Source organism: Streptomyces sp. C10-9-1, assembly GCF_024497955.1.
GTDB lineage: Bacteria > Actinomycetota > Actinomycetes > Streptomycetales > Streptomycetaceae > Streptomyces > Streptomyces sanyensis.
Window position 1 is genome coordinate 57672 of sequence record NZ_JANHKP010000007.1, and the last position, 56308, is coordinate 113979.

Sequence of the window (56308 nt, forward strand, 5' to 3'; positions counted from 1 at the left end):
ACCTGCTGAAGAGAGTGGCCGATGGCCTCCGCGCCCTCAAGCTCTGACCGGATGCACAGCCCCGGGGTACCGCCCTCCGCGACGACGTCCGCCCCCGTGGCGCCGGAGGAGGTGAACCATCTCCCCGACTCCGCGCGAGAGTTGGTGAAGATCCTGGTCACCGGCCCGTTCGGGGTCGGCAAGACCACCCTGATCGACTCGGTGTCCGAGATCCGCCCGCTGCACACCGAGGAGCACCTGACCGAGGTCTCCGCGCGAGTCGACGACCTGGCCGGGGTCCGGGACAAGAGCACGACGACGGTCGCCATCGACTTCGGGCGGGTCTCCCTCGGGGACTCGGTGGTGCTGTACCTCTTCGGCACACCCGGGCAGGAGCGCTTCCGGCCGCTGTGGGACGACATCGCCTACGGGGCGCTCGGCGCCCTGGTGCTCGTCGACACCCGCCGGATCGACGCCTCCTTCGACGTCCTGGGCCTGGTCGAGGAGTCCGGCCTGCCGTACGCCGTCGCCCTCAACACCTTCCCGGACGCGAAGCAGTACACCGAGGAGCAGCTGCGGCGCTCCCTCGACCTGGAGCCGGACACCCCCCTGGTCACCTGCGACGCCAGGGACACCAACTCCTCCGTCGACTCCCTGCTCTCGCTCGTCCAGCACCTGATCGACCGCATGGCCCCGGAGGCGCAGTGACCGCGTACCCCGCCCGCTCCGACGCCTTCACGCTCACCGCGCCCGTGCGGCTGTGGGAGGAGGGCTTCGCCACCGACCCGTACGCCTACTACGCCACCCTGCGGGCACAGGGCCCGATCGGCTGGGCCGAACTGGCCCCGGGGATCTTCGCCTACGTGGTCACCGACCGGCGGGCGGCGCTCGACCTGCTGCACGACACCGAGACCTTCTCCGTGGACCCCCGGCCCTGGGAGCGGACGGTCTCGGAGGACTCGCCCGTCCTCGGGATGATGCGGTGGCGGGCCAACGCCCTCTTCGCGGACGGCGCCGAGCACGTGCGCTACCGCACCACCATGCTGGACGCCTTCGACCTGGTGGAGCCGCACGACCTGCGCGAGCGGGTGCACCGCGCGGTGGACATCCTGGTGTCCCGGTTCGGGCCCAGGGGCGAGGCCGATCTGGTGACCGAGTTCGCCCGCCCGATGATGGCGCTGATCTTCAACAGCCTCTTCGGCCTGCCGGACACCGAGTCCGGACGGCTCGACGCCGCGCTCGGCGCCATGATGGAGGGCGGTGAGCGCTCCGCCAAGGGCGAGGCCGAGTACGGCCGGTACGTGATGGAGCTGGTCGCCGCCAAGACCGCCGAGCGGGGCGACGACCTCACCAGCCGGCTGCTCGACCACCCCCTGGAGCTCACGCCGGAGGAGGTGGTGTGGCAGGTGTTCCTGATGCTGGGCGCGGGCCACGAACCCTCGGCCAACCTGATCTCCAACGCGCTCTCGCGGATCCTCGGGAACCCGGCGTACTACTCCACCCTGACCTCCGGGGCGCGGCCGGTGATGGACGCGGTCATGGAGGTGCTGCGGTACGAGACCCCGCTCTCCAACTACGGGGTGCACTTCGCCCGGGAGTCGACGAGTTTCCACGGGATGTGGCTCCAGGCCGCCGTGCCGATCGTCATCTCCTTCGGCGCGATGGGGCACTTCGCCGAGAAGGACTTCGCGGGGGCCCACCATCCGCACGACGCCTCGCACATGTCCTGGGGCGCCGGTCCGCACGCCTGCCCGGTGAAGCAGCCCGCCCTGCTGATCGCGACCGGCGCCATCGAGCGCCTCACCCAGTGGCTGCCCGACCTCGACCCGGTGCTGCCGCGGGAGCGGCTGGAATGGCGGCCGGGCCCCTTCCACCGGTCCCTGCGGGCGCTGCCCGTCCGCTTCACGCCCCGCACCCCCGACCGCACCCCCGCCCTGACACCCGGGCCTGCGGCCGGGACCCCGACCGACCAGGCAGGAGATCGCGCATGACCGCGTCCACCCGTGTGGCCATCGACCCGTTCGGGGCCGACATCGTCGCCGAGAGCGCCCGTCTGCGTGCGCTGGGCGCCGTGGTGCCCGTCGAGCTGCCGGGCGGCATCCCGGCCTGGGCGCCCACCGGCTACGACACCCTGAAGGCGCTGATCCTCGACCCGAGGGTCAGCAAGGACCCCCGCAGGCACTGGTCGCTCTTCCCCCAGGTGCCGGAGCGGCCCGAGTGGACCTGGATCCTCGGCTGGGTGGGCGTGGTCAACATGCTCTCCACCTACGGCAGCGACCACCGTCGCCTGCGCAAGCTGGTCGCGCCCAGCTTCACCGCCCGCCGGACGGAGGCGATGCGCGAACAGGTCGAGGGGATCACCGCCGAGCTGCTGGCGCAGGTGGACGCGGCGGGCGGGGACGGAACGCCGGTCGACCTCAAGGCGGCCTACGCGCACCCGCTGCCGATGCGGATGATCTGCGAGCTGTTCGGCGTCCCGGACCGGCTGCGGGAGGACACCGGCCGTCTGATCGCGGCCCTGATGGACACCTCGGACCCGAGCCCGGAGCGCGCCGCCTGGGTGCAGGAGCAGATCGGCTCGGTGCTCGGCGCCCTCATCGCCCACAAGGCGGAGAACGCGGGCGACGACATGACCACCGAGCTGATCCGGGTCCGCGACGAGGACGGGGACCGGCTCAGCGACGAGGAGCTGCTGTACACGCTGCTGCTGGTGATCGGGGCGGGCTTCGAGACGACGGTCAACCTCATCGGCAACGCGGTGGTGGCCCTGCTCCGCCACCCCGGGCAGCTGGCGGCCGTGCGTGCCAAGGAGATCTCCTGGGACCAGGTGGTGGACGAGGTGCTGCGGGTGCATCCCTCGATCGCCTCGCTGCCGCTGCGTTTCGCCGTCGAGGACCTGACGGTCGACGGGGTCACCGTCCCGGCCGGGGACGCGATCCTCACCACGTACGCGGCGGCCGGCAACGACCCGGCGCACTACGGGGCGACGGCCGCGGAGTTCGACGCCACGCGCTCGGCGGACGACCACATGGCCTTCGGGATCGGGGTGCACCGCTGCATCGGCGCCCCGCTGGCGCGGATGGAGGCGATCACCGCGCTGCCGGCCCTCTTCGACCGGTATCCGGACCTGGCGCTGGCCGTGGATCCGGCGGAGCTGCGGCAGGTTCCGTCCTTCATCGCCTACGGCTGGCAGGAGATCCCGGTCCGCCTGCACGGCTGACCGCCCGGCCGCCGGGCGGGTGTCGGGGCTGCCGGGGCGGAACGCGTGGGGAGGCGCCGTCGGGCAGGCGCCCGGCTCACCCCTCGTCGGCCCGGCCGCTCCCCCCGTGCGGGGGAGGACCGCCGGGCTCCGGGCCCGCCTCGCCGCCGCGCCCCGCATCGCTCCAGCGCTGCGGGCCGGCAGGCGGGGCGCCCTGCGGGGGTGCCGCGTACGGGGGCGGGCGGTAGACCGGCGGGGCGCCGGGCAGCGTGTCGTCGGGCCGCAGCGCATAGGGGCCGCGGCGGTAGGGCACGGGGCCGGTCGGGTCCGTGCCGTAGGGGCCCCAGTCCTCCTCCGGCGGCGGCGGAGCCGCCTCCTCCACGGGGACGTGCCGTCGGCGGCCGCTCATCACCAGGGCGCCCAGCAGCAGCAGGACGCCTCCCCCGGCGGCCAGCGCCACTCCCTCGCCCAGTCCGCCGCCGTCCCCGCCGACGGTGAGGCTGCCCGCGGCCTGCCCCTGGCGGACCATCCACAGCACGGTGAAGCCGAGGACCACCAGGCCCGCCAGGGCGACCGGCACCCGCAGGCGCAGGGCCACACCCACGACGGCGAGCAGGGCGGCGAAGACGAAGGGCAGCAGCAGCGAGGTGACGAGCGCGCCCTCGGCCGCGGTGATGCCCCCGAACAGGTCCTGGATCCGGTAGTCGCGCCCGAGGCGGCCGTCGTACCAGTCACGGAAGGGGCTCCATACGGCGGCCGCCGCTCCTGCGAGAGCGATCAGCGAGCCGATGACGTTGCGGACCATCGCCGGCCTCCTCGTGTCAGCCGTCTGCGGCCGATACCGCTCCCGCTGCCGACGCTACGCCCGCCCCGGGCCCCCCGCCATGCGGACCGGGCGGCCCCTCAGCGGCCCCCGCGCCCGGTCGCCGTGCCCTTGCCCGCGTCCAGGGCGTAGACGCAGCGGTCCTTGCTGCACGCGTACACCACACCGCCCCGGACCACCGGCGAGCCGCTGATCTCGCCGCCGGTGGCGAGCTTCCAGCGCAGCTGGCCGCCGCTCGCGTCGAGGGTGTAGAGCACATGGTCGGCCGAGCCGAAGTGCACCCGCCCGTCAGCCGCCACGGGCGTGCCGACCACCTCGCCGCCCGCCGCGAAGCGCCACATCGGCGTGCCGGTGACGGCGTCCAGGGTGTAGAGAGCGCTGCCGCTGCCGACGTGGACGTTCCCGGCGGCGACCAGCACCGGCTCGACCGAGGGGCGGGGCTCGGTGGCGATCCGCCAGCGGTCCTTGCCCGTGGCGGCGTCGAGCGCGTACACGGTTCCCAGGTAGTCGGCCAGGTACACCCCTCCGCCCGTGACGGCGGGGCCCGGGGCGAAGGCGGGCGGGGAGAGGAACACCGCGGGCGCCTCGAAGTGCCAGCGGACCAGGCCGGAGGCGATCTCCACGGCGATCACCCGGGTGCCGGCCGAGACGTAGGCGCAGCCGTCGGGGGCCGGCTGGACGCGGACCGGCACATGGCCGCAGGAGGCGGCGTCGCCCACGGGGTAGGACCAGCGCTCGGCGCCCGTACGGGCCTCCAGGGCGCGCAGCCGGGCGTCCTTCCACACGAAGACGGTGTCCCCGAAGATCGCCGGTCCCGCCTCGGCGGTCTCGAACTCGGTCTGCGCGCCGCTGACCTCCCACAGCTTCTCGCCGCCGGCGGCGTCCCAGGCCTGCACACCGCCGCCGCGGGTGCCGGTGAGCACCGTGCCCCGGTCGGCCTGGAGCGAGTACACCCAGGCGTCGGTCGTCAGGCGCCAGCGCTCGGCCCCGGTGGCCGCGTCCAGCGCGTAGAGCGTGGGGCCGTCGGAGCCGTGGATGCGGCCGCCGTCGACGGCCATGGACCAGGCGACGTCGCGGGTCTTGAACTGGCGCCGTCCGCTGGCGACGTCGAGGGCGTGGACCTCGAAGGAGGTCACGTAGAGGAGGTCGCCGTCGACGACCGGGGTCCCCCAGACGTCGTTCGACATGCGGAAGCGCCAGGGGCGCCAGTGCGTGGGGGCGGCGTCCTGCTGCGGTACCGGTACCGGCGGGGCCGAGGGCCCGGGGACGGCACGGGTGGCGGTGTCGGCGCCGGTCACTCCGGCGGGGGGCCGGATCCAGCCCGTCGCCGGTCCCGCGTCGGCGGCGGGCGGGCGCCCGGCGGCGGCGACGGCCGGGCCGGGGCCGATGGCCACTCCGGCGCCGGCGAGGCGGACCGGTCCGCCGTCGGCGGAGGCGGGCGGGGCGCCGACGGGGCCGCGCGGGTCGCCGGACGCGACCCGGGCGGGCTCCCGGTCGGGCGGCGGCGGCACGGGCGCCGGCGCGGGCCCCGGCGGCGGCCCCGGAGGACGGGCCGGCGCCTGGGTGCGGCCGCCGCCGCGGCGCGTCTCGATCATGGCCGTGGCCCGCCCGGGGAGCCAGGCGGATGCCGTGCCGCTGTCGTCGTGGCCGGAGGAGAACAGGTGCGGGGCGAGCTGCGCCTGGAGGTCCTCGGGGGTGGGCCGCAGACCGGCGTCCATCTGCATGCAGTGCTCGATGAGCGGGCGGAGCTCCTCGGGGAGCCCTTCGAGGTCGGGCCCCTCGCGCAGCAGCATGAAGACCGTCTCCACGGGGTTGGCCCCGTGGTAGGGCGCGTGCCCGGTGGCGGCGAACACCAGGGTGGAGCCGAGCGAGAAGACGTCGCTCGCGCCGGTGACGCTGCGCGAGTCGCGCGCCTGCTCGGGCGACATGTAGGCGGGGGTGCCGACCGCGACGTTGGTCATGGTCAGGCGGGTGTTGGAGACCCCGGAGGCGATGCCGAAGTCGATCACCCGGGGGCCGTCCTCGACGACCAGCACGTTCGAGGGCTTGAGGTCCCGGTGGACCAGTCCGGCGCCGTGGATGGACTGGAGCGCCTCCGCGATGCCGGCGGCCAGCCAGCGGACGGCCTGCGCGGGCAGCGGCCCGCACTGGTTGACGATCTCCTCCAGGGAGGGCGCCGGCACGTAGGCGGTGGCCAGCCACGGCACGGCGGCGCGCGGGTCGGCGTCCACGACGGCCGCGGTGTAGAAGCCGCTGACGGCCCGGGCCGCCTCGACCTCGCGGGTGAACCGGACGCGGAACAGCTGGTCCTCGGCGAGCTCGGTCCTCACCGTCTTGATCGCCACCCGGCGGCCGGAGGCCGACCGGGCGAGATAGACCAGTCCCATGCCCCCGGCCCCGAGCCGGCCCAGCACCTCGAACGGACCGATCCGTCTCGGGTCGTGCTGCGTCAGCTGATCCATACCCGCGTGCCACCTCCCCGTACGGACTCCTCACCGTGAAGGTCCGTCTCTTGCCGCCCCGTGCAGGGTCTCACCCGCGGGCCCGCGGAGGTGAGCACCCCTGATTGTTCCTGTCCGGGGCCGCCGTTGCGAACCCGGGGGCGGATCGGGGTGTCTCACCGCTTATCGGACGGGCCGGAGGGCGCCCCCGGCGGACGGCGGGCCGCGGCGGGGGAGAACCCGTCGAGGCCCGCCCGGGGCCGTCCCGGCGGGGCGTCCGGGCGGCGCCGTGCCGTCTCAGCCGGTCCCGGCGCCCTCGCCGCCGTCCGCGCCGGTCCCGCCGGTGCAGCCCCGGCCGGACCGCTCGCCGGTCTCCTCGGGCCCGCCGGTCTCCTCGGGCCCGTCGTGCTCCCCGGGTCCACCACCACCCTCCCGGGGGGCGGCCCGCTCATCTGCCCGAGCCTCCTCGGCGCCCTCCCCGCCGCCCTCGTCCGCCCGAGCCTCCCCGATGCCCTCCCCGCCGCCCTCGTCCGCCCGAGCCTCCCCGATGCCCTCCCCGCCGCCCTCGTCCGCCCGAGCCTCCTCGGCGCGCGGCTCCTCCGGGCCGGGCGCACCCCGCTCGCCGCGCTGCTCCGCACGGCTCCCGCGCCCTCGGCGCTCCCGCCCGATGCGCCGCCTCAGGCCGAGCCTGCCCCGTCCGGCCTCCCCTCCGCCCGCCTCGTCCGCCGCCGCTCCGCCCTCCTGCGGAGGCGCGGGCAGGGGGGCGCCCTCGGGGGCCTCGGAGTGCTCGCCGCCGGGGGCGGCCCCGGGGGCGCGTACCGGCCCGGGGGCGTCGTGCGGCCAGGGCGCGTCGGCCGCGCGGCGCTCGCCGGCACCGGTCCCGGGGCCGCCGCCGCGGGGCTCGGCGAGGACCGCGAAGGTGGCGCCCTGGTCGTCGCAGAGGACCGCGGTGCGCCCGTAGGGGACGTCGTACGGTTCGGTCCGCACCCGGCCGCCCAGGCGGAGCACGGTCGCGGCCGCGGCATCGCAGTCGGCCACGCGGAAGTACACCAGGAAGTGGCCCGGCATCTCGGCGGGCAGCGAGTCGTCGATGACGCTGCGCCCGCCCACGGCCGTGCTCTCGCCCGCTTCGCTCCCGGGCGGGGACCACATCCGGAAGCCCTCCGGGCCGTGGCCCTCGTCGAGGTCCGTCGCCCGGAAGCCGAACACCCCCTCGTAGAAGGCGTCCACCCGCTCCCTGGCCCGCGTGTAGACCTCGGCCCAGCAGTAGGAGCCCGGCTCGTCCTGCGTCTCGAAGCCGGCCCGGTCGCCCGCCTGCCACAGGCCGAAGACGGCTCCCCCGGGGTCGGCGACGACGGCGGCCGTGCCCTCGGTCCCGACGGGGAAGGGCTGGTTGATCACCTGTCCGCCGCTGGCGGTGATCAGGCGGGCGAGCGCCGCGGCGTCAGGGGTGGCGAGGTAGACGCTCCACACGGTCGGCATCCGGCCGTCGCGCTTCGGCGTCAGGGCCGCCACGAGGCTCCCGTCGCGGTAGGCGTCGGCGCGGCGCCCGCGGGTGCCGCCGCCGGGCAGGGGCTCCCCGCCGCGATCGGTGAAGGTCCATCCGAAGAGCTCCGCGTAGAACCGCTTGCCCGCTGCCACATCAGGGAGCGATGCGTCCACCCAGCACGGCGTTCCCTGCACGAATCCGGCCATGGGTGTCGCCCCTTCCGTGTGAGGACCGTCACCTTCACGCTAAGGGCGGCTCAGGCGGTGCGCGCGCAATCGCTCACCAAAAAAACGAACACACGAACGACCCCTTGCCGCAGGGCGGCGTTTTGCCCCTCTTGTCCCAGGTCAGAGCCGTTGCCTCGTCCACGGAACTTGTCCACAGCCTGTTGACAACGTGCGCCCTTCCGGGGCCTCCACCCCATTTGCAGTCGGCCGAATCGCGCCCCCATCACCCCTCGGTAAGCTGACGGCATGACAGGACAAGTACGCACCGTCGACGGCCGCGTGGCCGGTCGACGAGGCCAGGCGACGCGGCAGAAGCTGCTCGACTGCCTCAGCGAGATGCTCAGTTCCTCGCCGTACCGGGACGTCAAGGTCATCGATGTGGCCCGCAAGGCGGGCACCTCGCCGGCCACGTTCTACCAGTACTTCCCCGACGTCGAGGGCGCCGTCCTCGAAATCGCCGACGAAATGGCCAAGGAGGGTGCGTCGTTGGCCCAACTGGTCGCGGGCCGCTCCTGGGCCGGCAAGGCCGGGTGGGCGACGGCGGAGGAGTTCGTGGACGGGTTCCTCGACTTCTGGCGCCATCACGACGCGATCCTCCGGGTCGTCGACCTGGGCGCCGCGGAAGGGGACAAGAGGTTCCACCGGCTCCGCATGAAGATCCTCAACTCCGTCACCACACCCCTGACCGAGGCCGTGGAGGAGCTCCGCGCCAAGGGCAGGGTCGACAAGGACGTGAACCCCGCAGCGATCGCGGGCTCCCTGGTGGTGATGCTGGCCGCGGTGGCCTCCCACCAGAAGGGCTTCACCACCCTCGGGGTGAAGCAGGCCGAACTCCGGCCCAACCTGGCGCTGCTGGTCCACCTCGGCATCACCGGCCGCAAGCCCACCCGGTAGCCGCCCCGGCCCTTCCCCTTCCCGCGTCCTGTCACGCCGACGGCGGCCCACCCGCGAGGTGGCCGCCGTCGTCCGTCTTCCGGGCCCGGTCCGCCACGCCGCCCGCGCACCCGCGCTGTTGAATGGGCCCATGAGCGAGGACCCGAGCACCGCCCAGGAGGCGTTCCGGAGACTGCTGCACCGCCAGCGGGTCTGGGACCTCCCCTCCCTGCCCTCCTTCGACCCGGGCGCCGCCCCGGAGGAGCCCCTTGCCCTGTTCCTGCGGTGGTTCGCCGAGGCGGCGGCCGCGGGACAGCCGGAGCCGCACACCATGAGCCTGGCCACCGTGGACGAGTCGGGCCTGCCCGACGTCCGCACCGTGATGCTCCACGGCGCGGACGGCGAGGGCTGGCACTTCGCCTCGCACGCCACCAGCGCCAAGGGGCGCCAACTGGCCGCCCGCCCGCGGGCCGCCCTCGGCTTCTACTGGGCCGCGCAGGCGCGCCAGGTGCGGGTGCGGGGGACCGTGACCGCCGGCACGGCGGAGGAGGGGCAGGCCGACCTGCACGCCCGCTCCACGGGCGCCCTGGCGGCGGCCCTGACCGGCCGCCAGAGCGAAGTGCTGTACTCGCAGGCGGAGTTGGCGGCGGAGTCCGAGGCGGCCTGGGCGCGGGCCCAGGAGGAACCGGACGCCCCCGCACCCACCTGGACCGCCTACTCCCTGGCACCGGAGGAGGTCGAGTTCTTCCAGGGGGACGCCCGCCGGCGGCATGTGCGCCTCCGCTACCGCCTGCGCGCGGACGGAGGGTGGGACCGCGAACTGCTGTGGCCCTGACCCCCGGGACGGCGACCGGAGGGTGACGTGCCGTCACACACGGTGGTTGACGATGCAAGGGCGTGACCCAACCGCAACCGAACTCGGTCTTGACTGAGACCCATCAAGAAAACGGAACATTTACGCTCTCCGTTCATGGCCGGAAAAAAGGGGAGCACCATCGGCGTCGACCACACCGACGACCGGCCCGTCTACATCGTCGGCGGGGGGCCCGGCGGACTCGCGACCGCCGCCGCGCTCCGCGCGCGCGGAGTGCGCGCCGTGGTCCTGGAGCGGTCCGACGCGGTGGGCGCCTCCTGGCGCGGGCACTACGACCGCCTCCGCCTGCACACCACGCGCCGGCTGTCCGGCCTCCCGGGGCTCCCGCTCCCCCGGTCCTGCGGCCGTTGGACCACCCGCGACGACCTCGTGCGCTATCTGGAGTCCTACGCGGACCACCACGAGCTGGAGATCGTCACCGGCGTCGCCGTCTCCCGGATCGACCGGGCCGAGGGCGGCGACTGGACGCTGCACGCGACCGGCGGGCGCCTGCTGACCGGCCGGGCCGTGGTCGTCGCCACCGGGCGGTGCCACACGGCGCACCTCCCCGCCTGGCCGGGGCGCGAGGACTACACGGGCGAGCTGCTGCACTCCCGCGCGTACCGCTCCCCCGCCCCGTACGCGGGCCGGGAGGTGCTGGTGGTCGGCTCCGGCAACAGCGCCGCCGAGATAGCCGTCGACCTGGTCGAGGGCGGCGCGGCGCGGGTGAGCCTGGCGGTGCGCACACCACCCCACATCGTGCGCCGCTCGGTCGCGGGGTGGCCGGCCCAGCGCACCGGCGTCCTGGTGCGCCGGATGCCCGTGCGGCTCCTGGACGCGGCGGCCGGACTGCGCGGCCCGCTCGGCACCCCCGACCTCTCGCAGCACGGGCTGCCCCGCCCGGGGACCCCGCTCGGGACCCGGATGCGCCAGGGCGCCGCCCCGGTGGTGGACACCGGACTGGTCGCCGCCGTCCGCACGGGCCGGATCGAGGTGGTGGCACCGGTGGACTCCTTCGAGGGCGCCAAGGCCGTGCTGGCGGACGGCACCCGGGTCGCACCCGACGCGGTGATCGCGGCCACCGGCTACCGCAGCGGACTCGAGCAGCTCGTGGGCCACCTCGGCGTCCTGGACGAGGCGGGCCTCCCCCGGGCCCACGGACGGCGCTCCACCCCGAAGGCCCCGGGCCTGTACTTCACCGGGTTCACCACGCCGATCAGCGGCGTACTGCGGGAACTCTCCCGGGACGCCCGACGGTTGGCGCGCGCGGTCTCCGCCCGGCACTGAGGCCGGTACGGGACGTCCCCGCGGGCGCCCCGGGTCCGGTCCGGGCGCTCAGCCCCGGCGCAGGACGTACAGCTCCCCGGACTCCGGGTCGCCGACCACCGCGAAGAGCTCCGGCGCCTCCTCCGTCCCCGCGAACAGCCACCGGTCCCGCGCCCGGCCCTCGCAACCGGGCACCGCGAGCTCGACCGCGGCACGGCCGTCCCGGCCTCCGTCGGCGTAGCTCCACGTCGCCGCTCCGCTGCACTGCACGGCGTCCGGGCCCGCCCCGTCCCCCGGGGCGCCGGTCACGCTCGCCGTGCCGTCCCCGTGCAGGCGCAGCTCCGTGGTGCCCGACTCCTCGGTCCAGGTGCCCACGGTCGCCGCGCGGCCGATCTCGGGCGGCCGGTACCCCGAGAGGTGCCCGGTGTGCCGCCCGGCCCCGACGGCCAGGGCGGCTGCCGCCAGGCCGCCCAGCAGCCACAGGAGCGACTCCCCCACGATCCGCCCGTGGGAGACCGGGACGCCGCGCAGCAGGCGCCGGTCCACGGTCAGCGCGGCGCAGACCGGCAGGAGGCCGGTTCCCGCGGTCCACAGGAGGGCCGTCGGGTAGTCCGCGCCGCGGACCCAGCCCAGCACCGCGTAGGCCGCGCCGAGCGCGGCGGCGACCACGAGGGTCCAGCCGGCCGCGGGGTCGCCCGCGCGGCGCGCCACGGCGGCGCCCAGCGCCAGGGCGGGCAGGGTGAACAGCAGGGCGTGCAGGAAGGCCGCCGCGACGAGCACGAGCAGCGCGAACGGAAGCAGCAGGGCGCTCTCCGCGACCGGGTCGTACGCGTAGTACGTCTCCTCCTGGGACGGCAGCAGGGCGTGGGCGAACAACGCGACCACGGCCTGCGTGCCGAACGCCGAGGCGGCGGTGTAGGCCACCGCCCCCACCCCCGGCCCCCGGCCGCGTCGCGGAGCCCGAGGCGCCTGGTTCCGCTCCGCGGGTATCGCCGCGGCCATCCCCCACCCCCCTTTTTTGAACCTGTTCAACAGACTACGGGGGACGATAGCGCATGGCCGTGGACCGCGGGACGCGGGGGCGGGAGGACGTGGCGAGGGACAGGCCCGCACGACGGGGGCGGCGGCCGGGCGGGCCGAGGCGGCGCGGGGGCCGCCCCGGACCCCGGGCGCGCGCCGGGAGGCGCGGGACGCGGGGCGGGGAGGGGAGGGGAGGGGAGGGGAGGGGTGCGGGTCAGCCCGCGGTCGCCCTGAGGGGGCCGAGGGGGTCCCGTCCGAAGGCGGGGCGGGCGGACGGGGCCCGCCGCGGGGCCGGGGCGGCCGCACAGCGGTCGATCTCGCACCAGATGGCCTTGCCGGCACCCTCGGCGGTCCAGCCCCAGCGGTCGGCCAGGCCGTCGACGAGTTCGAGGCCGCGGCCGTTGGTGTCGTCCCCGTCGGCGCGGCGCGGCCGCGGCGGGACGGCGCTGGTGTCGGCGACCTCCACCCGCACGGTGCCCGTGTCGCCCGGGCCGGCGCCGAAGAGTATCCGCAGGACCGCCGGACAGCCGGTGTGCACCACCGCGTTGGTCACGAGTTCGGAGATCAGCAGGACCAGGGTGTCCGCGAGGGGTTCGTCACCGAGCCCCGAACGGGCCAGTCGCGAGCGGGCCCATCTGCGGGCCCGTCCCACCTCGGCGGGATCGGACCCGATCTCCAACTGCACCTGAAGCACCTGCACCGCTCACACCATCCGAACCGGCGGACACATCGCCTTGCGCCTCACTGCCATCACGGAACGTGATTCCCGTGCCGGACAGCATGGTTGACGTTCCGTCACCGCAACAAGCGCTTCGGGCATATTCCAGCGTGAAGGAGTACCCATGGTGCATACTGTGCGACGCACTGCGCAGGGGGTCGAACACAGGGCTGCGGATCGCGCCCACACGCCATGATCAGCGCGCATCGACGGCTCCGGAGCAGCCGGAGCGACCGCGCCGTGGAACCCCGCCCTCGCAGCGACTCGCATCCCACGGAGCGTACCGGAGCGACAACCCGACTCCGGGCCGTGACCGCCCCGGAGGAGGACACGACCCGGTATCAACACAGGGTGACGCTCCAGAGTGCTCGGGCCAAAGGCAGGCCCGGTCCGCCGCGCCACCGCTCCGGGGCACCGCGGCAGAGGGGCGCCCGCGGAGCGGGAGACGGCCGGCCGCGGGCCGGACCTCTCCGGGCCCGGTGCGGTGCGCGGCCGTGTGCGGGGAGCCGACCGGACCCGCGGCGGAGGAGCAGACCTCGGCGACGGAGTCCGGGCCGGAGCCGGTCAGCGCGGCGGAGGAGGAGACGGCCGACGTCCCCGGTGGCACACAGCGGCAGGCGAAGGGGCCCGCCCACGGGCAGGCCCGCACTCCCCGGTGGGTCGGCGTGCCGCGTCGGACGCGGTGCGCCGCACGGCGAGGGGTCGCCCTCCCACCGGGTGCACTCGCGCGATCCGGCACCACGGCGAGGTGCCGTGGCCGTCACGGCGCGCCCGCCGGGGAGTACGGGACAGGCCTCAGCTGGGCCGCTCCGGCGTGACGCAGTAGGCGGCGAAGGCCGCGACCACCTCGGACTCGGCGATCCGGCCGTCGCCGTCCCCGTCCAGGGCGCGGGCCGCGCGGGCCGCGTCCGCCTCGGTCGCGCCCAGGGCTCGCAGGACCCGTTCGGCTCCGGCCGGGGTGACGCCCCGGCCGTCCTCGTCGGCGATCGCGACCACGGCGTGCAGGAAGGGGCGGGCGATCTCGCAGAAGCGGTCCGGGTTGTCGCGCAGTCTCTTGGCGGCCCCGGTGACGAACTCCTCGCGGCTGACCCGCTGGTCCCCGTCGACGTCGGCGATGCCGGCCATGCCCTGCCAGAACGCCTCCGCCCCGCTGTAGAGGGCCTGGCCCCTGTCGGAACGGGCGGTCACGGAGAACTCGGCGAGCACCGCGGCGGCGGCCCTGCTGAAGTCCTCGCGGTCGATGGAGCCGTTGCCGTCCTGGTCGAAGGCCGCGAAGCGGGAGGCGACCTTCCGCTCGTATTCTGCGCTGTCCATGCGGTGAGCGTACGACCCCTCGCCCCCCGGCGGGTACGCCACCGCCGAATTGCCCCCCGGAGGCGGAAGGGCGAAGGAACGGTGTCCGGCGGGTGGCCGCCGCCCTACGCGGACAGCGGGCTGGCCTCGTCGTCCGCGGCGCTGGCCGCGTCCGCGTACACCTCGAAGAGCCGGCGTACCCCGAGCGCGGCGAGCACCCGGTTGACGTGGGAGCCCTCCTCGGCCCCGCGGGCGGGCAGGACGAGCCGGAGCCGGCCCTGGCAGGAGCGCATCAGCCGCCGTGCGGCGACCAGGACGCCCACGCCGCTGGAGTCGCAGAAGAACACCCCGGAGAGGTCCAGCACCACCTGGCGGTCGCCCGCGGCCACGGCATCGTGCACCCGCTGGCGCACCACGGGCGAGGACACCAGGTCGAGCTCGCCGCGCACCTGCAGGACGGTCCATCGGCCCTCGCGGGTCTCGGCCACCCTGAGCGTCATCCACGGCCCCCTTCTCGAACCGGTCGGCCCGGGTACCGGAAGCCGCCTTCCCACGCCCCTGCCCGACCGTCTCCCACTGAAACGCCGCGGATGCCGTGCACGGTTCCCCGCTCCACCCTCCGATACCGCGGAACTACCACGCGCGACAGCCCCTTGTCCCTCTTTGTCGCAAAGGATGGTGGGTTCTCGGCAGGGCCGACTACATTCGGCAGGACACGGGGCGGCGGACCACCGGACGAGCGGACGGCACGGCGGGACCGCGGCAACGGACGCAGGGACTGGGGGCCGCATGGCGAAGGACGCACCACCGCGCTGGGACCGCAGGATGCAGCAGCGGCTCGCGCGGGGCGAGGCCGCGGCGCTCGGCGAGCTCTACGACCGCTTCGCCTCGCTCGTGCACAGCCAGGCCCACCGCGTCCTGGAGGACGAGGAGGCAGCCGGCCAGGTCACCCGCGAGGTCTTCGGGTACATCTGGGAGAACCCCGACGCCTACGACCCCCGGCAGGGCCCGATGCGCGCCTGGGTCGCCCGGCTCACCAACACCCGGGCCGTCCGCAGGCTGCGCGAGAGCGAGGCCGCCTCGCTCGCCCCGGGCGACGGCGGCACCTCGGAGGAACTGGAGCAGCGGGTGCTCAGGGCGGCGGTGGCCGCCCGCGCCGACTACATCAGGAGCTCCATGCCCGCGCCGCTCCGGGCCGCCCTGGAACTGGCCTACTTCCAGCGCCGGGACTACCGGCAGACCGCGGCGGACCTGGGCGTCACCGAGGACGAGGCCCGGCGGCGGCTGCGGCTCGGCCTCCAGCTGCTGTCGACGGCCCACACCCGCCCGCTGGAGGGGTCTTCGCCACCCGGATACGGACGCGTCCTGTGAGCGGGCGCGGAGGCCCCTCCGACGACGGGGAGGGCCGGGACGGCGAGCACGACGAGGTGCGGGGCGTTCCCCGTATCCCGGGTCCGCGCGGGGCGGCGGACGACCTCCCGCCGGAGGCGTACCGCCCGCCGCCCCCGCCCGGCCCCCGGGGGACGCGGGAACGGGGCCCGGCGCCCGGCGGGGGCTCCGCCGCGGCATCCCCCGCGGCGGCGGACGCCCCGGAGGCGGACATCCCCGCGCCGGAGGCGGCGATACCGGACGGGACCCAGGGGGCGGCCGCGGGGACCGGGGAACCGCCCGGGGCCGACCCGGCGGATCACGCGCCGGCCGCGGACCCGGCGCCTGCCGCGCCCTCGCACGGCGTCCTGAAGTCGCTGCTCGGGGCATGGGCGCTGTCCGCGTGCTCCGCCGAGGAGACCGCGGCCGTGGAGGAGCACCTCGGCGAGTGCGCGCCCTGTGCGGACGAGGCGCTGCGCCTGCGCGACGCCGTCGGCCTGCTGCACACCGACCGCGACCTCGACCTCGATCCGCTGCTGCGCTTCCAGGTACTGGAGAACTGCCTGGTCCGCCGCCCGGCGCGCATCCCGGTGCCCGTCTGGGCCGACGCCTACGACGCCGAGACCGCCCGGCTCGACGCGCTGCTGCGGGACATCGGCCGCTCCGACTGGGACGCTCCGGTGCGGCTGAAGTGGTTCGAGGGCGAGCGGCAGGTGGACCGCCGGACGACCGTGGGCGGGGTCATCGCGCACCTCATGGGCGTCGACGGGCTGGTCGCCGCCGCCCTCGGCCTCCAGGACCCGCTGGGCGCCGAGGCGCCCCGGCAGCCCGCGCTGCGCACCGAGGCCGCATGGGACCTCGGTGCGGGCTCCGGGCCCCGTGTCCGGAAGCCGTGGCGCGAGCAGAGCCACGCGCTGATCCGCACGGTGTCCTTCGCCGGTGGCGGTGTGGCCGAACTACCCGTTTCCTACGGCTCGTTCGCCCTCCCGCTGCGGGACTCGCTGCTCGACCGCGCCTTCGAGTGCTGGATCCACGCGGACGACATCGCGGACGCCGTGGACTACCCCTACCCGGCCCCCGGCGGCGCCCATCTGCACCGGATGATCGACCTGGCGGCCCGGCTGCTTCCGGCGGCCCTCGCCGAACGCCGCCGGGCCGGACTCGCCGGGCCACCGCGGCAGCTGGTCTCGGCGGGCTCGCCCGGCCGGTCGCTGCACCTGGAGATCGAGGGCTCCGGGGGCGGGCACTGGTACATCGCCCTGGACTCCCCCGCGGCGGTCGGCTCCGCCGACCACTCGGTCGCCCAGGTGGCGCTGGACGGCGTGGAGTTCTGCCGGCTGGTGGCGGGCCACGTGTCACCGCAGGAGGCCGCCGCGGGCCACGACGGGGACCGGGAGGCGGTGCGCGAGGTGCTCTTCGCGGCGGCCGGGCTCAGCAGGATCTGATCCCGGCCCCTCCACGGCTCCCGGCGGGAGGCGCGCACGGGCCGGGGCGGGCCCTCCGGCGCCTGAGGCCTCAGGCCTCAGGCATCACGCCTCAGGCGAAGACGACGGTACGGCGGCCGTCCAGCAGGATGCGGTGCTCCGCGTGCCAGGTGACCGCGCGGGCCAGCGCCTGGCACTCCACGTCCCGTCCGGTGGCGACGAGCTGCTCGGGGGTCACCTGGTGGCCGACCCGCTGCACCTCCTGCTCGATGATCGGCCCCTCGTCGAGGTCGGCCGTCACGTAGTGCGCGGTGGCGCCGATGAGCTTCACTCCTCGGGCGTGCGCCTGGTGGTACGGCTTGGCGCCCTTGAAGCTCGGCAGGAAGGAGTGGTGGATGTTGATGATCCGGCCGCTGAGCTCCTTGCACAGGTCGTCCGAGAGCACCTGCATGTAGCGGGCGAGGACCACCAGTTCCACCCCCTCGGCGCGGACGAGCTCCAGCAGCCGCGCCTCGGCCTCGGCCTTGGTGTCCCTGGTGACGGGGATGTGGTGGAAGGGGACGCCGTAGGAGTGGACCAGATCGGCGAAGTCGGTGTGGTTGGAGACCACCGCGACGATGTCCACGGGCAGCACCCCGGTGCGCGCGCGGAAGAGCAGGTCGTTGAGGCAGTGGCCGAACTTGCTGACCATGAGCACGACCCGCATCCGCTCGGCGGCGTCGTGGATCTCCCACTCCATGGCGAAGGAGTCGCCGACGGCGGCGAAGCTCGCCCTGAGCTTGTCCAGCGTGACGGGGGCCTCGGCGGTGAAGTGGACCCTCATGAAGAACAGGCCCGTGTCCCGGTCCCCGAACTGCTGGCTGTCCTCGATGTTGCAGCCGGTGATGAACAGATAGCTCGAAACGGCGTGCACGATGCCCTTCTTGTCCGGGCACGACAGCGTCAGGACATACTCGTCGCTCATCCTCGTAGCCTGCCACACCCGCCGCCGCGGCCGTAGCGGCGTCCGCACCCCGGACGTCCCGCCTCCGCGGGGCCCCCGGTGGAGGCGGGACCCGGCGGACGGGCGTCACGGGGGCCGGGGTCCGGGCGCGGGGACGGGCGGCCGGGACGGGAGGTCAGGCCGGGAGGTCAGGCGCCGGCGGTGAGGATCCGCAGTGCGTCCAGCGAGCGCGGCGGCACATCGGGGTCCTCCCCGTCGCCGGCCGCGAGGGCCACGTGCGCCTCGCGCGCGGCCCGCACCGCCTCCGGCCAGCCCTGGTGCTCCAGGTAGGCGGAGACGGCGGCGTCCGGGCCGACCTGGTGCATGATGCGCAGCACCCGCAGCACGGCCGTGTCCACCAGGGAGGCCTCGCCCGCGTCGCGGAAGATCGTCCCGACGTACTTCTCGGCCGACCAGTTGTCGAGCCAGGTGTCCTCGACCAGGCGGTACACGGCGTCGGTGACGTCGCCGTACCCCTCCCGGCCGGTGAGCCAGCACTCCTGGTGGAAGGCGGGATCGGACAGCATGTGCAGCGCCGAGCGCACATTGCTGCGCCAGCGCCACCAGGGCATGTCGTTGAGCGGCATGCCGCCCATGGTGGAGGAGCGACGGCCGCGGCGGGAAGGGGGGACCGAACCTTGCTGCACGCACTCGATCGTACGGTCCGCCCCGGAGCGTCCGGATCCGCCCCCGCAATTCACCGTGCCGTCACCCCCTGTTGAACCGCGCTCACAGCGGCGTTCCCCCTGGACAGGAAGCGTACGGAGCCATGACCGGTAGGCGTCGCTCCACCTCCCCCCGCCCCTCCCCGACCTCCTCCCGCATCCGACTCGCATGCACCGCGGCCGTGGCGGCCGGAGCGTCGCTGATAGCCGGCTGCGGCGTCCTCCCAGGCGACGCGGGTGCCTCACGGGACCCGGTGACGGTGATGACCTTCGCCCCGGTGGACACCCGGGCGACCAACATGCCCGGAATGCCCGCCATGGCCCATACCTACGCCCGCTGGGTGGAGAGCCGCGGCGGCATGGACGGCCACGAACTCCGCGTGATCACCTGCAACGAGCAGAACACCCCGGAAGGGGCCGCGGCCTGCGCGCGGCGCGCCGTCAAGGAGGGCGTGGTGGCCGTCGTCGGCTCCTACAGCCAGTACGGCACCTTCATGGCCCCGCTGGAAGCCGCCGGGATCCCCTTCATCGGCGGATACGGCATCTCCGAGGAGGAGTTCACCAGCTATCTGTCCTACCCGGTCAACGGCGGGCAGCCGGCGCTGCTCGCCGGCAACGGCCGCCAGCTGGCGGGGTCCTGCGGCGGCGTCGCCCTGGTGCGCCCGGACAGCCTGGCGGGCGACGACCTGTCGCAGCTGCTGCACTCGGGGCTCACCTCGGACCGGGAGCACACCACGACCGCCGACATCCTCGCCAAGGACGACGCCACCGACTACACCGAGCAGGCCCGGCAGGCCCGCACGCAGGCCGCGAAGCCGGGCGACGCGGGGGCGCAGTCCGAGAGCGACCGTCCCGGCTGCGTGACCGCCGCACTGGGGGACCGCACGGAGACCTTCTTCGACTCCTACCGCCGCCTGCCCGACGACGGCCGCGACATCCGCATCGCCTCGGTCATCGGCAGCGTGGGCCAGCCCCTCGTCGACCGCACCGGGGGCCGCTCGGGGCCTTTCGAGGGCGCCTACGTCACCGGCTGGTACCCGGAGGCCGACGACCGGCGCTGGGACGCGATGCGCGAGGTCATCGACGAGCACGCCTTCGGGGACAACGCCGTCGACCCGGCGGACGCGGGCGTCCAGACCACCTGGATCGCCTACACGGTCCTGGAGAAGGTCGTGGGCGCGATCGACCGGGACACCATCACCCCCCGGACCCTGGCCTACACCCTCGACCAGGGGCTCCAGGTCTCGACCGACGGCCTCACCCCCGAACTGCGCTGGGGCTACGAGGACATGCTCCCGGCGCCGAGCTTCCCGCGCATCGTGAACCGCAGCGTCACCTTCCAGATCGTCAGGGAGGGCCGACTGGTCGCGGCCCAGGACGAGTTCGTCGACGTCGCCGACACCCTGACCTCGGCCTTCTGAGGCGGAGCGGAGCGGCGGTCCCCGGAGGCCCACCGGCCCCGGGGACCGCCGAGCCGTGCCGCCCCCGGGGCTCCCCGTCCGGCGGACGGACCGTCAGAGCTGGGTGCTCTGGCGCTCGGTGAGCCCGTGTTCGCGGGCGATGGCGTTCCACAGCGCGGCGGCCTCGTCCTTCGCCCGGGTGGCCTCGCCGCTGGCGCGGTTGCCCTGGGCGGTGTGCGAGGTGGTGCGCGCCTGGCCGTCCTTGCAGCCCCGCTTGCCCTTCACCTGCTTCGCCCAGGCCGCGTAGTGGTCGTCGGCCGAGGCGGACGCCTGCCATGCCTCGGTCAGTGCGGCCGTCAGCCGGGCGTGGTCGGGGAGTTCGTCCACCGCCAGCCCGTCGAGCCGGGTCACCAGGCCCCGGCGCTGCTCCGCCGCGTCCTTGAGGTCGGCGGCGGCCTGGTCCAGCTCGGTGCACTTCTTGATGTTCTCGACGGAGCGGATCACCGCGGCACGGCTGTCGTTGCTGTCCGCGAGCAGTTCGTCGAGCGCCTCGGCCTGCTCCTCGGCCGGGTCCTCGTCCGGCTCGGGCGGCTCGGGAGCGGTGCTCCGGGGGGACTCGGCGGCCACGGTGGCCGCCGCGGCGGGCGCCGGGCCCTCGTCCCCGCCGCTGAACAGGACGGCACCGACGCCGAGTCCGAGCACGGCGCAGCCGACGACCACCGCCGCCACCACCGGGACGACCGAGCGCCGGGCCCCGGACCGGCCGTCGCCCCGCCCGGGCGGGTCGTACGGCGGCGACCCGTGGGGCGGCTCCTGGCCGCCGCCGGGTCCGGCGGGCCGGGGCGGGGCCGCCGGTCCCGCGTCGTAGCGCGGCAGCTGCCGGGTGGAGTCGGCTCCCGCCGCGCCGGGCGCATCGGCCCGGAAGAGGCTGTCGAACTCGGCGGGCGGCGGGCGGTCCCCGGGGGCGCCGGGCCGGATGCCGAAGGGCGGGGCGGACGGCGCGGACGGCACGGGGGCGAGGTACTGCGTGGCGTCCTCCGCCCCGCCGGGAGCCGGGGCCGCCCGGTGGGGCGCGCCGTGCCGGGCGGGGGCCTTGGTGCCGAGGAAGGTCGTGGACTCGGCCGGCGACTCGGGAGGCAGCGCGCCGGGCTGCCCGGCATCGCCCGGCACCGGGGCGAGGTACTGGGTGGCATCGCCCGCACCGGGCGGCGCGGGCGGCACGGGGGCGAGGTACTGCGTGGCGTCCTCCGCCCCGCCGGGAGCCGGGGCGGCCCGCCCGCCCTGCGGGGGCAGCAGCCGGGTCTGCTCGGCGTCCGCCGCGGGTGCGGCTCCCGGGGCGGCCGCATGGGGGCCCGGTCCGTTCTGCGGCGGCAGGGGCTGCGCGGGAGTGCCGTGGGCGCCGTACGGCGGGGCCGCGGACTGCGCCCCCGGGCCGGGCGGGTAGCCGTGGCCCTGCCCGTGCGGTGCCTGCGCGGAGCCGTACCCCGCACCGGGCACCGGAGCGCCCCCGTACGAGGCACCCGGACCCTGGCCGCCCGGCACGGACGGATAGCCGTACCCGGGCGCCTGCGCGCCGGGCGGGGACGGGTGGCCGTGGCCCGGCACCTGCGCCCCCGGGCCGGGCGGGTAGCCGTGGCCCTGCCCGTGGGGCGCCTGCGCGGACCCGTACCCCGCACCGGGCACCGGAGCGCCCCCGTACGAGGCACCCGGACCCTGGCCGCCCGGCACGGACGGATAGCCGTACCCGGGCGCCTGGGCACCGGGCGGCGCCTCGCCGGAAGGCGGGCCCGGCGCGGCGCCGTGGCCGCCGGCCGGGTCCTGCCCCTCGGGCGGCTGCTGCGGGCCCCAGGGGGCGCCCCACGGCTGCCCGCCCGCGGGGGCCGCCTGCGCGCCCGACGGGCCGGGTATGACGGGCTCTTGGCCGTCTGCGGGCAGCACGACGCCCTCGTGCGCGGGCCGCGCGGCGGGCGGCCGCTGCTCGTCACCCTGTCCGCTGTGCGTCACCGGGACTCCTACGTCTGGGCCTACGGAATCGTCGGCTCACGCTACCGGGTGGCCCGACGCCCCCGCACACGTGTGCAGCGGTGGTGACACAGCCGGGACACGGGCGGCCCCCGCGGCCCGGCCGCGGCGGGTCAGGCCGCCGTCCGCAGGGCGAGCCGCGCGGCGAACTCCCGCACCGGGGGCTCCTGTGCGTAGGGTTCGAGCCGCTGCTGGAGATCCTCCAGGTACTGGGCGCCCCGGCCGGTGCGCAACCCGTCGAGCAGTTCCACCGCGCGGGCGGCCGTGTGGCAGGCGTGCTCCACCTCACGCTGCTGCACCTGGGCCGAGGACAGCAGCACCAGCCCGATCGCCCGGCGGCGGGCCTTGGAGGCGGGCAGGTGCGTCAGCGCCTCCCGGGCCGCCCGTGCGGCGGCCTCCGCCTCGCCCAGGTCCCGGTGGCAGTGGGCCAGTTCGTCCGCGAGGTAGGCGTGGTCGAAGTGGGCGATCCAGGCCGGGTCGTCACCGGACCCCGGTTCCGCGCGGTCGAGCGAGGCGACCGCCCGGGACAGCGACTCGTGGCAGGACCGCACGTCCCCGAGCAGCGCGTGGCCGCGGGCCTCGGCCGCGTGGAACATCGCCTCCGCACGGGGGGTGACCCTGCCCCTGGCGCCCTCCTGCGCGGCACGGGCGAGTTGGGCGATCTCGCGGGGGTTGCCGAGCTCGGCGGCGAGGTGGCTCATGGAGGCGGCCAGCACATAGCCGCCGTAGGCGCGGTCACCCGCCGCCTGGGCGAGCCGCAGCGCCTGGATGTAGTAGCGCTGGGCGAGGCCCGGCTGGCCGGTGTCGACCGCCATGTAGCCGGCCAGCTCCGTCAACCGGGCGACCGCCGCGAAGAGTTCGCGCCCCACGGTCTCCCGGTAGGCGCCCGAGAGCAGCCCGGAGACGACGCTGTTGAGGTAGTGGACCAGGACCGGCCGGACGTGCCCGCTGCCGAAGCGGTGGTCGAGCTCGGTCAGCGCGGCCGTCGTCGCGCGCACCGCCTCGACGTCCGAGGGGCCGACGCGCGCACCCGCCGTACGCGCCACCTGCGCGTCCGCCCCGGTGATCAGCCAGTCGCGGCTGGGCTCCACGAGCGCGGAGGCGGCGACGGCCGAGCCGGAGAGGAAGTCCCGGCGGCCCACGTCGGACCGCCACAGCTCGCAGACCTGCTCGATCGCACCGGGTACGGTCGGCGAGAACTGGAGCCCGACGCCGGTCGCGAGGTTCTTGCCGTTGGCCATGCCGATCTCGTCGATGGTGACGGTGCGCCCCAGCTTGCGCCCGAGCGCCTCGGCGATGACGCCCGGGGCCCGGCCGCGGGGCTGCTGGCCCCGCAGCCAGCGCGCCACCGAGGTCTTGTCGTACCTGAGGTCGAGCCCGCGTTCGGCGCCGACGATGTTGACCCGCCGTGCGAGGCCGGCGTTGGAGCACCCGGCCTCCTGGATGAGCGCCTGGAGCCGTTCGTTGGGCTGGCGGGCGACGAGTGGCCTGGCTGCCATGGTTGGTGACCCCCTGATGCCGCGTCGGTCAATGAGTCGGTCAATGAGTCGGCCGGTGAATCGGTCGATGAGTCGGTCGATGAGTCGGTCGACAGGTCGGTGAAGCGGTGAATCGGTGAATCGGTGAATCGGCCGCCGGGTCCGCCGGCCACCGGGTCGACATGTCGGCCGCCGGGTCGATCACTGCCCGGATGAGCCACGGAGAATGCGGAATCCGCCGGTTGATTCCTTTTGGCGCTTTGACGCTGTTTGGCCTGAACAGTGCGGTGCGCGTACCCTCCCCGGGTCCGGTGGGCCCGTGCACGGGCGGGGCGCACCCGGGTACGGCCGGGGAACGCCCCCGCTCTGGCTACCCGGTACCGAGGGCGCGGCCCCGTGCGCGCCCCCGGCCGTGCACCCGTGCGCCCCGGACGAAGGACGGATGCGCCGACGCGCGGGCGTGCACCGGCCGTAACCCGAGGTCGCGGCGGTAGTTGAGTCTGGCGTGGATGAGACCATGGGAGTCACGGAAGCCGCACCGATCCCTCACCAGCGGGGCGAGCAACTACTGGACAGTGCCGTGCGGTACGCGGAGGAGCGGCACTGGGACGTGTTCCCCGGTACCTGGCTGGAGGCTGCGGACGGCGCGGAGCACTGCTCCTGCGGTGACGCCGCGTGCCCCGCCCCCGGCGCCCACCCGGCCCGCCCGGACTGGGCGAACCAGGCGACGGGCAGCGCCACCGCGGTCCGCCGCCTGTGGGCCAAGCAGCCCCGCTCCTCGGTCCTGCTGCCGACGGGCCGCACCTTCGACGCGCTGGAGGTCTCCGAGTCGGCCGGGTTCCTCGCCCTCGCCCGGCTGGAGCGGATGGACCTCCCGCTCGGTCCGGTCACCTGCACGCCCGACCGCCGGATGGTCTTCTTCGTCCTCCCCGGCGCCTCCCTCAAGGCCCCGGACCTGATCCGCAACCTCGGGTGGATGCCTTCCGCCATCGACCTGGTCACCCGCGGGGAGGGCCACTGGGTCGCCGCCCCGCCGACCCGGATCGGCGGCCGGGGGGCGGTGCAGTGGGCGCGGCGCCCGACCCCGGCCAACCGCTGGCTCCCCGACGCGGAGGAGCTGATCAGCCCGCTCGCCTACGCCTGCGGCCGCGAGGCGGCGGAGCGGCGCACCCGCTCCTCCTGACGCGCGTCTTCGCCCCGCCGCCGTTCCCGGCACCGGCGGCCCGCCCGCCGTCCCGCGGCGGTGCCCGGTACCCCCGGGCCGCGTCCGGCCCGGCTTCCGTTCCGGGTTCCGGCAGCGTCGGCCCGCGGCCGCTTCCAGGACCGCCCCTGGGTGGCGGCGGGCCCCCTCCGTAGGGTTGGTCCGTACCGACGGGGAGCACGGGAGGCGGGCGGACATGCCGGAGGAGACGAGCGACGCGGTGGGGCGCGCGGTGCGGGTGCCGCCCCCCGCCGTCCAGGTGGAGGGCCTGTGGAAGCGGTTCGGCGGGCAGGTCGCCGTCGCGGGGATCGACCTCGCCCTTCCCGCGGGCCGGTTCATCGGACTCGTGGGACCCAACGGCGCGGGCAAGACCACCACCCTGTCCATGATCACCGGCCTGCTGCGGCCGGACCAGGGGCGGGTGCGCGTCGCCGGTCACGACGTCTGGCGGGACCCGGCCGAGGTCAAGGCCCGCATCGGCGTCCTCCCGGAGGGGCTGCGGATGTTCGAGCGGCTCTCCGGCCGGGAGCTGCTCGCCTACAGCGGCCGGCTGCGCGGGCTGCCGGGCGGCGAGGTCGACCAGCGCGCCGCCCAGCTGCTGGACGTCCTGGACCTGGCCGGTGCGCAGCACAAGCTGGTCATCGACTACTCGACCGGTATGCGGAAGAAGATCGGGCTGGCGGCCGCGCTGCTGCACAACCCCGAGGTCCTCTTCCTGGACGAGCCCTTCGAGGGCGTGGACCCGGTCTCCGCGCAGACCATCCGCGGAGTGCTGGAGCGCTACACGGCCTCGGGCGCCACGGTGGTCTTCTCCAGCCATGTGATGGAGCTGGTCGAGTCGCTGTGCGACTGGGTGGCGGTGATGGCGGCGGGCCGTATCCGCGCCCAGGGCCCGCTGGCCGAGGTGCGCGGTGCGCGGCCGACGCTCCAGGCGGCCTTCCTCGAACTGGTCGGCGCCCGGGAGCGTGACACGGGGGCCTCGCTGGACTGGCTCGGCGGCGGTGCCCGGTGAGCACCGCCCGACTGACCGGGATCCTCGTCCGGTTGAAGCTCTCCCTGCTGCGGGGCGGCCTGCGCCGGTCCGGTGGGCGCACGGCCGTCTTCGTCGTCTCCCTGGTGTTCGCCTCGCTGGTGACCGCGGGGCTGCTCCTCGGGCTGGTGCTGCTGCGCGGCCACGCACAGGCGGCCACGGTGGCGGTGCTGCTCGCCGGTGTGCTCGCCGCGGGCTGGGCGGTGCTGCCGCTGTTCTTCCCCGGCGGCGACGAGACCCTCGACCCGACCCGGCTGGTGATGCTGCCGCTGCGTCCGGGGCCGCTGGTGGCGGCCCTGCTCGGCGCCTCGGTGGTGGGGATCGGCCCGCTCGTCACGCTGTGCCTCGCCGTGGGTGCGGTCCTCGCGGTGGCCCACGGGGCGGCCGCGGCCGTCGCCGCGGTCGCGGCGGTCCCGCTGCTGCTGCTGGTGTGCCTGGCACTGGCCCGCGCCGTCGCCGCCGCCAACATCCGCCTGCTGACCTCGCGCAAGGGGCGTGACCTCGCGCTGCTGAGCGGACTGCTGATCGCAGTGGGCCTCCAGTTCCTCAACTTCGGCCTCCAGAACCTCGGCCGGGCGGGAGGGCTGACCGCCCTGCGGCCCGCGGCCGACGTGGTGGGCTGGCTGCCGCCCGCCTCGGCCGTCGCCGCGGTCGAGGCCGCCGGCGGGGGCGCGTACGGGGAGGCGGCGGCCCGGCTGCTCCTGACGGGGCTGGCGCTGGCCGGGCTGCTGTGGTGGTGGCAGCGCAGCCTCACCCGCCTGATGACCTCTCCGGACTCCTCCACGCTCGGGGCCGCCCCCACCCGGGACCGGTCCTCCTCCGGACTGCACCGGCTGCTCCCGGAGGGCCGCACCGGCGCGGTGGTGCTGCGCACGCTGCGGTACGCGTGGCGGGACCCGAAGACGAAGGGGGCCTGGGTGACGGCGCTGGCGATCGGCCTGATCGTGCCGGTCCTGAACGCCCTCCAGGGCACCGGTTCCGTCTACTTCGCCTGCTTCGGCGCCGCGATGCTCGGCATGCTGACGTACAACCAGTTCGGCCAGGACTACTCGGGCTTCTGGATGGTGGCCCAGACCATCTCCACCACCCGGGACGCCTACCAGGAGCTGCGGGCGCGGGCGCTCGCGATCCTGCTGGTCACCGTCCCGTACACGGTGCTGGTGGCGGCGGTGACCGCGGCGGTGATGGACCGCTGGGACGCCGTGCCCGAGGTGGTGGGCGTGTCCTTCGCCCTGCTGGGGGCGATGCTGGCGACCGGGGCGGTGGCCTCCGCGCTGTTCCCGTACTCGATCCCGCAGGACAGTGCGTACAAGAACGTCGCGCCCGGGCAGGGCACGATCGCCTGGCTGTCGCTCGGGGGCGGACTGCTGGCCTCGCTGGTCACGGCCCTGCCGGTGCTGGCGCTGACGGCGTGGCTGCACGTCTCCGGCTCCGGCGCGCTGTGGACGGTGCTCCCCGCGGGGGCGGCGTACGGTGCGCTGACCGCCTGGGCGGGGGTGCGGCTCGCCGCGACCAGGACGGCGGACCGGCTGCCGGAGATCCTGGCCGCGGTGGCCAAGGGCTGACCGCCGGGCCGCCCGGCCGGGCGGCCCGGCCCCGCTCAGACCTCCCGGAGGGAGTCCAGGAAGGGCTCGACCACCGCGCGCCAGCCGTCCGGCCGGTCGTGGTGGACGAGGTGGCCCGCCTCGGGGACCTCTCCGTAGCTGCCGCGCGGCAGGACCCGCACCATCTCCTGCGCCTCCGCCCGGCCGAGCTTCCCGTCGGGACCCCGCACCACCAGGGCCGGGCAGGACACCTGGGCCAGCTCCTCCCAGTGCGCGTGGAGGGCCCATGCCTCGCGGGAGGCGAGGATGTGGGCCACGTCGAACACCGGGCGCCAGCCGTCCGCCTGCTCGGCCATCACCTCGGCGAAGTACTCCCCGCGGGCCGCGCTCGGGCGCTCAACCCAGGGGTCGTCCTCGCCGAACCACCTGCGGACGTCGGCGAGGGTGGCGAACGGCAGCGGCCAGGACCGGAACCACGCCTCCCACTCGCGCTGCGAGGCCGCGCCCAGCGCCGAGGCGCGCATGTCGCAGACCACCAGGGCGCGTACGAGGTCGGGGCGCAGGGCGGCGAGCTGCCAGGAGGTCAGCGCTCCCATCCCGTGGCCGATCAGGGTCACCGGGGCGAGGCCCAGCTGCTCGACGGCGGCCTCCGCGTCGGCGAGGTACGCCTCCCGCGTGTAGGGGCCGTCGGCGGGCTTGCCGCTGCGCCCGTGCCCGCGCTGGTCGAGCGCCACGGCGCGGTGGCGCTCCGCGAGCCAGCGGGCGGTCGACGCCCAGTGGGAGGCCCGGCCCATCAGCCCGTGGAGCAGGAGGACACCGGGGGCGTCCGCCTGCCCGTGGTCCCCCGGGCCCTTGAGCGGATCGGCGAACTCCCAGGCGGCGAGGCGAACGCCACCCGCGCCGATCACGTCCGTGCGCCGCACCATGATCCTGGCACCCCCTCTTCCCTCCCCCGCGTCGGTGGCCCCTCCGGAGCCCGGCCAGACTATCGAACTCTTATTCGAAAACGCGGTTCTGCCACGCAACAACCCTCGTTCGGGTGACGGCCGTGGTGGATTGGACGCGGCGGGCGGGGGGAGATTTCCTCCGGGAGGCGGACCGCTCGGGGAAAAACGGTCCGCAAGGGACCGGCCTCGGGAGCTCGGGGCTCCAGGCCGGCACAGGGGAGGACAGGGCCCCGGCACCCCAGGGTGCCGGGGCCCCTCCGCGCTGCACCGGCAGCACACGACCCAGGGCGCACCACCGCGGCTCCCCTCCCCGGCTCACGTCATATGCCTCGGCTTCAGAGTGGCACGCGATCCGCCCGGCCGCTGGCGTTCCGCGGGGAAAGCGCCACCGCGGGAGCGCATCCCGGCCCGGCGGTCGCGGCGCGCACCCCGGCGCCCGTGCCCCGGCGCGGCGCCGCGGCACCACGCGCGGGGCGTCGGTGCGACCGCCGCGGGTACGGTCCCGCGCCGGGCGCCCGCCGGCGCGGCGGGCCCCACAACGCCCGGCGGGCCCGTGCGCCCTCCGGCGCGCGGGCCCGCCGGGACGGCCCGAGGCGGCGCCTACCGCTTGGCCACGAAGACATGGGCGGCGACGTCCGCGGTCAGCTCCGCGGCCTCGCCGCTGCTGCCGACCAGCACACCGCCGGGCGACTCCGTCACACTGACCACCGAACCGGGCTGCACCCCGGCCCGGCGCAGGGTGTGCATCAGGGCGGCGTCGGTCTGGATGGGCTCGCCGATCCGGCGCACGACGACCGTCTTGCCGTCCGGCCCCGGTGCCAGTTCGGCGAGCGAGACCATGCTCTCGTCGAGGAAGGGGTCGGCCTCCGACTGCTCGCCGAGCTCCTCCAGACCGGGGATGGGGTTGCCGTAGGGCGACTCCGTCGGGTGGCGCAGCAGCTCCAGCACCCGGCGCTCGACGGCCTCGCTCATGACGTGCTCCCAGCGGCAGGCCTCCGCGTGGACCTGCTCCCACTCCAGGCCGATGACGTCGACCAGCAGGCACTCGGCGAGCCGGTGCTTGCGCATCACCCGGGTCGCCAGCCGCCGCCCGTCCCCGGTGAGCTCCAGGTGGCGGTCCCCGGCGACGGTGACGAGCCCGTCGCGCTCCATGCGGGCGACGGTCTGGCTGACCGTGGGCCCGCTCTGGTCCAGCCGTTCCGCGATCCGGGCCCGCATGGGCACCACACCCTCCTCCTCAAGCTCGAGGATGGTGCGGAGATACATCTCCGTCGTGTCGATCAGTCCGGACATACGTGCCCCTCGATGCTGTGGCGTGGAAACGTCGTGCATGGCCCCGGCCTCAATTCTTGCGCATCCCGCCGACAACCGTGCCGTGCACGGGAGAGGCCGCACCGCACACCGCCGGTGCCCCGCCCCGGGCCGGCTCCGCCCCACCGGGGCGCCCGCGCTCTATTGACAGAGCAATGGTCCAGACCTCACCGTGATCCGCGACACAGACGCCCTCCTGGAGCCGGAGAACGCTTCCGGTCACGGCCCCGGCGCGCACTACCCTCGACACCACCTTCGGAAAGGGCTCGGCGATGAGCGAGAGCAAGCTGGCCGGTCGGTTCTTCGATGCCGCCATCGGCCTGCTGCAGCGCACCAGGGACGAGGAGGCCGCCGGCATCGCGGCAGCCGGGACGGCCGTCGCGGACACCGTGGCCGCGGGCGGGCGGCTGTTCGCCTTCGGCGCGGGCCACTCCTCCCTCGCCGCGCAGGACGTGGTCTACCGCGCGGGCGGCCTCGCCCTGATGAACCTCCTCACGGTGCCCGGCGCCGTCGGGGTCGACGTCGTGCCGGCCACCCTGGGCTCGGCGCTGGAGCGGGTGGACGGGCTGGCCGGCGCCGTGCTGGACTCCAGCCCCGCCACCGAGGGCGACCTCCTCGTGATCATCTCCCTGTCGGGGCGCAACGCGCTGCCCGTCGAGATGGCGATCAACGCCCGTGCGCTCGGGCTGACCGTGATCGGCGTGACCTCGGTCGCCTACGCGGAGGAGACCCGCTCGCGGCACGCCTCCGGGACCTTCCTCAAGGACCACTGCGACATCGTCCTGGACTCCAAGATCGCCGTCGGGGACGCCGAGCTCACCCACGAGGGGATCGAGGCGCCGTTCGCGCCCGCGTCCACGGTCGTGACCAGCGCCCTGATGCAGGCGACCATGGCGGCCGCCGCCGAGCAGCTGGCCGAGCGCGGCATCGAGCCCCCGCTGCTGCGCTCGGGCAACGTGGACGGCGGCCACGAGTGGAACGGCAGGGTCATGACGGAGTACCGGGACCGGATCTTCTACCGGAACTGAGCACGGCGGGACGGCCGGGCGCGCTGAGCACCCCGGGACGGCCGGGCGCGCGCTCCCCTCAGGCCGGGGGCCGCCCGGCGTCGGGCCCGAGTGCCGAGGCGATCAGCGCCGCCACGCTCTCCGCGTACACGGCGTCCGGGCGGTCGAAGGCGGGGCGGCTCGCGGACCTCAGGAAGGTGACCGCCCCGACCGTGCGGCCCCGGTGGCGCAGCACGGTGGCGAGGGCGTGCACGGTGCCCGCGGGCCACCGCAGCCGCCGCGACCAGTCCTCCGCCGCGCCGCCTTCCCCGGCGCCGGCCCGCACCGGCCCCAGCCGCTCCATCGCCCGCAGCACCGGGTGCCCCGGCGCATAGGGCACCGGCAGGCCGCCGCCCGCGGGGCCCGCGGCGGGGCCCCCCGACCCCGCGGGCGAGGCGAGGGCGCGCACCAGGCGCCCGCCCGCGCCCACCGTGTCGACCAGCACGTGGTCGGCGAAGCCCGCCAGGGCGAAGTCAGCGCAGACCGCCGCGGCCTCCCTCCCGTCCTCGCACTCGGCCGCCGCCCGGCCTGCGCGGTGGAGCTGCCCGGTGCGGAAGCGCAGCCGGTCGGCCTCCCGTTCGGCGAGACGGGCGGCGGTGACGTCCTGGAACAGCCAGCCCACGCCCAGGGGCACCGGCCGCTGGGCGAGGGGGGAGGCGAGGCGCACGAAGCCGCCGTGCCAGCAGCGGCGCCCGGCGCCCTCGGCCGCCGTCCGCACCCAGAGGTCGGCCGGTCCGCGCGGGGGCCCTTCGGCCAGGACGTGCGCCAGGGCCCCTTCCAGCTCCTCGGCGCCCTCGCGGAGCAGCGCGCCGAGCGGGCGGCCGAGGACGGCGGAGCGGTGGCCGGCGCCCAGCAGGCGTACCGCCTGCGCGTTGGCCACGGCGGGCCGGAGGTCCACGTCGAGCAGGACCACGCCCCAGGCGGCCTCCTCGAACAGGGCCTCGCTCAGGGCGATGGACCGCTCCAGGTCGATCTGCGCGTGCACCTCGCCGAAGGCGCAGTACACCCCCGCGGGGCGCCCGTCGGCGCCGAGCACCCGGGAGGACTGGGTGCGCACCAGGACGCGGCCGCCGTCCTTGCGCACCAGAGCGAACTCCCGCACCTGCCGCCCGGGGGCGTCCATGGCAGCCAGCAGCCCGGCGCGCACCTCGTCGGCGTCGGCGTCGCGCACGGCCCACCCGGTGAAGCCGAGGCGCCCGACGGCCTCCTCGGCCGACCAGCCGAGGACCCGCTCGGCCTCCCGGTTCCAGTGGGTGACCGTGCCCCGGGCGTCCAGGGCGCACAGGGCGGCGTCCATGCCGTCGAGGAGTGCGGCGAGGAGGTCGGCGCCCGGCGGCCCGGAGGCCGCCGGGCGCGGTGCCGGCTCCGCCCCCTCCGCCCCGACCCCGCCGGTGATCCCGCTCCTGGAAGCACTCATCCCGGTCCCCCTGAAGGACGCGTCCGCGTATGCCGATACGGCGGGACTCATTCAACGCCAACGTGACCTGAACCACACGCCCTTCGCCGAAACGCCCGGGAGGCTGCTGCGGACCGCGTCGGCGCGTGGGGCGCGGGGAGCGGCGCGCGGGGGCGCACGGTGGCGGGTGCGCGCGGGGCGGCCGCCCGGGCGTGCGGCCCGCGCGCGCCGGAGGGTTCCGGGAAGCCGCTCAGGGCCCGGGGGCGGGCACGGGCGGGACCCGAACAAATCCCTTGAACCCCGTCGCCCGCGTTCCTACTCTGTGGGTACACGCGAAAGGAGGTGATCCGAAAACATGGTTTCTTTTCGGACTCGTGAGGTGACTGCGGGCTGACGCCTGCCGTCGCACTCTGTGTGCCTCGGCAGGCCGCCTGCCGAAATTCCCAGCAGTCACCCGACCCGCGGGCCGCCGGCACGTCCGGCCGGCTCCCTCCGTCCGGACGGAGGGACCAAGGCCCGCGGGTCGTCTGCGTCCTGCGGGCCGGCCGCCGCGCGGACGGCTCAGGGCGCCAGGCGCTCCACCCGCCAGCCGCCGTCCTGATCCTCGACGTAGCGGAGCCGGTCGTGGAGCCGGTTCTCGTGGCCCTGCCAGAACTCGACGGCCTCCGGCACGACCCGGACGCCGCCCCAGTGCCCGGGCACGGGCACCTCGGTGCCCTCGGGGTGGCGGGCGGCGAGTTCCTCGTAGCGGCGGACCAGCTCCCCGCGCGAGGGGATCACCGCCGACTGGTCGCTGGCCCAGGCGCCCAGCTGGGAGCCGTGCGGACGGCTGCGGAAGTACGCGGCCGTCTCCTCGCGCCCGATGCGCGCGGCCCTCCCGGAGACGATGACCTGGCGGGCCAGCGCGTGCCAGGGGAAGAGCAGTGAGACCTGCGGGTTGGCGTCGATCTCGCGGCCCTTGCGGGAGGCGTAGTTGGTGAAGAAGACGAAGCCCCGCTCGTCGTACTTCTTCAGCAGCACCGTGCGCGAGGAGGGGCGTCCGCCGGGGGTGGCGGTGGAGACGACCATGGCGTTCGGTTCGAGCAGCGCGGCGGCGGCCGCCTCGGCGAACCAGCGGGCGAACTGCTCCATCGGCCCCCCGGCCAGCGCCTGCTCGTCCAGGGGCGTCGAGCGGTACTGCTCGCGCATCACGGCGGGGTCCGGGACGACGAGCCCGGTCTCCGCCGGGCCGGGGACCGGCAGGCCGGAGACGGTCACGTCCGGGGTGCCGGGGCTGGGGGCGGCGTGGTCGTCGGTCACGGGGGCCATCCTGCCGCAGCGGGCCGTCCGGCGGGAGTGGAGCCGGGTTCTGCGGGCCTATTCTGCCCGGCACGGAGTGCCGCCAATCCTCATGCGGGAGCCGGGGCAGTGTGCCGGATCTCACGCTTCCCCGCATCGGCGGGACCGGCCAAAATCTGGGGTCGGGTCACTGTGGCCTCCATACAGCCCGTGAACGGCGGCAGGGTGACGACCGCCAGGACGGGGAATCACCGGGGTGTCCGACCCGCGCCTGCCGCAACCACCGTGAGGAGCCGCCTGATGTCCGACTTCGTACCTGGACTCGAAGGAGTCGTCGCGTTCGAGACGGAGATCGCCGAACCGGACAAGGAGGGCGGCTCCCTCCGCTACCGGGGCGTCGACATCGAGGACCTCGTGGGCAGCGTCTCCTTCGGCAACGTGTGGGGCCTGCTGGTGGACGGGGCCTTCGACCCCGGCCTGCCGCCCGCGGAGCCCTTCCCGATCCCCGTCCACTCCGGTGACATCCGCGTCGACGTGCAGTCCGCGCTGGCCATGCTGGCCCCGGTGTGGGGCCTGAAACCGCTGCTGGACATCGACGCCGCCCAGGCCCGCGAGGACCTGGCGCGCGCCGCCGTGATGGCGCTGTCCTATGTGGCACAGAGTGCCCGCGGGCAGGGTCTGCCGATGGTCCCGCAGAGCGAGATCGACAAGGCGCAGTCGGTGGTGGAGCGCTTCATGATCCGCTGGCGCGGCGAGCCGGACCCCCGCCATGTGAAGGCCGTCGACGCCTACTGGACCTCGGCCGCCGAGCACGGGATGAACGCCTCCACCTTCACCGCCCGCGTCATCGCCTCCACGGGTGCCGACGTGGCGGCCGCGCTCTCCGGCGCGGTGGGCGCGATGTCCGGGCCCCTGCACGGCGGGGCGCCCTCCCGGGTGCTGGGCATGATCGAGGAGATCGAGCGCACCGGCGACGCCGCGGGCTACGTCCGCCAGGCGCTGGACAAGGGCGAGCGCCTGATGGGCTTCGGCCACCGCGTCTACCGCGCGGAGGACCCGCGGGCCCGGGTGCTGCGCCGTACCGCCCGGGAGCTGGCCGCGCCGCGCTTCGAGGTGGCGGAGGCCCTGGAGAAGGCCGCCCTGGAGGAGCTGCACAACCGCCGCCCCGACCGGGTCCTGGCGACGAACGTGGAGTTCTGGGCGGCGATCGTGCTGGACTTCGCCGAGGTCCCGGCGCACATGTTCACCTCGATGTTCACCTGCGCCCGGACCGCGGGGTGGTCGGCGCACATCCTGGAGCAGAAGCGCACCGGCCGCCTGGTCCGGCCCTCGGCCCGCTACGTCGGCCCCGGCACCCGCGACCCGCGGGAGATCTCCGGCTACGGGGACATCGTCGGCTGACGCCCCGGGTCCACCAGCCCGGGGTGGTGGCGGGCCGCGACCAGCGGGTGGGCGCGGACCTTCCCCTTCAGCTCGTTCCTGCCGTACTCGGCGAACAGCGGGTTCGCCGGGTCGGCCGTCACCCCGGGCGCCGTACCGGCGTGCGGGAAGACCAGCGGGTCGATCCGGGCGTCGAGGCGCGGGTTGTAGAAGAAGGGGACCGAGAACCGCTCCCGGGCGCCGGGCGGGCTCACCACCCGGTGGTGGGTGGCCTTCAGGTAGCCGTCGGTGGCCACCTCCAGCAGCTCGCCGAGGTTGACCACGAAGGCGCCCGGCAGCGGCGGGACCCCGTGGAAGCGGCCGTCCTCGCGCTCCACCTCCAGGCCGCCGACCTCGTCCTGGAGGAGCAGGGTCAGGAAGCCGTAGTCGCGGTGGGCGCCGACGCCCTGGCCGCTGCCGTCCGAGGGGCTGCCCGGGTAGCGGACCAGCTTCAGATGGGGATGGGCGCCCTCGCCGAAGGCGTCGTCGTAGAAGCGGGGGTCGGCTCCGATCGAGGCGAGCAGTGCGTGGAGCAGCCGCTCGGCCACCGCGGAGAGCCGCTCGATCCAGGCGAGGGCGGCGGTGCGCAGCTCGGGCAGCGCCTCGGGCCACTGGTTGGGGCCCTGGAGCCACCAGTAGGCGGGCTCGCCGGGGCCGGGGGCACGGGCCGGCCGCTCGGCGCCGATGTCGAGCTGGTCGCGCCAGTCCCGGCTGCCGCCGGTGCGCTCGTCCCCGGTCCGGGTGTAGCCGCGGAAGTGCGGTGAGTTCACGTTGTCGAGCGCGAGCCGGTCGGCTTCCGGCAGGGCGAAGAAGGAGCGCATCGCACCGGTCAGCGCGGCGGTCTCGGCCTCGGTGACGCCGTGGCCGACGAGCTGGAAGAAGCCGACGCGGTGCGCGGCGGCGTGCAGCTCGGCCAGGAACCGGCGCCGGTCGGCACGGGTGCCGTCGGCGGCGGAGAGGTCGATCACCGGGAGCTGGTCCGGGGCCGGTGGGATCCCCCCGGGTCCGGCGGGGGAGTCCGCGCGTGCCGTCGGGGCCGGCGGGGAGGGGTGGAACGGTGGGGTGCTGTGCGACATGGGTGCGTCCGCGGGGTGAGCAGGTCCCCCGCGGCCGCCGGGTGGGCGGGGGCGGGGGTCGCCGTGGGGCGAGGGGCCGGGGGCTGCGGGGCCGGTCAGGCGCCGGGCCGACAGCCCGTGCTCGTGACGCGGAGCAGGTCCACGTGGCGGCGGCGTACGAGCAGGAGCATGCGAGAAGCCTACTGCGCCCCGGGAAGCCGTCGTGTGATCTGCATCACACTCTGCGGAGGTCCCGCCGCACCGGATCAGCCGTGCCCGAGAGCCCCGTCGACCAGCTCCGCCCACTGGGCGACGACCCGGCGCCGCCGCGCCTCGTCGTCGGTGAGCAGGTTCGCCAGACCCAGGCCGCGGGCCATGTCCAGCAGGCCCTGCACGGTCTCCCGCACACCCGGCACCGACTCGTCCGCACCCAGCAGCCGGACCGCCATGCGATGGGTCTCCCTGCCGACACGGGCCTCCAGCTCGGTCACCCGGGGCCGCAGCTGCTCCTCGTCGGAGGCCGCCACCCACAGCTGCAGCGCCGCCCGGAACAGCGGTCCGGTGTAGAGGTCGACGAGAGCGGCGACGACCTCGGACCGGTCCCGGGGCGCCAGCTCCCGCAGTGCCCCCGAGCGCTCCTCGGCCACGTACTCCACGGCAGCCGTGAACAGGTCCTCCCGGGTCGGGAAGTGGTGCTGGGCCGCCCCCCGCGACACCCCGGCCCGCTCGGCCACCACCGAGACGGTCGACCCCGCCCAGCCGACCTCGGCCAGGCAGTCGACGGCGGCCTGGAGGAGCCGCTGCCTGGTCACCCGGCTGCGGTCCTGCTTGGGGCCGGACGGCGGCGGGGAGGAGGTCACAACACCCATGCGGGATCCCGTCGTTCGAGGAAGGCCGTCATCCCTTCGCGCGCCTCGGCCGAGGCGAACAGCGTCGCCGACCGCTGCACCAGGTCTTCCGCGTCCCGGTCGAAGGTCTCCAGCACCCTAGCCGCGACCAGTCGCTTCGAGGCCGCCAGCCCCTGCGGCGAGCCCTTGCGGAGCGCGTCGAGCAGCGGGGCCAGCGCCTGGTCCACGTCGTCGGCGGCCAGGGTGAGCAGCCCGCCGCGGACGGCCTCGGCCGCGTCGAAGCGCTCCCCGGTGAGGTAGAGGCGCTCGGCGGCCCTCGGCTCCATCCGGGGCAGCAGCGGAAGGGAGATCACCGCGGGCGCCACCCCGAGGCGCACCTCGGTGAAGGCGAAGTCGGAGGCGGACGAGGCGGCGGCGATGTCGCAGGCCCCGACCAGGCCGAGGCCGCCCGCCCGCACATGCCCGGCCACCCGGGCGACGACCGGCTTGGGCAGCGCCACGATCCGCCGCAGCAGGGCGACGAACGCGTACGGGCTGGGCGGTGCCTTCAGGTCCGCCCCCGAGCTGAAGGTGGACCCGGTGTGGGTGAGGACCACCGCCCGCACGGACGGGTCCTCCGCGCAGGCGTCGAGCGCCTCGGCGAGCTCGGTGACCAGGGCGGCGGACAGTGCGTTGCGGTTGCCCGGGTTGTCGAGGGCCAGGGTGGTGACGCCCCGGTCGCTGCTGGTGGCCACGGTCATACGACGCTCCTTCGGGGGAGGGACCGCGGGCGACCGCGGTCCCGGCTGCCCGGCCGGGGACGTCCCCCGCCCGGTCGCCGGCCCGGGGCGCGCCGGGTCGGGCGCGCCCGGGGACGGCCTGTGCGTGTTCCGGGAGCGGCGCCGTCCGCCCCGAGCGGCGGGGCGCGCGGCGTCCCGTGCGGGCGCACCCACGCGGAGGCTCGTCCTCGCGCCGGGCGGCGGCACCCGGCGCCGGGAGCGCGGCGGGCGCGCCACCGGCGCCGCGGGCCGGGCGTGGCTCCCGGGGCACGCCCTACCTGCCGCCGCGTTCGCGGTCGCGCAGCTCCCGGCGGAGGATCTTCCCCGAGGCCGCCCGGGGGATGGCCGGCGTGAACTCCACCTGCCGGACCTTCTTGTAGGGGGCGACGCGCTCGGCGACGAAGGCCATCACCGCCGCCTCGTCCAGCTCCTCGGCCCCCGGCTGCCGGACCACGTACGCCTTGGGCACCTCGCCCCCGTCCGCGCCGGCCACCCCGATGACGGCCGCGTCCGCGATCGCCTCGCAGGTCAGCAGCAGCGCCTCCAGTTCGGCGGGGGCCACCTGGTAGCCCTTGTACTTGATCAGCTCCTTGACCCGGTCGACCACGTAGAGCCAGCCCCCGCCGTCGACGCGTCCGACGTCGCCGGTGTGCACCCAGCCCTCGGCGTCGATCATGTCCGCGGTGGCCTCGGGCCGCCCCAGGTAGCCCTTCATCACCTGCGGGCCGCGGATGGCGATCTCCCCCTCCTCCCCCTCGCCGACGTCCCGGCCGGAGCCGTCCAGCGCGAGCAGGCGCATCTCGGTGCTGGGCAGGAGCAGGCCCACCGAGCCCCGGGGAGGGTCGGGCTCGGTCAGCGGCACCACATGGGTGCCGGGCGACAGCTCCGTCATCCCGTAGGCCTGCCGGACCGGCGGCAGGCCGAGGCGCTTGGCGCACGCCTCGGCCAGCTCGGCGTCGAGCGGGGCGGCGGCCGAGACCACGTACCGCAGCGAGGACAGGTCGTAGCCGTCGACGGCCGGGTGCTTGGCGAGCGCGAGCACGATCGGCGGCGCGACGTACAGGCCGTCGATGCGGTGCTCCTGGATCGCGCCGAGGAAGGTCTCCAGGTCGAAGCGGGGCAGCACCACCACGGTGGCCCCGTTCCGCAGGGGCGCGTTCATCAGCGCGGTGAGGCCGTAGATGTGGAAAAAGGGCAGCACGGCGAGGATCCGGTCGCCGGGGCCCATCGGGATGAAGGGGTCGAGCTGCCCGAGGTTGGTGGCGAGGGAGCGGTGGGTGAGCATGACGCCCTTGGGCACCCCGGTGGTGCCCGAGGAGTAGGGCAGGGCGGCCAGGTCCTCGGCGGGGTCGATCGCCACCTCGGGCTGCGGGGCGGTCGAGGTGAACATGTCGATGACGGAGGTGTGCCCCTCGGCGCGGTCGCAGGTGAAGATCTCCTCGATTCCCCCCACGAGTTCGGCGGCCCGGCGGGCGACCTCCAGCAGCGGGGAGACGGTGACGATCCAGCGGGCCGAGGAGTCCCGGAGCTGCTTGGCGAACTCCTCGGCGGTGGCCAGCGGATGGACGGTGGTGACGACGGCCCCCGCGCGGCTCGCCCCGTGGAACACGGCCGGGTAGGCGATCGTGTTGGGGCTGTGCAGGGCGAGGACGTCGCCCTTGCGCAGCCCGGCGGCGGCGAGCGCGGCGGCGATGCCGCGGTGGAACAGGTCGAGCTGCCGGTAGGTGACGGTGGTGCCGTTCACGCCGTCGACGAGGGCGACGGCGTCGCCGTACCCGGCCGCGCGGCCGAGCACGGCCTCGTGGACGGGTTCGACGACGGCCGGGACGTCGGCGTGGCTGCTGCGGAACACCATGGGCCCTCCCTGCGGTTGTGGACGGCCAGGATGACGGCTCTCAGTAGGACTTGGGGAGACCCAGGGACTGGTGGGAGACGTAGTTGAGGATCATCTCGCGGCTGACCGGCGCGATCCTGGCGACGCGGGAGGCGGCGATCAGCTTCGCCAGCCCGTACTCCCGGGTGAGCCCGTTGCCGCCGAGGGTGTGCACGGCCTGGTCGACGGCCCGGACGCACGCCTCGCCCGCCGCGTACTTGGCCATGTTGGCCGCCTCGCCCGCCCCGGCGTCGTCGCCCGCGTCGTACAGCGCGGCGGCCTTCTGCATCATCAGCCGGGCCAGCTCCAGTTCGATGTGCGCCTGGGCGAGGGGGTGGGCGATCGCCTGGTGGGCGCCGATGGGGTCCTTCCACACCCGGCGCTCCTTGGCGTACGCCACGGCGCGGGAGAGCGCGTGGCGCCCCATGCCGATGGCGAAGGCGGCCGTCATGATGCGTTCGGGGTTGAGGCCGGCGAAGAGCTGGAGCAGTCCGGCGTCCTCCTCGCCGACCAGCGCCCCGGCGGGCAGCCGGACGTCGTCCAGGACGAGTTCGAACTGCTTCTCCTGTGCCTGGAGTTCCATGTCGATGGCGGTGCGCCCGAAGCCCTCGGCGTCGCGCTCCACGATGAACAGGCAGGGCTTGAGCCGGCCGGTGCGGGCGTCCTCGGTGCGGCCCACGATCAGGGTGGCGTCGGCGATGTCGACCCCGGAGACGAAGACCTTCCGGCCGGTGAGCACCCAGTCGCCGCCGTCGCGGCGGGCGGTGGTGGTGATCCGGTGGGAGTTGGAGCCCGCGTCGGGCTCGGTGATGCCGAAGGCCATGGTGAGAGAGCCGTCGGCGAGCCCGGGCAGCCAGGTGCGCTTCTGCTCGTCGGTGCCGAAGCGGGCGATGACGGTGGCGCAGATCGCGGGCGAGACGATCATCATCAGCAGCGGGCAGCCCGCGGCCCCGGACTCCTCCAGGACGAGGGAGAGCTCGCTGATGCCGCCGCCCCCGCCGCCGTACTCCTCGGGCAGGTTGACGCCGAGGTAGCCGAGCTTGCCCGCCTCCGCCCACAGGGCGGCGCGGTCGTAGCCGGGACCGTGGCGGTGGGCGAGGGCGGAGACGGCGGCGCGCAGGTCGCGGTGCTCCTGGCTCTCCGTGGTGCTCGTGGCGGGGCTCATGATCCGGATGCCTCCTGTGCTGGCGGGACGTTCGAGGGGACGTCGTGCACGACGGCGAGCAGGGTGCCGACCTCGACCTGGCGGCCGGGGCGGGCGTGCAGTGCGGTGAGCGTGCCGGAGGCGGGAGCGTCGATGCGGTGCTCCATCTTCATGGCCTCCAGCCAGACGAGGGGCTGCCCCTCGGCGACCTGCGCTCCTTCCTCGACTCCCTCGCCCAGGCGGACCACGGTGCCGGGCATGGGGGCGAGCAGCGAGCCGGGCTCGACGCGCAGGGCGGGGTCGGTGAAGCGGGGGTGCGGGAGGAGCGCGTGGTGCCCGAGCGGGCCGTCGACGTGGACGCGGCCGTCGCCGTAGGAGGTGACGGCAAGCTCCCGGGCGATGCCCTCGGCCTCCAGGCGGACCCGGTCGGGTGCGGCGGCCAGGACCTTCACCCCGGGCCGGTCCTCCAGGGCGAAGCCGCCGTCGCGCAGGGGGCGGTAGCGGACCTCGTGCGCGGTGTCCGGGTCGCCCTGGGCGGTGAACGTCGCGCTCTGCGGCTGGGAGGGCAGGTTGCGCCAGGCTCCGCCGAAGCGCCCGGCCCGGGCGGCCGCCCCCGCGAGGGCGGCGGCGACGGCGGCGAGCCCGGCACCGGCGCCGGGCTCCGTGAGCCGGTCCAGGTGGCGCTCGTAGAAACCGGTGCCCAGCCGGTCGGGGTCGGTGAAGCCGGGGTGCCGCAGGGAGCGGACGAGCAGCTCGCGGTTGGTGACCGGACCGTGGACGCGGGCCCGCTCCAGGGCGTGGGCGAGGCGCCGCACCGCCTCGTCGCGGGTGGGTGCCCAGGCCACCACCTTGGCGATCATCGGGTCGTAGTGGACACCGATGGTGTCGCCCGCGGTGTAGCCGGTGTCGACGCGGATCCCGGACGGCCCGCCCCCGTCCGTTCCGGGTGCCCGGGGTGCGTCGGGGACGTCCAGCGCGTGGAGCACGCCCGTCTGCGGGGCCCACCCGGCGGCGGGGTCCTCGGCGTAGAGGCGGGCCTCGACCGCGTGGCCGCGCGGGGCCGGGGGCTCGGGCGGGAGGGCCCTGCCCGCGGCCACGTCCAGTTGGAGGGCGACCAGGTCCACGCCGAACACGGCCTCGGTGACGGGGTGCTCGACCTGGAGGCGGGTGTTCATCTCCAGGAAGTGCGCCCGCCCGTCCGCGCCCACGAGGAACTCGACCGTACCGGCGCCCCGGTAGTCCACGGCCCGGGCGGCGGCCACCGCGGAGGCGTGGAGCGAGGCGGTGAGACCCGGGTCCAGGCCCGGCGCCGGGCACTCCTCCACCACCTTCTGGTGCCGCCGCTGGAGGGAGCAGTCGCGGGTGCCGAGGACCCAGACCGTGCCGTGGGCGTCGGCCAGCACCTGCACCTCGACATGGCGGCCGTCCTCCACGTACGGCTCGGTGAAGACCTCCCCGTCGCCGAAGGCGGACGCGGCCTCCGCGCGGGCGGCCGCCAGGGCGCCGGGCAGTTCGGCGAGGGCGCGCACCACCCGCATGCCGCGTCCGCCGCCGCCCGCGGCGGCCTTCACCAGCACGGGCAGGTCGTCCTCGGTGACCTCGGTCAGCGGGGTGACCCCCATCAGCTCCTTGGCCCGGGTCTTGGAGGCCATGGCCTCGATCGCGCCGGGTGGCGGGCCGATCCAGACCAGGCCCGCGTCCTCGACGGCCCGGGCGAAGCCCGCGTTCTCGGAGAGGAACCCGTACCCGGGGTGGACGGCGTCCGCACCCGCGGCGAGCGCGGCCTTCACGATGGCGTCGCCGCGCAGGTAGGTCTCCGCGGGGGTGGAGCCGGGCAGGCGGACGGCCGCGTCCGCCTCCCGGACGTGCAGGGCCCCGGCGTCGGCGTCCGAGTGGACGGCGACGGTGGCCATCCCCCGGGTCCGGCAGGTCCGGAAGACCCGGCAGGCGATCTCGCCGCGGTTGGCGACGAGGACGGTGGTGATCATGGGCCTCACATCCGGAAGACGCCGAAGCCGCCGCGGGCGCCCTCGACTGGAGCGGTGTGGATCGCGGACAGGCACAGGCCGAGGATCGTGCGGGTGTCGCGCGGGTCGATCACCCCGTCGTCGTACAGCCGCCCGGACAGGAAGGCGGGCAGGGACTCGGCCTCGATCTGCGCCTCGACCACGGCCCGCAGCCCGGCGTCGGCCTCCTCGTCGTAGGGGGTCCCCTTGGCCTCGGCGGAGGCCCGCGCGACGATCGACAGGACTCCGGCCAGCTGCTGGGGGCCCATCACCGCCGACTTGGCACTGGGCCAGGCGAAGAGGAACCTCGGGTCGTAGGCGCGGCCGCACATGCCGTAGTGCCCGGCGCCGTAGGAGGAGCCCATCAGGACGGACAGTCGGGGCACCTTCGCGTTGGAGACGGCGTTGATCATCATGGCGCCGTGCTTGATGATGCCGCCCTGCTCGTACTGGCTGCCGACCATGTAGCCGGTGGTGTTGTGCAGGAACAGCAGGGGGATGTCGCGCCGGTCGGCGAGCTGGATGAACTGGGCGGCCTTCTGCGACTCCGCGGAGAACAGCACGCCGCGGGCGTTGGCGAGGACGCCCACCGGGTAGCCGTGCAGCCGCGCCCACCCGGTCACCAGGCTGGTCCCGTACAGGGGCTTGAACTCGTCGAAGTCGGAGGCGTCGACGAGCCGTGCGATCACCTCGCGGGGGTCGAAGGGGGTCCTGAGGTCCTCGGGGACGATCCCGAGCAGTTCCTCGCCCGGGTACCTCGGGGGCTCGGCGGCGGGCGGATCGGGGTGCGCCTTGCGGTGGTTGAGGCGGGCGACGATGCGGCGGGCCTGGCGCAGCGCGTCCTGCTCGTCGACGGCGTAGTGGTCGGCGAGGCCGGAGGTGCGGGCGTGCATCTCGGCGCCGCCGAGGGACTCGTCGTCGCTGACCTCCCCGGTGGCCATCCGGACCAGCGGCGGACCGCCCAGGAAGACCTTCGACCGCTCCTTGATCATCACGGTGTGGTCGGACATCCCCGGCACATAGGCGCCGCCCGCGGTGGAGTTGCCGAACACCACGGCGACGGTGGGGATGCCGGCGGCCGACAGCCGGGTCAGGTCCCGGAAGAGCGCACCGCCGGGGATGAAGATCTCCTTCTGGGAGGGCAGGTCCGCGCCGCCGGACTCGACGAGGGAGACCACCGGCAGGCGGTTGGCGGAGGCGATCTCGTTGGCGCGCAGGATCTTCTTCAGCGTCCAGGGGTTGGACGCCCCGCCGCGCACGGTGGGGTCGTTGGCGGTGATCAGGCACTCCACGCCCTCGACCACGCCGATCCCGGTGACCACGGACGCCCCGACGGGGTAGTCGCTGCCCCAGCCGGCGAGCGGCGACAGCTCCAGGAAGGGGCTGTCGGGGTCGACCAGCAGCTCGATCCGCTCCCGGGCCAGCAGCTTGCCCCGGGCCCGGTGCCTCGCGACGTACTTCGGGCCGCCGCCCGCGAGGGCCCCGGCGTGCTCGGCGTCCAGGTCGGTCAGTCTGGCCAGCATCGCGGCCCGGCGGGCGGAGTGTTCCGGGCTCGTCGGGTCGACGGCCGTACCGAGGACGGTCACAGCAGGGCCTCCGGAAGGTCGGCGTAGCGGGCGCGCAGCCATTCGCCGAGCGCCTTGGCCTGGGGGTCGAACCGGGCCTGGGCGGCGACGCCTTCGCCGAGGATCCCGGTGACGGTGAAGTTCAGGGCCCGCAGTCCCGGCAGCACGTGCCGCTCCACGGGGAGGGCGGCGGTCTCGGGGAGCAGGTCGCGCAGCCGGTCCACGGTGAGTTCGCGGGCCAGCCAGCGCCAGGCGTCCTCGGTGCGGGCCCAGACGCCGATGTTGGCGTCGCCTCCCTTGTCGCCGCTCCGCGCGCCGACGACCCGGCCGAGGGGGGCGCGGCGCGTCGGGCCCGGCGGCAGCGGCTCGGGCAGGGCGGGTTCCGGCACGGGCGCGAGGGGCCGGGTCCAGGCGGGCGGCGGGACGAGGGCCTTGGCCCCGCCGGGCAGGACGGCCGTGTGGGCCACCTCGGTCGCGTCCACGTACGCGGCCTCGAACACGCCGTAGGGGGTGCCCTTGCCGGGCGGGGCGGTGACGTGGAAGCCGGGGTAGCTGCCCAGGGCCAGCTCGATCGCGGCGCCGCTGACGGCCCGGCCGACCTTCTCGGCGTCCGGGTCGCGCACCACCAGGCGCAGATAGGCGGCGGCGCGCTCCTCGGTGTCGGCGTCCTCGTGCTCGGTGCGGGCCAGTTCCCATCGGACCTCGGCCGGCCGGTCGGCGCCGAGGGCGTCCATGAGCTGTTCGCGCACCAGGGCCGCCTTGGCGTCGATGTCGAGGCCGGTGAGGACGAAGACCACCTCGTTGCGCCACCCGCCGAGCCGGTTCAGGCCGACCTTGAGCGCCGGCGGCGGGGCCTCGCCGCGCACGCCGGAGATCCGCACCCGGTCGGGGCCGTCGGGTGCCAGGCGCACGGTGTCGAGCCGGGCGGTGGCGTCCGGTCCGGGGTAGCGGGCACCGGCCGTCTCGTAGAGCAGCTGGGCGGTGACGGTGCCGGTGTCGACGAAGCCGCCGGTGCCCGGGTGCTTGGTGATCACGCTGCTGCCGTCGGCGTGGACCTCGGCGACCGGGAAGCCGGGCCGGAGCACGGCGCGCCCGCCGTCGGCCTCCGCGAAGAAGGAGTAGTTGCCGCCGGTGGCCTGGGTGCCGCACTCCAGCACGTGCCCGGCGACCACCGCGCCGGCCAGTTCGTCGTAGGACTCGGGGCCCCAGCCGAACCACCAGGCGGCGGGGCCGGTGACCAGGGCCGCGTCGGTGACGCGGCCGGTCACCACGACGTCCGCGCCGGCGCTCAGGCAGGCGGTGATGCCGGCTCCGCCGAGGTAGGCGTTGGCGGTGAGCGCACCGGGGAAGCGGGCGGCGAGGTCGTCGCCCTCCACGTGGGCGACGGCGGTGGGGACGCCGGCCCGGTCGGCGAGGGCACGGACGGCGCCGGCGAGTCCGGCGGGGTTGAGGCCCCCGGCGTTGACGACGATCCGCACCCCGCGCTCGCGGGCGAGGCCGAGGGTGTCCTCCAGCTGGCGCAGGAAGGTCCTGGCGTAGCCGAGGCCGGGGTCCTTCAGGCGGTCGCGGCCGAGGATGAGGAGGGTGAGTTCGGCGAGGTAGTCGCCGGTGAGGACGTCGAGCGGGCCGCCGGTGAGCATCTCCCGGACGGCCTGGAAGCGGTCGCCGTAGAAGCCGGAGGCGTTCCCGATGCGCAGGGGGCGGCCGGTGCCGCCCGGGGTGGGGGCGCCCGTGGCCCGGCGGTCCGTGCCCGGGCCGTCCGCCGTCCGCCCGCTCATGCCCCGGCCGTCCCGGGTCCGGCGGCGGGGGCGGCGCCCCGGGGGCGGGTACCGGGGGCGCGGCCCGGTCCGGGGGGCCCGGCGAACGCCTGGGCGATGCGCAGCCACTGCCGGGCGTCCGCGCCCTCGGCCCGCAGGCCGAGGTCCTCGGGGTGGGCGCGCTGGGTGACCAGCAGGGCGAAGTCCAGGAGCGGGCCGGTCACCCGCTGCGGGGCGTCCTCGGGGCCGAAGGCCGTCGTCGTACCGTCCGGGCCGTGCAGTTCCACCCGGAAGGGCTCGGTGGGGGGCGTCAGCCCGCGTACCCCGAACGCGAAGTCCCGGGTGCGCACGCCGATCCGGGCGATCTGGGCGAGGCGCGGGGTGGGCGGCCGGTGGACGCCGAGCGCGTCGGCCACGTCCTGTCCGTGCGCCCAGGTCTCCATCAGGCGGGCGGTGGCCATCGACGCGGCGCTCATCGGCGGGCCGTACCAGGGGAAGCGCGCACCCGCGGGGGCCTCGCGCAGCGCGCGGAGCAGGCGCTCACGGCCCAGGCGCCAGTCGGCGAGCAGCTCTCCGGGCGGCAGGGCGGCGCCTTCGGCGGCCCCGTCGTCGACGAAGCTCCCGGGGGCGGCGAGCGCCTTCTCGACCTCGGCGGCGAAGCCGGCGGCGTCGGTGGCGGCGAGGTGGGCGGCACGGTCGGTCCAGGCGAGGTGGGCGATCTGGTGGGCGATCGTCCAGCCCGCGGCGGGGGTCGGCTCGGCCCAGCGCGCGGGCTCCAGCGACGCCACCAGGCGGTCGAGTTCCTCGCTCTCGCTGTGCAGGTCGTCGAGTACGGCGGCCGGTTCGGACACGTTGCGCTCCCTCGGGGGCACGGCGGCGGGTCACGTCGGGGTGTGCGCAGGAGCATGGCAGCACGAAGGAAAACAAGCAAGCATGCTTGCTTGATTTTCGGCCAGGGCGGTGCGCTCGCCCGAGGGGCGCGGCGGGGCCGGCTCGGGGTGCGGGCCGGGGGACGGCCCGGGGCGGGGCGGGGCGGAGGCCGACCGAGGATCCCGGCCCCGGCGCGCCGGGCCTCGCCGCCGACTCCCCGCCACCCCCTGCCCGGGGCGCCTACCCGCCCCCGCGTGCCCGCGACCGCAGCGCACGCCGCCGGGTACGGGCCCGGTGCGGAGGCCCGCCCGGCGCGCTCTGGGTGCGGACCGCCCCCATGCTCGCCGCGACCACCAGCGCGATCGCCGCCGCGTCGGCGGCGGACAGCGCCTGGTGCAGCACCAGGAACCCCGCGGTCGCCGCGATCGCCGGCTCCAGGCTCATGAGCACGGCGAAGGTCGCCGCCGGGAGGCGCCGCAGGGCCAGCAGCTCCAGGGTGTAGGGCAGCACGGAGGACATCAGCGCCACGGCGAGCCCCAGCCCGAGGGTGGAGGGCACCAGCAGCGTCGACCCGGCCTCCCAGACTCCCAGCGGGAGGCTGATCAGCGCGGCGAAGGCCATGGCCAGCGCCAGCCCGTCCGCCTGCGGAAAGCGCCGCCCGGTCCGGGCGCTGAAGACGATGTACGCCGCCCACATGGCACCCGCGGCCAGGGCGAACAGCGCCCCCACGGGGTCGAGCCGGTCGAAGCCGCCGCCGCTGAGCAGGAACACGCCGCCGAGTGCCAGCCCCGCCCACACGAGGTTCACCAGCCGCCGGGAGACGATCACCGACATCGCCAGCGGGCCGAGCACCTCCAGGGTGACCGCGGCACCCAGCGGGATCCGGTCGACGGCCTGGTAGAAGAGGATGTTCATCGCGCCCATGGCCGTGCCGAAGGCGACCACCGTGCCCCAGTCCTCGCGCCCGTACCCGCGCAGCCGCGGCCGGCACACGGCGAGCAGCACCAGGGCGGCCAGCACCAGCCGCAGGGTGACGACCCCGAGCGGGCCCGTGCGGGGCATCAGCATGACCGCGATCGCCGCTCCGAACTGCACCGACAGGGCTCCCGAGACGACCAGCGCGACGGGTCCGAGGCGGTCCCCGGACCGCCGCCCGCGCTCCGGTGCCGAGGCCAGCGGGCCGGCGGCCTCCGGCAGCGCCACGGCGGCACCCGCCGGAGCGACGCCCCCTCCCGCAACTCCGGCCCCGGCACCGCCCGTGGCGGTCTGCGACTCGTCCCTCACCTCGTGCGACCCTTCCGTCCCTGCCCGCCGGACGCGGCGGGCCCTTCCACGCTACGGATCCGGGAGGCCCACGTGAAATGCCTGTCTCGCTGTGCTTATGCTCGGGACGTATGAGCATCGAGCTGCGTCATCTGCGCTGCTTCCTCGCCATCGCGGAGGAGGGAAGCGTGACGGCGGCCGCCGCGCGGCTGAACGTCACCCAGCCGAGCGTCTCGCGTTCGCTCGCCGCGCTGGAACGCTCCCTGGGCGTGCGCCTGGTGGACCGCTCCACACACCATCTGGCGCTCACCGCCGCGGGCCGCGCCTTCCGCGAGAAGGCGGCCGCCGCGGTCGCGGCCTTCGGCGAGGCCCTCGACGCGGGGCGTCTGCTGCGCCCGCCGCTGAGGCTGGGCCACTCCTGGTCGGCGCTGGGCGCCCGCACCACCCCGCTGCTGCGCAGCTGGGCGCGGGAGCATCCGGACACCCCGATCGAGCTGCTGCGCGTCGACGACCGCACCGCGGGCCTGACGCGCGGGCTGGTGGACGCCGCGGTGCTGCGGGGCGAGGTGGAAGCGCCGGGCCTCGCGACCGCGCTGCTGTTCACCGAGGCCCGGGTGGCCGCGGTCACCGCGGACGACCCGCTCGCCGAGCGGGCCGCGCTGACGCTGGCCGACCTCGCCTCCCGGCCCGTGCTGCTCAACGTGGTCTCCGGCCTGACCCGGCTCGACCTGTGGCCCGCCGGGATCCGCCCCGCCCGGACGCTGACGGTGCGCAACACCGACGACTGGCTCGCCGGGATCGCCGCCGGGAGCGGGGTGGGAGTCTCGGCCGCGTCCACCGCCGAGATCCACCCCAACCCCGGTGTGGCCTACCGGCCGCTGGTGGACGCTCCCCCGGTGCCGGTGCTCCTCGCCTGGCGCGCCTCGGCCCCGCACCCGGCCGTCCACGAGCTGGTCGCCCTGGCCCGCCGCGTGACCGCACGGGGCTGAGCCGCACGACGCGGGGGCGGGCCGCGGCGGACGCGACCCGCCCCCGGCGGCCGGTGGGCGGGCCGGTCAGCCCCGGGAGGCGGACCGGCGCATCCGCGCGGCGAGCAGAAGGCCCGCGCCGGCCACCAGCGCGGTACCCGCGGCGCCCGCGACCGCGGCGGAGTCGCCCGCGCCGGTGGCGGCGAGGGAACCGCTGCCACCCTGGGGTGCGACGGTGCCGGAACCCGTGCCGGGGGTGGCGCCGGTGCCCGGGCCGGTGGCGGGGCTCTTCTGCTCCTGCCGGTCCTCGTTCCTCACCTGCCCGCCCTCGGACGCGTCCTTCTCCTGCCGGGCCTTCTCGTCCTTCTCCCGCTGGGCCTTCGTGTCCTTCGCGCGCGCCACGTGCTGCCCCTTCTCCAGGAACGCGGTGCGGTCGGCGGCGGTGCCCGCCAGCGCGGCACGGCCTGCCCCGGCCAGCTCCGGTCCCCCGCCCTCGACGATCCGCGCGATCTCGGCGCGGTTGTCCTGGTCGCGCAGCTCGTACTGGGTCACTTCGAGGAAGTGGCGCAGCTCGGCCGGGGTCGGGGATCCCTTGAGCAGCCTGCCGATCGCCCCGCTCAGCAGGGGACCGTCCCAGGCCTCGTCGATGCGGGCGAGCTCGGCCCGGTCGTCGGAGGCCTGCGCGAGGTACCGCCCCGTCTCCAGGAAGGCGGTGCGGTCGGCGGGAGTGCCGAGGAGGGCCTTCCCGCCCGCTTCCTTCACACCGGGGCCGCCGGTGGAGATCAGCCGGGTGATCTCGACGCGGTTGTCCTGGTCGCGCAGCTGGTGCTGGGTGACCTCGTGGAAGTGGCGCAGCTCCTCCAGGGTGGCCTGGCGGTTGTCGAGGAGCTCGTTCACCCCCTTCCTCAGGGCCGGGCCCGCCCCGTTCACGAGGCGGGTGACCAGGACCCGGTAGTCGTCGAGGCGGATCCGGTGCTGGTCCGTCTCGATGAACGCGCGCATGGCGGCGGGGCCGTCGGCGATGGCCTGGTGGCCGGCCTCCTTCATGTACCTGCTGGCCATCGGGTCGGCGATGATCGCGAGGATGGTCTTGCGGTCCTGCTCGGCCTGGTCCTTGCCGATCTGGTCCTGGCCGGCCTCGTCGCTCGCCGCCTGGTCGGGTGCGGTCGGAGCCGTCGGAGTGCCGTTCGCGGCCTCCTCGCCCGCGGCGACGGCCGGCGAGGCGATGAGGATGGCAGGAGCCAGGGCCGCGGTGGTGACCACCGCGGCGATCCGGGACAACTTCACAGTCAGAAACCCCCTGGAAAACGTTCTTACGCGCACAGGACCCGCCGGCCGCCCCGATGGTTGTACGCCCCACCGGGAGTCCTCGGCCACACCGCCTTCCCGGGGGCCGCGGGCGGCGGCAGCGCGGCCTCCCGGGACCGGTCGCGGCCGCGGGTGGAGGGCGCCTCAGGCGTGTCAGCCCCCGCCTCCCCCGCCCGGCGGCAGGGCTGCCGCCAGCACCTCCGCCAGGTGGCGGGCGCGGTGGCCGCCCAGCTGCGCCAGCTGGGTGCGGCAGGAGTAGCCGTCCGCCAGGAGGACGGCGTCCGCGGGGGCGGCCCGGACCGCGGGCAGCAGCCGGTCCTCCGCGCAGGCGGCGGAGACCTCGTAGTGGCCCCGCTCGAAGCCGAAGTTGCCCGCGAGGCCGCAGCAGCCGCCGCTCAACTCCCCCTCCAGGCCGGCCATCCGCAGCAGGTCGCGCTCCGCCCCGTCGCCGAGCACCGCGTGCTGGTGGCAGTGCGTCTGCCCCGCGACGGGGCGGTCCAGCCGGGGCGGGCGCCAGGCCGGGGCGCACTCCCGGAGGGTCCCCGCGAAGGTGCGCACCCGCTCCGCGAGGCGGGCGGCCCGGGGGTCGCCGTCCAGCAGCTCCGGAAGGTCCGTGCGCAGGGCCGCGGCGCAGCTCGGCTCCAGCACGGTGACCACGGCCCCCAGGTCGAGCAGCGGTTCCATGGTGTCCAGGGTGCGCCGCATGACGGCACGGGCCCGGTCCAGCTGCCCCGTGGAGACGTAGGTCAGCCCGCAGCAGACCCGCCCGGGCGGGAGCACCGCGCCGACCCCGGCCGCCCCGAGCACCTCCAGCGCGGCGGTGCCGACCTGCGGGGAGAGCCGCTCGGTGAAGGTGTCCGGCCAGAGCACCGCGGTGCGCCCGGCGTCGAGGACCGCCGCACGGCCGCGCAGCCGCTCCCGCGCCCCGGCGGTGAAGGGGCGCCGGGCGAGGCGGGGCAGCGTCCGCTCGGGCGCGATGCCCGCGGCCCGTTTGGCGAGCGAGGCGAGCGGCCCGGCGCCCGCGAGCGCGTTGAGCAGCGGGGCCGCCGGGGTGGCCAGGCGCAGCCACCCGGGGAGGCGGCCCAGGACGTAGTGGGAGGCGGGGCGGAGCCGGCCCGCGTAGTGGTGGTGCAGGAACTCTGCCTTGTAGGCGGCCATGTCGACGGAGACCGGGCAGTCGCTGCGGCAGCCCTTGCAGGAGAGGCAGAGGTCCAGCGCCTCGCGCACCTCGGCGGAGCGCCATCCGTCGGTGACCACCTCCCCGGCCAGCATCTCGTGCAGCAGCCGGGCGCGGCCGCGGGTGGAGTGGCGCTCCTCGCCGGTGGCCCGGTAGGACGGGCACATCACCTCCGCCCCCGTACCCGGGCCGTCCGCACGGCACTTGGCCACGCCGACGCAGCGGCCGACGGCCCGCCCGAAGTCGCCTCCGTCGTGCGGGTAGGCGTAGGCGGTGTCCACCGGGCGCCGGGGCAGCACGGCGAGGCGGAGGTCGGCGTCGAGGGGCGCGGGCCGGGCGAGGACGCCGGGGTTGAGGCCGCCGTCCGGGTCCCACAGGTCCTTGAAGCGGCCGAACAGGGCGACGAGTTCCTCCCCGTACATCCGGGGCAGCAGCTCGGCCCGGGCCAGTCCGTCGCCGTGCTCCCCCGACAGCGATCCGCCGTGGGCGACGACCAGGTCGGCAGCGTCCTCGGAGAACCGGCGGAAGGCCGCGACGCCGGACGGCCCGGTGAGGTCGAAGTCGATCCGGACGTGGATGCAGCCGTCGCCGAAGTGCCCGTAGGGCGTGCCGCGCAGCCCGTGCCGGGCGAGCAGTGCCCGGAAGTCGCGCAGATAGGCGCCGAGACGGGCCGGGGGCACGGCGCAGTCCTCCCAGCCCGGCCACGCCTCGGTGCCGTCGGCCATGCGGGTGGCGGTGCCCGCGGCGTCCTCGCGGACGCGCCACAGGGCGCGCTGTCCGGCCGGGTCGGCGACGACGGCCGTCTCCAGCGCGTCGGCGGCGGACGCCAGCGCCGCGGCGGCGGCCCGGGCCTCGGCGGGGGTGTCGCCCCCGGTCTCGGCGAACAGCCAGGCACCGCCGCGGGGAAGGCCGGAGCGGGCCCCCGGGTCGCGGACGAGGTCCTCGGCCATGCCCTCCACCGTGAGCGGCCCGAGCGGCAGCAGCCCCGCGGCCGCCTCGGCGGCGGCGCTCTCGTCGGGGTAGCCGAGGACGGCGAGCGCCCGGTGGGCGGGGGCGGGGACCAGCCGGACGGTGGCCTCGGTGAGGACCGCGAGGGTGCCCTCGCTGCCGCAGTAGGCACGGGCGGTGTCCCGTCCGTGCTCCGGCAGCAGGGCGTCGAGGGCGTAGCCGGAGATCCGGCGGGGCAGGCCGGGGGGATAGGCGGTGCGCAGGGCGGCGAGGTGCCCGTCGACCAGCTCCCGCACCCCGGCGGGGGAGCCGGCCCCGTCCTGCCCCAGCCGCAGCCGGTCGCCGCGGTAGGTGAGGACGTCGAGGCCGCGGACGTTGTCGGCCGTGGTGCCCCAGGCGACGGAGTGGGCGCCGCAGGCGTTGTTGCCGATCATGCCGCCGAGGGTGCAGCGGCTGTGCGTGGAGGGGTCGGGGCCGAAGGTCAGCCCGTGCGGCGCGGCTGCCGCCCGCAGCCGGTCCAGCACCAGGCCGGGCTGGACGACGGCCGTGCGCGTCTCGGGGTCGAGGGCGACGATGCCGTTCATGTGGCGGGTGAGGTCCAGGACGACGCCTCTCCCGGTGGCCTGGCCCGCGATGGAGGTGCCGCCGCCGCGCGGCACCACGGGGACGCCGGCCTCGCGGCACACGGCGAGGGCGGCGGCGGTGTCCTCGGCGTCGCGCGGCGCCACGACGCCCACGGGGACCCGCCGGTAGTTGGAGGCGTCCATGGTGGCCAGCGCCCGGGCGGCCGCGGAGAAGTCGACCTCGCCGCGGACGGCCCGCTTGAGCGCCCGGGCCAGCCCGTCCGTACCCCCTGTGTGTCCCGCCTGTCCGCCCGGGCGCCCCGGGCCGCCCTCCGGGGCGGTGCGGGGTCCCGCCCCCCGTTCCCGCCGTGGTCCGCCCGTCCGCCCGTCCGGGCGCTCGGGGTCGGGGCCGTCCGCCGTTCGCTGCTGCGCCATGGCCTCAGCTTGACCCGCAGACCGCCCGGTGCGCGAGTGGACGCCCGGGATGCGCGGGAGCGGCCGGGCGCCCAAGGTCACGGGACACGAACGAAGCGGCGAAGCCGACTCCCGCCTCTTGCCTAAGTGATCGTCAGTTCTCCTATAGTGACCAGCGATTGATCGGACTCGTGAGCTCACCACAGCGGCCTGCCCTGAACCGACCTCTTCTCCGGAAGGCACCGTTCGATGACCGGCACCCCCGAGAAACGATGAAGCGCACCGGGGCGCACCTGGGCGCGGCGAAGATCGCGGTGGTGGGCGGCTGCGGGACCGGCCGGACGACCATGGTGCGGTCGGTCAGCGAGATCCGCCCCCTGCACACGGAGGAGGCGATCAGCGGAGGCGTCCCGCCCGCCCGTACACCGGGCAAGACCGCGACGACGGTCGCCCTGGACTTCGGCCGCATCACCCTGGGTGACGATCTCGTCCTCTACCTCTTCGGCACGCCGGGGCAGGAGCGGTTCCGCTTCCTGTGGGACCGGCTGCTGGACGGCGCCTGCGGCGCCGTGGTGCTGGTGGACACCCGGGCCGTCGGGGAGGCGCGGTACGCGGTGGAACTGCTGCGGCGCCACGGGACGCCGTTCATCGTGGCGGTGAACGACTTCGGCGGCCCCTTCCGCGCCGAGGAGGAGATCCGCCACGGGCTCTCCCTGCCCGAGGACGTCCCGCTGGTCGAGTTCGACGCCCGCGACCACTCGTCGTGCAAGTTCGTGCTGATCGCCCTGATGGAGCACCTCGGCACGGCGGCGCGGCACTCCGTGGTCTGAACGCCGCTCGTACGCGGGCTCCGGGACGACCTCGTTCGGGGGGTTCCGCGCGTCCCCCCGCGGGGCCCCGGACGGCCGCCGGGGCCGCGCCCGCGGACTCCGGTGCGTCTCGGCGCCGCGTCTCAGCGTCCGGACCGGGGCCACGGAGCCCCCCGGGGAGGGGATACGCTCCGGGTCGTGGCTGATATCCAGATTCCCGCTGACATCAAGCCCGCCGACGGCCGTTTCGGCGCGGGCCCCTCCAAGGTGCGTACGGAGGCGCTGGACGCCCTGGCCGCCACCGGCACCTCCCTCCTCGGAACCTCCCACCGCCAGGCCCCGGTCAAGAACCTGGTCGGCGAGGTGCGCGAGGGCGTACGCGAGCTGTTCTCCCTGCCCGAGGGCTACGAGGTGGTCCTGGGCAACGGCGGCTCCACCGCGTTCTGGGACATCGCGACCCACGGGCTGATCGAGAACAGGTCCCAGCACCTGACGTTCGGCGAGTTCTCCTCCAAGTTCGCCAAGGCCGCCAGGCTCGCGCCGTGGCTGGCCGAGCCGACCGTCGTCTCCTCCGACCCGGGGACCCACCCCGAGCCGCGCGCCGAGGCGGGTGTCGACGTCTACGGCCTCACCCACAACGAGACCTCCACGGGTGTCGCCGCCCCGATCCGGCGCGTCGAGGGCGCGGACGAGGGCGCCCTGGTCCTGGTGGACGCCACCTCCGGCGCGGGCGGCCTGCCCGTCGACATCGCCGAGACGGACGTCTACTACTTCGCCCCGCAGAAGTCCTTCGCCTCCGACGGCGGTCTGTGGATCGGCGTGTTCTCGCCCGCGGCGATCGAGCGCGCGCAGCGGATCCACGCCTCCGGCCGCCATGTGCCGGAGTTCTTCAGCCTGCCGACGGCGATCGACAACTCCCGCAAGAACCAGACGTACAACACCCCCGCGCTGGCCACGCTGTTCCTGCTGAACGAGCAGCTGAAGTGGATCAACGGCCAGGGCGGCCTGGAGTGGTCGACGGGCCGTACGGCGGCCTCCGCGCGTGCCCTGTACGGCTGGGCCGAGGCGTCCAAGTACGCCTCGCCGTTCGTCGTCGACCCGGCCAAGCGCTCGCAGGTCATCGGCACCGTCGACTTCGCGGACGAGATCGACGCGGCCGCGGTCGCCAAGGCGCTGCGCGCCAACGGCGTGGTGGACACCGAGCCCTACCGCAAGCTGGGCCGCAACCAGCTGCGCGTGGCGATGTTCCCGGCGATCGACCCGGCGGACGTCGAGGCGCTCACCGCCTGCGTGGACTACGTGATCGACAAGCTCTGACGGGCCACCGCACGGCCCCGGGTGCCCGCCGGCGGGCGGCCGGGGCCGTGTGCCGTGCCGGCGGGTCCGCGTTCCGGGGCCCTCAGCCCTTGCGCCGCCGCATGGCGAGGATCAGCAGCGCTCCGCCGCCGAGGGCGAGCACCGCGGGGATCACGGGGCCGCCCTGCGGCTCCGGTGCGGCGTCCGGTCCGGCGGCGTCCGCGCCGCCGGAGGAGCCGGAACCGCCGCCCGTGCGGCCCTCCTCGGCGTCCGGGGCCTCGAAGGGCACCCGCTCCACGGGGCTCTGCCCGCCCTCGGTCCCGAACATCAGCGCCTTTCCGTCGAGGGTGAAGGAGACGGACTCGGCCTGCCGCTGGATCGGGGCGCGGATCCGGAAGTCCTCGCCGGGGCCCCCGTCGGTCCACCGGTAGCCGCGGGCGCTGAAGTACGAGCGGAGCACCAGGAACCGCCCGTCCGGGGAGAAGGCCCCGTCGGTGACCCAGGGCACCTCCCCGATGCGCCGGAAGACGTTCACGGCGCCGGTGGCCAGCTTCTCGGGGCCCTCGTAGAGGCCGCCGCCGTCCTCTCTCTTCGAGGCGATGTAGACCCGGCCGGTCACCGGATGGACCATCAGCGCCTCGGCGTTGCGCGGCCCGTCGGCGTACTGCACGTCGAACTGCGTGGCGGTGACGGTCAGGTCGCGCAGCTCCCCGGGCTCGGGGAAGCGGTAGATCCAGACGTGGTCCCAACTGCCGTCGAGGTTGTCGCCGATGTCGCCGACGTAGACGTTGCCGTCCGGGCCGACGGAGACCGCCTCCATGTCCCGCGGCGTGCCGACACCGCGCAGGGTGACGGTCGCCACGGTCTCCCCCGTCCGGGAGTCGACCGCGAACACCCTGGGCTCGTCCTGGTCGTTGTGCGTCCAGTAGACCCCGGGGTGCGCCCGGCTGGCGGCGAGGCCGCTGGACTCGACGATCCTCGGGTCCTCGACGGT

At 75.7% G+C, this 56308-nt stretch carries 46 protein-coding genes and 1 pseudogene (2 of these 47 only partly in view); 18 read left to right on the plus strand and 29 right to left on the minus strand.

The window, feature by feature from the left end; genetic code table 11:
* The 4 genes in view from NPS70_RS11510 to NPS70_RS11525 are tightly spaced (each overlapping or abutting the next) and all read left to right on the plus strand, a layout consistent with a single transcriptional unit that may run on beyond the window.
* Positions 1–47, plus strand: partial view of a DUF742 domain-containing protein gene (locus tag NPS70_RS11510; RefSeq protein WP_256524063.1) — the end only. The gene continues 313 nt to the left of window position 1, outside the view; only the last 47 of its 360 coding nucleotides appear in the window; its start codon lies off the left edge, out of view; its stop codon occupies positions 45–47.
* Entirely contained in the window at positions 22–687 is a 666-nt protein-coding gene (locus NPS70_RS11515; protein ID WP_374211983.1) for an ATP/GTP-binding protein, read from the plus strand. The genes NPS70_RS11510 and NPS70_RS11515 overlap by 26 nt, the downstream gene beginning before the upstream one ends.
* Positions 684–1970 (plus strand): cytochrome P450, encoded by a 1287-nt coding sequence (locus tag NPS70_RS11520; protein ID WP_256524065.1) that lies wholly within the window; start codon positions 684–686, stop codon positions 1968–1970. The genes NPS70_RS11515 and NPS70_RS11520 overlap by 4 nt, the downstream gene beginning before the upstream one ends.
* A complete protein-coding gene (locus NPS70_RS11525; protein WP_256524066.1) occupies positions 1967–3199 on the plus strand; it encodes a cytochrome P450 in 1233 nt (410 codons plus the stop codon). The genes NPS70_RS11520 and NPS70_RS11525 overlap by 4 nt, the downstream gene beginning before the upstream one ends.
* A gap of 76 nt (positions 3200–3275) precedes the next feature.
* Here the strand turns inward: NPS70_RS11525 and NPS70_RS11530 are convergent, their stop codons facing one another.
* From NPS70_RS11530 to NPS70_RS11540, 3 genes and pseudogenes are all read right to left on the minus strand, one after another.
* Positions 3276–3983, minus strand: coding sequence for a hypothetical protein (locus NPS70_RS11530; protein ID WP_256524067.1), 708 nt, complete (start codon positions 3981–3983; stop codon positions 3276–3278).
* Positions 3984–4081: 98 nt separating this feature from the next.
* Positions 4082–6463: a PQQ-binding-like beta-propeller repeat protein gene (locus tag NPS70_RS11535; RefSeq protein ID WP_256524068.1), complete on the minus strand. Its 2382-nt coding sequence runs from the start codon at positions 6461–6463 to the stop codon at positions 4082–4084.
* 870 nt (positions 6464–7333) lie between these two features.
* Positions 7334–8137: pseudogene (locus NPS70_RS11540) on the minus strand (VOC family protein); the annotation flags it as partial.
* Between the two features lie 267 nt (positions 8138–8404).
* Between NPS70_RS11540 and NPS70_RS11545 the strand changes: the two are divergent.
* The 3 genes from NPS70_RS11545 to NPS70_RS11555 all read left to right on the plus strand — a co-directional run bounded on the left by NPS70_RS11545 (position 8405) and on the right by NPS70_RS11555 (position 11171).
* Entirely contained in the window at positions 8405–9052 is a 648-nt protein-coding gene (locus tag NPS70_RS11545) for a TetR family transcriptional regulator (protein ID WP_256524069.1), read from the plus strand.
* A gap of 130 nt (positions 9053–9182) precedes the next feature.
* Positions 9183–9866 carry a pyridoxal 5'-phosphate synthase gene (locus tag NPS70_RS11550; protein WP_256524070.1) on the plus strand — a complete coding sequence of 228 codons (684 nt, stop codon included), beginning with the start codon at positions 9183–9185 and terminating at the stop codon, positions 9864–9866.
* Positions 9867–10001: 135 nt separating this feature from the next.
* Positions 10002–11171 carry an NAD(P)/FAD-dependent oxidoreductase gene (locus NPS70_RS11555; protein WP_256524071.1) on the plus strand — a complete coding sequence of 390 codons (1170 nt, stop codon included), beginning with the start codon at positions 10002–10004 and terminating at the stop codon, positions 11169–11171.
* A 48-nt stretch (positions 11172–11219) separates the two neighbouring features.
* Here NPS70_RS11555 and NPS70_RS11560 read toward each other — a convergent pair whose 3' ends face one another.
* From NPS70_RS11560 to NPS70_RS11575, 4 genes are all read right to left on the minus strand, one after another.
* Positions 11220–12074 carry a hypothetical protein gene (locus NPS70_RS11560; RefSeq protein ID WP_256524072.1) on the minus strand — a complete coding sequence of 285 codons (855 nt, stop codon included), beginning with the start codon at positions 12072–12074 and terminating at the stop codon, positions 11220–11222.
* A 310-nt stretch (positions 12075–12384) separates the two neighbouring features.
* Positions 12385–12870 (minus strand): ATP-binding protein, encoded by a 486-nt coding sequence (locus NPS70_RS11565; RefSeq protein ID WP_256524073.1) that lies wholly within the window; start codon positions 12868–12870, stop codon positions 12385–12387.
* 813 nt (positions 12871–13683) lie between these two features.
* Positions 13684–14202 carry an EF-hand domain-containing protein gene (locus tag NPS70_RS11570; RefSeq protein ID WP_256524074.1) on the minus strand — a complete coding sequence of 173 codons (519 nt, stop codon included), beginning with the start codon at positions 14200–14202 and terminating at the stop codon, positions 13684–13686.
* 104 nt (positions 14203–14306) lie between these two features.
* Positions 14307–14681: an STAS domain-containing protein gene (locus tag NPS70_RS11575; protein WP_256524075.1), complete on the minus strand. Its 375-nt coding sequence runs from the start codon at positions 14679–14681 to the stop codon at positions 14307–14309.
* Between the two features lie 289 nt (positions 14682–14970).
* Between NPS70_RS11575 and NPS70_RS11580 the strand changes: the two genes are divergently transcribed.
* On the plus strand, positions 14971–15552 hold the full coding sequence (locus NPS70_RS11580) for a sigma factor (RefSeq protein WP_256524076.1): 582 nt from the start codon (positions 14971–14973) through the stop codon (positions 15550–15552).
* Positions 15549–16994, plus strand: a complete 1446-nt coding sequence (locus NPS70_RS11585) for a zf-HC2 domain-containing protein (RefSeq protein ID WP_256524077.1) — start codon at positions 15549–15551, stop codon at positions 16992–16994. Before NPS70_RS11580 ends, NPS70_RS11585 begins: the two co-directional genes overlap by 4 nt.
* A gap of 91 nt (positions 16995–17085) precedes the next feature.
* Here NPS70_RS11585 and purU read toward each other — a convergent pair whose 3' ends face one another.
* Positions 17086–17937 (minus strand): formyltetrahydrofolate deformylase, encoded by an 852-nt coding sequence (gene purU / locus NPS70_RS11590; RefSeq protein ID WP_256524078.1) that lies wholly within the window; start codon positions 17935–17937, stop codon positions 17086–17088.
* A 167-nt stretch (positions 17938–18104) separates the two neighbouring features.
* Positions 18105–18551, minus strand: coding sequence for a hypothetical protein (locus NPS70_RS11595; RefSeq protein ID WP_256524294.1), 447 nt, complete (start codon positions 18549–18551; stop codon positions 18105–18107).
* A gap of 173 nt (positions 18552–18724) precedes the next feature.
* On the opposite strand from NPS70_RS11595, the gene NPS70_RS11600 reads away from it, so the two are divergent.
* Positions 18725–20041 carry an ABC transporter substrate-binding protein gene (locus tag NPS70_RS11600; protein ID WP_256524079.1) on the plus strand — a complete coding sequence of 439 codons (1317 nt, stop codon included), beginning with the start codon at positions 18725–18727 and terminating at the stop codon, positions 20039–20041.
* Between the two features lie 93 nt (positions 20042–20134).
* Here NPS70_RS11600 and NPS70_RS11605 read toward each other — a convergent pair whose 3' ends face one another.
* Together NPS70_RS11605 and NPS70_RS11610 are read right to left on the minus strand one after the other, a co-directional pair.
* Positions 20135–22024, minus strand: a complete 1890-nt coding sequence (locus NPS70_RS11605; protein ID WP_256524080.1) for a hypothetical protein — start codon at positions 22022–22024, stop codon at positions 20135–20137.
* A gap of 131 nt (positions 22025–22155) precedes the next feature.
* Positions 22156–23541 carry a transcriptional regulator gene (locus tag NPS70_RS11610; RefSeq protein WP_256524081.1) on the minus strand — a complete coding sequence of 462 codons (1386 nt, stop codon included), beginning with the start codon at positions 23539–23541 and terminating at the stop codon, positions 22156–22158.
* 496 nt (positions 23542–24037) lie between these two features.
* Here NPS70_RS11610 and NPS70_RS11615 point away from each other — a divergent pair, with 496 nt between their 5' ends.
* The 3 genes from NPS70_RS11615 (at position 24038) to NPS70_RS11625 (ending at position 27316) form a co-directional block, all read left to right on the plus strand.
* Positions 24038–24703 (plus strand): bifunctional DNA primase/polymerase, encoded by a 666-nt coding sequence (locus NPS70_RS11615; RefSeq protein WP_256524082.1) that lies wholly within the window; start codon positions 24038–24040, stop codon positions 24701–24703.
* 214 nt (positions 24704–24917) lie between these two features.
* Entirely contained in the window at positions 24918–25733 is an 816-nt protein-coding gene (locus NPS70_RS11620) for an ABC transporter ATP-binding protein (protein ID WP_256524083.1), read from the plus strand.
* On the plus strand, positions 25730–27316 hold the full coding sequence (locus tag NPS70_RS11625) for a transporter (protein WP_256524084.1): 1587 nt from the start codon (positions 25730–25732) through the stop codon (positions 27314–27316). The genes NPS70_RS11620 and NPS70_RS11625 overlap by 4 nt, the downstream gene beginning before the upstream one ends.
* Before the next feature lie 35 nt (positions 27317–27351).
* On the opposite strand, the gene NPS70_RS11630 is transcribed toward NPS70_RS11625, so the two are convergent.
* Positions 27352–28221 (minus strand): alpha/beta fold hydrolase, encoded by an 870-nt coding sequence (locus tag NPS70_RS11630; protein ID WP_256524086.1) that lies wholly within the window; start codon positions 28219–28221, stop codon positions 27352–27354.
* A gap of 621 nt (positions 28222–28842) precedes the next feature.
* Positions 28843–29535 (minus strand): metal-dependent transcriptional regulator, encoded by a 693-nt coding sequence (locus NPS70_RS11635; RefSeq protein ID WP_256524087.1) that lies wholly within the window; start codon positions 29533–29535, stop codon positions 28843–28845.
* Between the two features lie 290 nt (positions 29536–29825).
* Here NPS70_RS11635 and NPS70_RS11640 point away from each other — a divergent pair, with 290 nt between their 5' ends.
* On the plus strand, positions 29826–30581 hold the full coding sequence (locus tag NPS70_RS11640; protein WP_256524088.1) for an SIS domain-containing protein: 756 nt from the start codon (positions 29826–29828) through the stop codon (positions 30579–30581).
* Positions 30582–30639: 58 nt separating this feature from the next.
* On the opposite strand, the gene NPS70_RS11645 is transcribed toward NPS70_RS11640, so the two are convergent.
* The gene (locus NPS70_RS11645; protein ID WP_256524089.1) at positions 30640–32016 is read right to left on the minus strand and encodes a PAS domain-containing protein; all 1377 of its coding nucleotides are present in this window, start codon (positions 32014–32016) and stop codon (positions 30640–30642) included.
* Between the two features lie 540 nt (positions 32017–32556).
* Positions 32557–33303, minus strand: a complete 747-nt coding sequence (pdxH, locus tag NPS70_RS11650; RefSeq protein WP_374211984.1) for a pyridoxamine 5'-phosphate oxidase — start codon at positions 33301–33303, stop codon at positions 32557–32559.
* Positions 33304–33573: 270 nt separating this feature from the next.
* Here pdxH and NPS70_RS11655 point away from each other — a divergent pair, with 270 nt between their 5' ends.
* Positions 33574–34674, plus strand: a complete 1101-nt coding sequence (locus NPS70_RS11655; protein ID WP_256524090.1) for a citrate synthase 2 — start codon at positions 33574–33576, stop codon at positions 34672–34674.
* Here the strand turns inward: NPS70_RS11655 and NPS70_RS11660 are convergent.
* From NPS70_RS11660 to NPS70_RS11705, 11 genes are all read right to left on the minus strand, one after another.
* Positions 34653–35660 (minus strand): 2-oxoglutarate and iron-dependent oxygenase domain-containing protein, encoded by a 1008-nt coding sequence (locus NPS70_RS11660; RefSeq protein WP_308315003.1) that lies wholly within the window; start codon positions 35658–35660, stop codon positions 34653–34655. The genes NPS70_RS11655 and NPS70_RS11660 overlap by 22 nt on opposite strands.
* A gap of 203 nt (positions 35661–35863) precedes the next feature.
* Positions 35864–35938 carry a putative leader peptide gene (locus tag NPS70_RS28875; protein WP_360647131.1) on the minus strand — a complete coding sequence of 25 codons (75 nt, stop codon included), beginning with the start codon at positions 35936–35938 and terminating at the stop codon, positions 35864–35866.
* 75 nt (positions 35939–36013) lie between these two features.
* Positions 36014–36616, minus strand: a complete 603-nt coding sequence (locus tag NPS70_RS11665) for a TetR/AcrR family transcriptional regulator (protein WP_256524092.1) — start codon at positions 36614–36616, stop codon at positions 36014–36016.
* A complete protein-coding gene (locus NPS70_RS11670; protein WP_256524093.1) occupies positions 36604–37335 on the minus strand; it encodes an enoyl-CoA hydratase family protein in 732 nt (243 codons plus the stop codon). Before NPS70_RS11670 ends, NPS70_RS11665 begins: the two co-directional genes overlap by 13 nt.
* Positions 37336–37627: 292 nt before the next feature.
* Positions 37628–39208: an AMP-binding protein gene (locus NPS70_RS11675; RefSeq protein ID WP_256524094.1), complete on the minus strand. Its 1581-nt coding sequence runs from the start codon at positions 39206–39208 to the stop codon at positions 37628–37630.
* 40 nt (positions 39209–39248) lie between these two features.
* Positions 39249–40391, minus strand: a complete 1143-nt coding sequence (locus NPS70_RS11680) for an acyl-CoA dehydrogenase family protein (protein WP_256524095.1) — start codon at positions 40389–40391, stop codon at positions 39249–39251.
* Entirely contained in the window at positions 40388–42358 is a 1971-nt protein-coding gene (locus NPS70_RS11685; protein WP_256524096.1) for a biotin carboxylase N-terminal domain-containing protein, read from the minus strand. The genes NPS70_RS11680 and NPS70_RS11685 overlap by 4 nt, the downstream gene beginning before the upstream one ends.
* Positions 42359–42363: 5 nt before the next feature.
* Entirely contained in the window at positions 42364–43962 is a 1599-nt protein-coding gene (locus NPS70_RS11690) for a carboxyl transferase domain-containing protein (RefSeq protein WP_256524097.1), read from the minus strand.
* On the minus strand, positions 43959–45719 hold the full coding sequence (locus tag NPS70_RS11695) for an acyclic terpene utilization AtuA family protein (RefSeq protein ID WP_256524098.1): 1761 nt from the start codon (positions 45717–45719) through the stop codon (positions 43959–43961). Before NPS70_RS11695 ends, NPS70_RS11690 begins: the two co-directional genes overlap by 4 nt.
* Positions 45716–46549 (minus strand): TIGR03084 family metal-binding protein, encoded by an 834-nt coding sequence (locus NPS70_RS11700; protein WP_256524099.1) that lies wholly within the window; start codon positions 46547–46549, stop codon positions 45716–45718. Before NPS70_RS11700 ends, NPS70_RS11695 begins: the two co-directional genes overlap by 4 nt.
* A 259-nt stretch (positions 46550–46808) precedes the next feature.
* Entirely contained in the window at positions 46809–47852 is a 1044-nt protein-coding gene (locus NPS70_RS11705) for a DMT family transporter (RefSeq protein ID WP_374211985.1), read from the minus strand.
* Between the two features lie 110 nt (positions 47853–47962).
* On the opposite strand from NPS70_RS11705, the gene NPS70_RS11710 reads away from it, so the two are divergent.
* Entirely contained in the window at positions 47963–48820 is an 858-nt protein-coding gene (locus NPS70_RS11710) for a LysR family transcriptional regulator (RefSeq protein ID WP_256524100.1), read from the plus strand.
* Positions 48821–48886: 66 nt separating this feature from the next.
* Here NPS70_RS11710 and NPS70_RS11715 read toward each other — a convergent pair whose 3' ends face one another.
* Positions 48887–50086: an ALF repeat-containing protein gene (locus NPS70_RS11715; RefSeq protein WP_256524101.1), complete on the minus strand. Its 1200-nt coding sequence runs from the start codon at positions 50084–50086 to the stop codon at positions 48887–48889.
* A gap of 174 nt (positions 50087–50260) precedes the next feature.
* Positions 50261–53230: an FAD-binding and (Fe-S)-binding domain-containing protein gene (locus NPS70_RS11720; protein WP_256524102.1), complete on the minus strand. Its 2970-nt coding sequence runs from the start codon at positions 53228–53230 to the stop codon at positions 50261–50263.
* 251 nt (positions 53231–53481) lie between these two features.
* Between NPS70_RS11720 and NPS70_RS11725 the strand changes: the two genes are divergently transcribed.
* Complete coding sequence (locus NPS70_RS11725) at positions 53482–54039, plus strand: ATP/GTP-binding protein (protein ID WP_256524103.1); 558 nt, start codon at positions 53482–53484, stop codon at positions 54037–54039.
* Positions 54040–54216: 177 nt separating this feature from the next.
* Positions 54217–55335, plus strand: coding sequence for a phosphoserine transaminase (gene serC / locus NPS70_RS11730; protein ID WP_256524104.1), 1119 nt, complete (start codon positions 54217–54219; stop codon positions 55333–55335).
* A gap of 82 nt (positions 55336–55417) precedes the next feature.
* Here serC and NPS70_RS11735 read toward each other — a convergent pair whose 3' ends face one another.
* A protein-coding gene (locus NPS70_RS11735; RefSeq protein ID WP_256524105.1) for an esterase-like activity of phytase family protein crosses the window boundary here: on the minus strand, positions 55418–56308 show its 3' portion. 93 nt of this gene lie beyond the right edge of the window; only the last 891 of its 984 coding nucleotides appear in the window; the start codon falls outside the window, past its right edge; it ends in the stop codon at positions 55418–55420.

What these genes read in the sequence shown, in the direction of transcription:
- NPS70_RS11515 (WP_374211983.1), top strand. Translation starts at nt 22, where the DNA reads ATGGCCTCCGCGCCCTCAAGCTCTGACCGGATGCACAGCCCCGGGGTA.
- NPS70_RS11615 (WP_256524082.1), top strand. Translation starts at nt 24,038, where the DNA reads ATGGGAGTCACGGAAGCCGCACCGATCCCTCACCAGCGGGGCGAGCAA.
- NPS70_RS11550 (WP_256524070.1), top strand. Translation starts at nt 9,183, where the DNA reads ATGAGCGAGGACCCGAGCACCGCCCAGGAGGCGTTCCGGAGACTGCTG.
- NPS70_RS11640 (WP_256524088.1), top strand. Translation starts at nt 29,826, where the DNA reads ATGAGCGAGAGCAAGCTGGCCGGTCGGTTCTTCGATGCCGCCATCGGC.
- NPS70_RS11670 (WP_256524093.1), bottom strand. Translation starts at nt 37,335, where the DNA reads ATGACCGTGGCCACCAGCAGCGACCGGGGCGTCACCACCCTGGCCCTC.
- NPS70_RS11570 (WP_256524074.1), bottom strand. Translation starts at nt 14,202, where the DNA reads ATGGACAGCGCAGAATACGAGCGGAAGGTCGCCTCCCGCTTCGCGGCC.
- NPS70_RS11595 (WP_256524294.1), bottom strand. Translation starts at nt 18,551, where the DNA reads ATGGGCGGCATGCCGCTCAACGACATGCCCTGGTGGCGCTGGCGCAGC.
- NPS70_RS11655 (WP_256524090.1), top strand. Translation starts at nt 33,574, where the DNA reads ATGTCCGACTTCGTACCTGGACTCGAAGGAGTCGTCGCGTTCGAGACG.
- NPS70_RS11580 (WP_256524076.1), top strand. Translation starts at nt 14,971, where the DNA reads ATGGCGAAGGACGCACCACCGCGCTGGGACCGCAGGATGCAGCAGCGG.
- NPS70_RS11575 (WP_256524075.1), bottom strand. Translation starts at nt 14,681, where the DNA reads ATGACGCTCAGGGTGGCCGAGACCCGCGAGGGCCGATGGACCGTCCTG.
- NPS70_RS11620 (WP_256524083.1), top strand. Translation starts at nt 24,918, where the DNA reads ATGCCGGAGGAGACGAGCGACGCGGTGGGGCGCGCGGTGCGGGTGCCG.
- NPS70_RS11555 (WP_256524071.1), top strand. Translation starts at nt 10,002, where the DNA reads ATGGCCGGAAAAAAGGGGAGCACCATCGGCGTCGACCACACCGACGAC.
- pdxH (WP_374211984.1), bottom strand. Translation starts at nt 33,303, where the DNA reads ATGGCCCCCGTGACCGACGACCACGCCGCCCCCAGCCCCGGCACCCCG.
- NPS70_RS11525 (WP_256524066.1), top strand. Translation starts at nt 1,967, where the DNA reads ATGACCGCGTCCACCCGTGTGGCCATCGACCCGTTCGGGGCCGACATC.
- NPS70_RS11630 (WP_256524086.1), bottom strand. Translation starts at nt 28,221, where the DNA reads ATGGTGCGGCGCACGGACGTGATCGGCGCGGGTGGCGTTCGCCTCGCC.
- NPS70_RS11635 (WP_256524087.1), bottom strand. Translation starts at nt 29,535, where the DNA reads ATGTCCGGACTGATCGACACGACGGAGATGTATCTCCGCACCATCCTC.
- NPS70_RS11725 (WP_256524103.1), top strand. Translation starts at nt 53,482, where the DNA reads ATGAAGCGCACCGGGGCGCACCTGGGCGCGGCGAAGATCGCGGTGGTG.
- NPS70_RS11685 (WP_256524096.1), bottom strand. Translation starts at nt 42,358, where the DNA reads ATGATCACCACCGTCCTCGTCGCCAACCGCGGCGAGATCGCCTGCCGG.
- NPS70_RS11535 (WP_256524068.1), bottom strand. Translation starts at nt 6,463, where the DNA reads ATGGATCAGCTGACGCAGCACGACCCGAGACGGATCGGTCCGTTCGAG.
- NPS70_RS11665 (WP_256524092.1), bottom strand. Translation starts at nt 36,616, where the DNA reads ATGGGTGTTGTGACCTCCTCCCCGCCGCCGTCCGGCCCCAAGCAGGAC.
- NPS70_RS11545 (WP_256524069.1), top strand. Translation starts at nt 8,405, where the DNA reads ATGACAGGACAAGTACGCACCGTCGACGGCCGCGTGGCCGGTCGACGA.
- NPS70_RS11710 (WP_256524100.1), top strand. Translation starts at nt 47,963, where the DNA reads ATGAGCATCGAGCTGCGTCATCTGCGCTGCTTCCTCGCCATCGCGGAG.
- NPS70_RS11610 (WP_256524081.1), bottom strand. Translation starts at nt 23,541, where the DNA reads ATGGCAGCCAGGCCACTCGTCGCCCGCCAGCCCAACGAACGGCTCCAG.
- NPS70_RS11600 (WP_256524079.1), top strand. Translation starts at nt 18,725, where the DNA reads ATGACCGGTAGGCGTCGCTCCACCTCCCCCCGCCCCTCCCCGACCTCC.
- NPS70_RS11680 (WP_256524095.1), bottom strand. Translation starts at nt 40,391, where the DNA reads ATGAGCCCCGCCACGAGCACCACGGAGAGCCAGGAGCACCGCGACCTG.
- purU (WP_256524078.1), bottom strand. Translation starts at nt 17,937, where the DNA reads ATGAGCGACGAGTATGTCCTGACGCTGTCGTGCCCGGACAAGAAGGGC.
- NPS70_RS11530 (WP_256524067.1), bottom strand. Translation starts at nt 3,983, where the DNA reads ATGGTCCGCAACGTCATCGGCTCGCTGATCGCTCTCGCAGGAGCGGCG.
- NPS70_RS11720 (WP_256524102.1), bottom strand. Translation starts at nt 53,230, where the DNA reads ATGGCGCAGCAGCGAACGGCGGACGGCCCCGACCCCGAGCGCCCGGAC.
- NPS70_RS11645 (WP_256524089.1), bottom strand. Translation starts at nt 32,016, where the DNA reads ATGAGTGCTTCCAGGAGCGGGATCACCGGCGGGGTCGGGGCGGAGGGG.
- NPS70_RS11675 (WP_256524094.1), bottom strand. Translation starts at nt 39,208, where the DNA reads ATGGTGTTCCGCAGCAGCCACGCCGACGTCCCGGCCGTCGTCGAACCC.
- NPS70_RS11695 (WP_256524098.1), bottom strand. Translation starts at nt 45,719, where the DNA reads ATGAGCGGGCGGACGGCGGACGGCCCGGGCACGGACCGCCGGGCCACG.